Annotated in this window: 46 protein-coding genes and 1 tRNA gene (1 of these 47 running past the window's edge); 22 read left to right on the top strand and 25 right to left on the bottom strand. The window is 61.7% G+C overall.

All coding sequences use genetic code 11. The features are described 5' to 3' along the window. Positions 1-25, top strand: the end of a protein-coding gene (gene gadC / locus ACMQ11_RS08410) for a putative glutamine/gamma-aminobutyrate antiporter GadC (protein ID WP_418992320.1). 1,550 nt of this gene lie to the left of the window's left edge; the window shows 25 of its 1,575 coding nt (coding positions 1,551-1,575); the start codon falls outside the window, past its left edge; its stop codon occupies positions 23-25. A gap of 7 nt (positions 26-32) precedes the next feature. Beyond that, entirely contained in the window at positions 33-1,016 is a 984-nt protein-coding gene (glsA, locus tag ACMQ11_RS08405) for a glutaminase A (protein WP_418992319.1), read from the top strand. Positions 1,017-1,091: 75 nt separating this feature from the next. Here the strand turns inward: glsA and ACMQ11_RS08400 are convergent, their stop codons facing one another. From ACMQ11_RS08400 to ACMQ11_RS08375, 6 genes are all read right to left on the bottom strand, one after another. Further along, the gene (locus ACMQ11_RS08400) at positions 1,092-2,816 is read right to left on the bottom strand and encodes an acyl-CoA dehydrogenase family protein (RefSeq protein WP_418992318.1); all 1,725 of its coding nucleotides are present in this window, start codon (positions 2,814-2,816) and stop codon (positions 1,092-1,094) included. 95 nt (positions 2,817-2,911) lie between these two features. Then, positions 2,912-3,931 (bottom strand): electron transfer flavoprotein subunit alpha/FixB family protein, encoded by a 1,020-nt coding sequence (locus tag ACMQ11_RS08395; RefSeq protein ID WP_418992317.1) that lies wholly within the window; start codon positions 3,929-3,931, stop codon positions 2,912-2,914. Positions 3,932-3,946: 15 nt separating this feature from the next. Further along, positions 3,947-4,825, bottom strand: coding sequence for an electron transfer flavoprotein subunit beta/FixA family protein (locus ACMQ11_RS08390; protein WP_418992316.1), 879 nt, complete (start codon positions 4,823-4,825; stop codon positions 3,947-3,949). 188 nt (positions 4,826-5,013) lie between these two features. Further along, entirely contained in the window at positions 5,014-6,279 is a 1,266-nt protein-coding gene (locus ACMQ11_RS08385) for an adenylosuccinate synthase (RefSeq protein ID WP_418992315.1), read from the bottom strand. 465 nt (positions 6,280-6,744) lie between these two features. Continuing rightward, entirely contained in the window at positions 6,745-7,353 is a 609-nt protein-coding gene (locus tag ACMQ11_RS08380; protein WP_418992314.1) for a leucine-rich repeat domain-containing protein, read from the bottom strand. An 8-nt stretch (positions 7,354-7,361) separates the two neighbouring features. After that, positions 7,362-7,694: a hypothetical protein gene (locus tag ACMQ11_RS08375; protein WP_418992313.1), complete on the bottom strand. Its 333-nt coding sequence runs from the start codon at positions 7,692-7,694 to the stop codon at positions 7,362-7,364. A gap of 139 nt (positions 7,695-7,833) precedes the next feature. On the opposite strand from ACMQ11_RS08375, the gene ligA reads away from it, so the two are divergent. From ligA to ACMQ11_RS08355, 4 genes are read left to right on the top strand one after another with little or no spacing between them, the layout of a single operon-like run. Further along, positions 7,834-9,864, top strand: a complete 2,031-nt coding sequence (ligA, locus tag ACMQ11_RS08370) for an NAD-dependent DNA ligase LigA (protein WP_418992312.1) — start codon at positions 7,834-7,836, stop codon at positions 9,862-9,864. Between the two features lie 48 nt (positions 9,865-9,912). Beyond that, positions 9,913-10,803 carry a 4-hydroxy-tetrahydrodipicolinate synthase gene (dapA, locus tag ACMQ11_RS08365; RefSeq protein ID WP_418992311.1) on the top strand — a complete coding sequence of 297 codons (891 nt, stop codon included), beginning with the start codon at positions 9,913-9,915 and terminating at the stop codon, positions 10,801-10,803. A gap of 29 nt (positions 10,804-10,832) precedes the next feature. Beyond that, positions 10,833-11,570 carry a DUF4919 domain-containing protein gene (locus ACMQ11_RS08360; RefSeq protein ID WP_418992310.1) on the top strand — a complete coding sequence of 246 codons (738 nt, stop codon included), beginning with the start codon at positions 10,833-10,835 and terminating at the stop codon, positions 11,568-11,570. After that, the gene (locus tag ACMQ11_RS08355; RefSeq protein ID WP_418992309.1) at positions 11,567-13,084 is read left to right on the top strand and encodes a clostripain-related cysteine peptidase; all 1,518 of its coding nucleotides are present in this window, start codon (positions 11,567-11,569) and stop codon (positions 13,082-13,084) included. Before ACMQ11_RS08360 ends, ACMQ11_RS08355 begins: the two co-directional genes overlap by 4 nt. An 86-nt stretch (positions 13,085-13,170) precedes the next feature. Here the strand turns inward: ACMQ11_RS08355 and ACMQ11_RS08350 are convergent, their stop codons facing one another. Then, positions 13,171-14,622, bottom strand: coding sequence for a pseudouridine synthase (locus tag ACMQ11_RS08350; protein ID WP_418992308.1), 1,452 nt, complete (start codon positions 14,620-14,622; stop codon positions 13,171-13,173). Positions 14,623-14,755: 133 nt separating this feature from the next. On the opposite strand from ACMQ11_RS08350, the gene ACMQ11_RS08345 reads away from it, so the two are divergent. Both ACMQ11_RS08345 and ACMQ11_RS08340 read left to right on the top strand, forming a co-directional pair. Beyond that, entirely contained in the window at positions 14,756-16,087 is a 1,332-nt protein-coding gene (locus ACMQ11_RS08345) for an MATE family efflux transporter (protein ID WP_418992307.1), read from the top strand. After that, positions 16,084-16,827 (top strand): AAA family ATPase, encoded by a 744-nt coding sequence (locus ACMQ11_RS08340; protein WP_418992306.1) that lies wholly within the window; start codon positions 16,084-16,086, stop codon positions 16,825-16,827. The genes ACMQ11_RS08345 and ACMQ11_RS08340 overlap by 4 nt, the downstream gene beginning before the upstream one ends. Positions 16,828-16,883: 56 nt before the next feature. Here the strand turns inward: ACMQ11_RS08340 and ACMQ11_RS08335 are convergent, their stop codons facing one another. The 10 genes from ACMQ11_RS08335 to uxaC all read right to left on the bottom strand — a co-directional run bounded on the left by ACMQ11_RS08335 (position 16,884) and on the right by uxaC (position 28,373). Then, complete coding sequence (locus tag ACMQ11_RS08335) at positions 16,884-18,524, bottom strand: glycoside hydrolase 43 family protein (RefSeq protein ID WP_418992305.1); 1,641 nt, start codon at positions 18,522-18,524, stop codon at positions 16,884-16,886. Between the two features lie 59 nt (positions 18,525-18,583). Then, complete coding sequence (locus ACMQ11_RS08330) at positions 18,584-18,907, bottom strand: hypothetical protein (protein WP_418992304.1); 324 nt, start codon at positions 18,905-18,907, stop codon at positions 18,584-18,586. Next, complete coding sequence (locus tag ACMQ11_RS08325; RefSeq protein ID WP_418992303.1) at positions 18,895-19,566, bottom strand: acyltransferase family protein; 672 nt, start codon at positions 19,564-19,566, stop codon at positions 18,895-18,897. The genes ACMQ11_RS08330 and ACMQ11_RS08325 overlap by 13 nt, the downstream gene beginning before the upstream one ends. Before the next feature lie 29 nt (positions 19,567-19,595). Next, positions 19,596-20,582, bottom strand: coding sequence for a pectinesterase family protein (locus tag ACMQ11_RS08320; protein WP_418992302.1), 987 nt, complete (start codon positions 20,580-20,582; stop codon positions 19,596-19,598). Between the two features lie 38 nt (positions 20,583-20,620). Continuing rightward, complete coding sequence (locus ACMQ11_RS08315) at positions 20,621-22,111, bottom strand: UxaA family hydrolase (RefSeq protein WP_418992301.1); 1,491 nt, start codon at positions 22,109-22,111, stop codon at positions 20,621-20,623. A 70-nt stretch (positions 22,112-22,181) separates the two neighbouring features. Beyond that, the gene (locus tag ACMQ11_RS08310) at positions 22,182-23,636 is read right to left on the bottom strand and encodes a tagaturonate reductase (protein ID WP_418992300.1); all 1,455 of its coding nucleotides are present in this window, start codon (positions 23,634-23,636) and stop codon (positions 22,182-22,184) included. A 12-nt stretch (positions 23,637-23,648) separates the two neighbouring features. Then, on the bottom strand, positions 23,649-25,076 hold the full coding sequence (locus ACMQ11_RS08305; protein ID WP_418992363.1) for an MFS transporter: 1,428 nt from the start codon (positions 25,074-25,076) through the stop codon (positions 23,649-23,651). A 145-nt stretch (positions 25,077-25,221) separates the two neighbouring features. Continuing rightward, entirely contained in the window at positions 25,222-25,890 is a 669-nt protein-coding gene (locus ACMQ11_RS08300) for a bifunctional 4-hydroxy-2-oxoglutarate aldolase/2-dehydro-3-deoxy-phosphogluconate aldolase (RefSeq protein WP_418992299.1), read from the bottom strand. Between the two features lie 31 nt (positions 25,891-25,921). Beyond that, positions 25,922-26,941: a PfkB family carbohydrate kinase gene (locus ACMQ11_RS08295; protein ID WP_418992298.1), complete on the bottom strand. Its 1,020-nt coding sequence runs from the start codon at positions 26,939-26,941 to the stop codon at positions 25,922-25,924. A 19-nt stretch (positions 26,942-26,960) separates the two neighbouring features. Next, a complete protein-coding gene (gene uxaC, locus ACMQ11_RS08290; RefSeq protein ID WP_418992297.1) occupies positions 26,961-28,373 on the bottom strand; it encodes a glucuronate isomerase in 1,413 nt (470 codons plus the stop codon). Between the two features lie 206 nt (positions 28,374-28,579). Here uxaC and ACMQ11_RS08285 point away from each other — a divergent pair, with 206 nt between their 5' ends. Together ACMQ11_RS08285 and ACMQ11_RS08280 are read left to right on the top strand one after the other, a co-directional pair. After that, positions 28,580-29,701 (top strand): DUF4861 family protein, encoded by a 1,122-nt coding sequence (locus ACMQ11_RS08285; protein WP_418992296.1) that lies wholly within the window; start codon positions 28,580-28,582, stop codon positions 29,699-29,701. Between the two features lie 110 nt (positions 29,702-29,811). After that, positions 29,812-30,855, top strand: a complete 1,044-nt coding sequence (locus ACMQ11_RS08280; protein WP_418992295.1) for a PfkB family carbohydrate kinase — start codon at positions 29,812-29,814, stop codon at positions 30,853-30,855. A 563-nt stretch (positions 30,856-31,418) separates the two neighbouring features. On the opposite strand, the gene ACMQ11_RS08275 is transcribed toward ACMQ11_RS08280, so the two are convergent. The 5 genes from ACMQ11_RS08275 to kduI all read right to left on the bottom strand — a co-directional run bounded on the left by ACMQ11_RS08275 (position 31,419) and on the right by kduI (position 37,075). After that, positions 31,419-31,492 (bottom strand) — tRNA-Ala (locus ACMQ11_RS08275). A 421-nt stretch (positions 31,493-31,913) separates the two neighbouring features. Beyond that, complete coding sequence (locus ACMQ11_RS08270; RefSeq protein ID WP_418992294.1) at positions 31,914-32,945, bottom strand: 2-oxoacid:ferredoxin oxidoreductase subunit beta; 1,032 nt, start codon at positions 32,943-32,945, stop codon at positions 31,914-31,916. A gap of 4 nt (positions 32,946-32,949) precedes the next feature. Next, on the bottom strand, positions 32,950-34,797 hold the full coding sequence (locus ACMQ11_RS08265) for a 2-oxoacid:acceptor oxidoreductase subunit alpha (protein WP_418992293.1): 1,848 nt from the start codon (positions 34,795-34,797) through the stop codon (positions 32,950-32,952). A gap of 476 nt (positions 34,798-35,273) precedes the next feature. Beyond that, positions 35,274-36,068: a gluconate 5-dehydrogenase gene (locus ACMQ11_RS08260; protein WP_418992292.1), complete on the bottom strand. Its 795-nt coding sequence runs from the start codon at positions 36,066-36,068 to the stop codon at positions 35,274-35,276. 164 nt (positions 36,069-36,232) lie between these two features. Then, positions 36,233-37,075, bottom strand: coding sequence for a 5-dehydro-4-deoxy-D-glucuronate isomerase (gene kduI / locus ACMQ11_RS08255; protein ID WP_418992291.1), 843 nt, complete (start codon positions 37,073-37,075; stop codon positions 36,233-36,235). 274 nt (positions 37,076-37,349) lie between these two features. On the opposite strand from kduI, the gene ACMQ11_RS08250 reads away from it, so the two are divergent. Beyond that, positions 37,350-39,248: a hypothetical protein gene (locus ACMQ11_RS08250; protein WP_418992290.1), complete on the top strand. Its 1,899-nt coding sequence runs from the start codon at positions 37,350-37,352 to the stop codon at positions 39,246-39,248. Between the two features lie 563 nt (positions 39,249-39,811). Here ACMQ11_RS08250 and ACMQ11_RS08245 read toward each other — a convergent pair. Continuing rightward, positions 39,812-40,483 carry an XRE family transcriptional regulator gene (locus tag ACMQ11_RS08245; protein ID WP_418992289.1) on the bottom strand — a complete coding sequence of 224 codons (672 nt, stop codon included), beginning with the start codon at positions 40,481-40,483 and terminating at the stop codon, positions 39,812-39,814. A gap of 144 nt (positions 40,484-40,627) precedes the next feature. Between ACMQ11_RS08245 and ACMQ11_RS08240 the strand changes: the two genes are divergently transcribed. Together ACMQ11_RS08240 and terL are read left to right on the top strand one after the other, a co-directional pair. Next, positions 40,628-40,912 carry a hypothetical protein gene (locus tag ACMQ11_RS08240; RefSeq protein ID WP_418992288.1) on the top strand — a complete coding sequence of 95 codons (285 nt, stop codon included), beginning with the start codon at positions 40,628-40,630 and terminating at the stop codon, positions 40,910-40,912. Between the two features lie 275 nt (positions 40,913-41,187). Further along, on the top strand, positions 41,188-42,603 hold the full coding sequence (gene terL / locus ACMQ11_RS08235) for a phage terminase large subunit (protein ID WP_418992287.1): 1,416 nt from the start codon (positions 41,188-41,190) through the stop codon (positions 42,601-42,603). A gap of 62 nt (positions 42,604-42,665) precedes the next feature. On the opposite strand, the gene ACMQ11_RS08230 is transcribed toward terL, so the two are convergent. Beyond that, positions 42,666-43,202: a hypothetical protein gene (locus ACMQ11_RS08230; RefSeq protein ID WP_418992286.1), complete on the bottom strand. Its 537-nt coding sequence runs from the start codon at positions 43,200-43,202 to the stop codon at positions 42,666-42,668. 202 nt (positions 43,203-43,404) lie between these two features. Between ACMQ11_RS08230 and ACMQ11_RS08225 the strand changes: the two genes are divergently transcribed. Next, the gene (locus ACMQ11_RS08225) at positions 43,405-43,881 is read left to right on the top strand and encodes a hypothetical protein (protein ID WP_418992285.1); all 477 of its coding nucleotides are present in this window, start codon (positions 43,405-43,407) and stop codon (positions 43,879-43,881) included. A gap of 133 nt (positions 43,882-44,014) precedes the next feature. Further along, on the top strand, positions 44,015-45,130 hold the full coding sequence (locus ACMQ11_RS08220) for an NAD(P)H-dependent flavin oxidoreductase (RefSeq protein WP_418992284.1): 1,116 nt from the start codon (positions 44,015-44,017) through the stop codon (positions 45,128-45,130). Between the two features lie 518 nt (positions 45,131-45,648). Here the strand turns inward: ACMQ11_RS08220 and tsaD are convergent. Then, on the bottom strand, positions 45,649-46,671 hold the full coding sequence (gene tsaD, locus ACMQ11_RS08215; RefSeq protein WP_418992283.1) for a tRNA (adenosine(37)-N6)-threonylcarbamoyltransferase complex transferase subunit TsaD: 1,023 nt from the start codon (positions 46,669-46,671) through the stop codon (positions 45,649-45,651). Positions 46,672-46,729: 58 nt separating this feature from the next. Between tsaD and ACMQ11_RS08210 the strand changes: the two genes are divergently transcribed. The 7 genes from ACMQ11_RS08210 to ACMQ11_RS08180 all read left to right on the top strand — a co-directional run bounded on the left by ACMQ11_RS08210 (position 46,730) and on the right by ACMQ11_RS08180 (position 56,952). After that, positions 46,730-51,313, top strand: a complete 4,584-nt coding sequence (locus tag ACMQ11_RS08210) for a translocation/assembly module TamB domain-containing protein (RefSeq protein WP_418992282.1) — start codon at positions 46,730-46,732, stop codon at positions 51,311-51,313. 2 nt (positions 51,314-51,315) lie between these two features. Then, positions 51,316-51,990 (top strand): MotA/TolQ/ExbB proton channel family protein, encoded by a 675-nt coding sequence (locus ACMQ11_RS08205; RefSeq protein WP_418992281.1) that lies wholly within the window; start codon positions 51,316-51,318, stop codon positions 51,988-51,990. A gap of 6 nt (positions 51,991-51,996) precedes the next feature. Then, on the top strand, positions 51,997-52,401 hold the full coding sequence (locus ACMQ11_RS08200) for an ExbD/TolR family protein (RefSeq protein ID WP_418992280.1): 405 nt from the start codon (positions 51,997-51,999) through the stop codon (positions 52,399-52,401). Positions 52,402-52,509: 108 nt separating this feature from the next. After that, positions 52,510-53,196, top strand: coding sequence for a TonB family protein (locus ACMQ11_RS08195; protein WP_418992279.1), 687 nt, complete (start codon positions 52,510-52,512; stop codon positions 53,194-53,196). A gap of 8 nt (positions 53,197-53,204) precedes the next feature. Continuing rightward, complete coding sequence (locus ACMQ11_RS08190; RefSeq protein ID WP_418992278.1) at positions 53,205-53,669, top strand: DUF1573 domain-containing protein; 465 nt, start codon at positions 53,205-53,207, stop codon at positions 53,667-53,669. Between the two features lie 9 nt (positions 53,670-53,678). After that, a complete protein-coding gene (locus tag ACMQ11_RS08185; protein ID WP_418992277.1) occupies positions 53,679-54,989 on the top strand; it encodes an amidohydrolase in 1,311 nt (436 codons plus the stop codon). A gap of 115 nt (positions 54,990-55,104) precedes the next feature. Next, the gene (locus ACMQ11_RS08180; protein WP_418992276.1) at positions 55,105-56,952 is read left to right on the top strand and encodes a YfbK domain-containing protein; all 1,848 of its coding nucleotides are present in this window, start codon (positions 55,105-55,107) and stop codon (positions 56,950-56,952) included. The last annotated feature ends 719 nt before the right edge of the window (positions 56,953-57,671 follow it).

Genomic DNA, 57,671 nt, shown 5'->3' with positions numbered 1-57,671 from the left:
GTCCACCGAACTGCACAACAAATAACGAAGCGATGATACAGAAAATCGACAAACAGGCGGTTCAGGAGGCTCTGGAAATGGCCTACGACCGCTGCAAGAACGAAACGGGCGGCAAGAACGCCGACTACATCCCCTACCTGGCCAACGTCCCCTCCGACCTGTTCGGCATCGCGGCCTGTCTTCCCGATGGCGACGTGGTCGCGGTAGGCGATGTCAAATACCGCTTCGGCATCGAATCGGTGTCGAAAGTCCCCACGGCCATTCTGGCCATGAACCAGTACAGCGGGGAGGAGGTATTGCAGAAGATCGGCGCCGACGCCACGGGGCTTCCGTTCAACTCGATCATGGCGATCCTGCTGGAAAAGGACCACCCCTCGACCCCGCTGGTGAACGCCGGCGCCATTTCGGCCTGCTCGATGATCCGCCCTACGGGCGACAGCCAAGGCAAGTGGCAGGCGATCGTGGAGTTCATCGCCGACCTGGCGGGTTCGCCCGTCGAGGTGATCGACGAGTTGTACAAATCGGAGACGGCGACCAATTTTAACAACAAGTCAATCGCCTGGCTACTGAAGAATTATAATCGCATTTACGACGATCCCGACCTGGCGCTGGACATCTACACGCGCCAGTGTTCGATCGGCGTGACGGCCGTGCAACTGGCTGTCATGGCGGCGACCATCGCCAACGGCGGCGTGAACCCGATCACCTGCAAGCCCGTCTTCAAACCCGAGCTGGCGCCCAAGATCACCTCGATGATGGCCACCGTGGGTTTCTACGAGCATACAGGCGACTGGCTCTTCCAGACGGGTCTTCCGGCCAAGACGGGTGTCGGCGGCGGCATCATGGGCGTGGTGCCGGGCGTCATGGGCGTGGCGGCGTTCGCCCCGCCGCTCGACGAGGCCGGCAACTCGGTCAAGGCGCAGAAAGCGCTCGCATACATCTCGCTGCACCTCAACATGGGGGTCTTCGGCACCACGCGCTGCGTGATGGAGGAAAAAGAGCCGGCCCGGGCGTAAAAGCCGAATCCGGCCGAACGAAAAGGAGCGCAGCCCGCCTGGGTTGCGCTCCTTTCTTCCTGCATGGACTGCGGACTATTCCTGCGCGACGGCCCGGAACAGCTCGACATCCTCGAGCGTGGAGTTCATCACGCAGGTGTGCGCCTCGGCGATCTTGCCCTCGGCCAGTTTGCAGAAGATGCGGGCCGATGCGGCATACTCCTCGGGGCACTCTCCGGCCTGGCGTGCCAGGAGGTAGGTGATGATAATATGTCCTGCGGTCTCGACCAGCCGGCGGGCGTGGAAATCCTTGAAGCCTGCGAGCTCCTTGTCCCCGGCTTCGACGTGCGCCGTCATTTCGGTGAATTTCGCCGTCAACTCTGCGAGCTTGTCGACCACGGGCTGCATGGGCTCGGAGTAGCTCTGGGCGGCGTAGCGCCCGATCTGCTCCAGGAATGTGCCTTTGGTGACGGCGTTGATGGCCGCCACGACCTGCAACTGCGAGGTGCCCTCGTAGATGTTCATGATGCGCGCGTCGCGGTAGAGCCTTTCGCACGGGTAGTCTTTCATGAAGCCCGAACCGCCGTGGATCTGCACGGCGTCGTAGGCCAGCTGGTTGGCGTATTCCGACGAGAAGAGCTTCACGAGCGGGGTGAACCCGTCGGCCAGGCGGTTGTAGAATTTCATCTCCTGGCGCTCTTCGGCTTCGAGCGGTCGTTCGTGCGAAATATGGCCGTACTGCTTGTAAATCTCGACGAAGCGCGTGGTCTCGTAGAGCAGTGCGCGGGCGCCCTGCAACTTGGCTTTCATGTTCGAGAGCATCTCCGAGACGGCGGCGAAGCGGATGATCGGCTTGCCGAACTGCTCGCGCTCGTGGGCGTATTTGAGGGCTTCGCGGTAGGCGGCCTCGCACGTGCCGACCGACTGCGCGCCGATCCCCAGACGGGCGGCGTTCATCAGCGACATGACGTACTTGATGAGGCCCATCTTCCGGTCGCCGACCAGCTGGGCGGGGGCGTTCGTAAAGACCAGCTCGCACGTGGGCGACCCCTTGATACCCATCTTGTTCTCGATGCGGCGCACCTTCACCCCGCCGTCGCGCTTGTCGTAGACGAGCATCGAGAGGCCGCGGGCGTCGGAGGTACCCTCCTCGGTGCGGGCCAGCACCAGCGACACGTCGCCGTCGCCGTTGGTGATGAAGCGCTTGACACCGTTCAAGAGCCAGGTCTGCCGCTCCTCGGACCACGTGGCCTTGAGCATCACGGCACCCAGGTCCGAACCGGCGTCCGGCTCCGTGAGGTCCATGGCGCACGTGGCGCCGGCCGAGACCCACGGGAGGAATTTCTGCTTGATCTCCTCCGAGGCGAACTCGTTGAGCGTCTCGGCGCAGTCCTGCAAGCCCCAGATGTTCTCGAAGCCCGCATCGGCGCGCGCGACCATCTCATTGGCCATGACGAAGCAGACGAGCGGGAAATTCAGCCCGTCGTACTTGCGCGGCAGCGTCATGCCGCTCAACCCCGCATCGACGATGGCTTTCATATTCTCGACCGTGCCCGAAGCGTACTCCACATGATCGTTCACTACGCGCGGACCCTCGTGGTCGACCTCCTCGGCGTTGGGTGCGATCACCTCGCCGCACACCTCGCCGGCGATCTCCAGCACGCGGCGGTAGGAGTCCATCGCATCCTCGAAATCCTGCGGTGCATAGTCGTAGAGCGCCTTTTCGGCGAAATTGCGCTCTTTCAGCTCCACGATCCTGCGCATCGCGGGATGCTGGAGGTGGAACTGCAAATCCTTGTTATCTGAAAAGAAATTAGCCATATTTTTTCCTCGTTTGTTTCGTTTTCCGAAGAGCCCGTTTCCCGCAGGCCCGACCAGCGACGCATGCGACAGGGAAAGCGCTTCGGAGACCGAAACTATTTCGAATTCTGTTTGTAGTACTTGATCATCTTGGGGATCACCTCGCCCACGTCGCCCGTGATGGCGTAGTCGGCGATTTTGCAGATCGGCGCCTCGGGATCGGAGTTGATCGAAATGACCATCGCTGACTCCTCCATGCCCGCCGTATGCTGGATCTGGCCCGAGATGCCGCAGGCGATGTAGAGCTTGGGACGCACCGTGACGCCGGTCTGACCGACCTGCCGCGCATGGTCCGTGAAGCCCGCATCGACCGCCGCGCGGCTGGCGCCGACCTCGGCGCCCAGCACGTCGGCCAGCTCGTGCAGGAGGCGGAAATTCTCTTTCGAGCCCATGCCGTAGCCGCCCGCCACGATGATCGAGGCACCCTTGATGTCGATCTTGCGCTCCTCGATCTGGCGGTCGATTATCCGCACCGCCAAGTCGGTATCGCTGACGAATTTGCGCCAGTCGATCCGCTTCACCTCGCCGCGGCCCGGCGTCGGGGCGTACTCCTTGCGCATCACGCCCTCGCGGACGGTCGCCATCTGGGGACGGTGGTCGGGGTTGACGATCGTGGCGATGATGTTGCCGCCGAACGCCGGACGGATCTGGTAGAGCAGGTCCTTGTATTCGGTGCCGGTCTTGGGGTCCTTGTGGTCGCCGATTTCGAGCTGCGTGCAGTCGGCCGTCAGGCCGCTGTACAGCGCCGAGGAGACGCGCGGCGCGAAATCGCGGCCGATGCAGGTGGCGCCGAACAGGGCGATCTGGGGTTTCTCCTCGCGGATCAGGCCGCACATGACGGCCGTATGGGGCAGCGTGCGGAACGGGGCGAAAACCGGGTCGTCGGCCACCCAGACGGTGTCGGCACCGTATTTGGCCAGCTCCTTTTCGATGCCCGCGAGGTTCTCGCCCAGCACCACGGCGTCGAGCTCGACACCCAATTTCGAGGCCAGTTCGCGGCCCTTAGTCAGCAGTTCGAGGCTCACGTCGGCAATCCGGCCCTCCTCGATTTCGATATATACGAAAATGTTGTTCATCTTTTCAAAAGCGCGTTAACCGAGCGTATGGCTCGCAATGAGTTCGACCATCAGTGAATTCATCTCCTCGTCGGACGCCGTGAGGCGCTTGGCCTCCTTGGCCTGAAAGACCACGTTCTCGATCTTCTTGACCTTGGTGGGCGAGCCTGTGAGACCCAGCTGCTGCTCGTCGGGATCGACGTCGGCGGCGGTCCACTCGACGATCCGAAGCGCCGGTTTGGACGCCGCACGCACGGCGGCCGGCGACTGGGGATCGGCGGCGATCTCCGATGCGGAAAGCGCCCCCTTGTAGGTCATTACGCGCTTGGCGTTGCGCGGACGGCACTCGGGAGCCGAGGCGTTGACCGTAATGACCGCCGGCAGCGGGCACTCCACGGTCTCGGCGCCGTTGCCCAGACGCCGCTTGATGACAAGCGATGCGTCTTTGATTTCGACGATCTCCTCGGCATAGGTCACCTGCGGCAGTCCCAGTTTTTCGGCCACTTGGGGACCGACCTGCGCCGTGTCGCCGTCGATGGCCTGGCGGCCTGCGACGATCAGGCCGGGCTGAATCTTTTTGAGGGCGCACGAAAGCGCGTAGGAGGTGGCCAGCGTGTCCGAACCCGCGAATTTGCGGTCGGAGAGCAGGTAACCCCCGTCGGCGCCGCGGAACATGGCGTCGCGGATGATGTCGGCGGCGCGCTGCGGACCCATCGTCAGGATATGGACCGTGGAACCCGGGATGCGGTCCTTGAGCGAGAGGGCCATTTCGAGCGCATTGAGGTCTTCGGGGTTGAAGATGGCGGGCAGTGCCGCGCGGTTGACCGTACCTTCCGGGGTCATCGCGTCCTTACCCACGTTGCGGGTATCGGGCACCTGCTTTGCCAGAACAAGAATTTTGAGGTTTTGTAGCATTATAGATATGTGTTAACGATATTTGTCTGCGGTATATCTGTCGGTGTCGTAGTCGCGTTCCGCCGCGTATCCGATTCTGACCCTCCCCTAAATCCCCTCCTCGGAGGGAACTCGTCGCATCGCGGCCGGAATGCGGATGTAGATCACTCCCTACCCGATAATTCTTATTTTTTAATTCTTAATTTTAATTACCGTACAATGGTCTCCCCCCGGTCGGGGCCGACCGAAATGATCTTGACCGGGACGCCCGTTTCGCGCTCGATGAACTCGACGTAACGCCGGAACGCCTCGGGGAACTCCTCGTAGCGGCGGCAGGTGCGCAGGTCGCACTGCCACCCCTCGAATTCGGTGTAGACCGGGCGCAGGTCGTCCGTTACGGTGTAGGGGAACTCCCCGGTGCGCCGGCCGCCGATCTCGTAGGCCGTGGCCACGCGGATCGTCTCGAACGTGTTCATCACGTCCGATTTCATCATGATGAGCTGCGTGACGCCGTTGATCATGATCGAGTACTTGAGCGCCACCAGGTCGAGCCATCCGCAGCGGCGGCGGCGTCCCGTGACGGCGCCGAACTCGTGGCCGATCTCGCAGAGCCGCTCGCCCGTCTCGTCGAACAGCTCCGTGGGGAACGGTCCGCTGCCCACCCGCGTGCAGTAGGCCTTGAAAATGCCGTAGACCTCGCCGATGCGGTTGGGCGCCACGCCCAGCCCCGTGCAGGCCCCGGCGCAGACCGTGTTCGAGGAGGTGACGAACGGATACGATCCGAAATCGACGTCCAGCAGCGTACCCTGCGCCCCCTCGGCCAGGATGCTCTTGCCCTCGCGCAGCGCATCGTTGACGAAATACTCGCTGTCGATGATCCGAAAACCCTTGAGGTATTCGACGGCTTCGAACCACTGCTTCTCCAGTTCCGCAATGTCGTATTCATAGCCCAGGCTGCGGAGAATCTTCTCGTGGCGCGCCTTGGCCTGGGCGTAGAGCGTGTCGAAATCGGGGCTCAGCAGGTCGCCCACGCGCATGCCGTTGCGGCTCACTTTGTCCGTATAGGTCGGACCGATGCCCTTGCCCGTGGTGCCGATCTTCGCACTGCCTTTGGCCGCCTCGTAAGCCGCATCGAGGATGCGGTGCGTCGGGAGGATCAAGTGGGCTTTCTTCGAGATCGAGAGCTGCCGCTTCAGATCGTGCCCGCTGCGGGCCAGCTCTTCGGCCTCGGCGCGGAAAAGGATGGCGTCCAGCACCACGCCGTTGCCGATGATATTGGTCTTGCCGCCCTGGAAAATTCCCGAGGGAATCGAGCGGAGCACGTATTTCTCGCCGTTGAATTCCAGGGTGTGTCCGGCATTGGGGCCTCCCTGGAAACGCGCCACGACCTCGTAGGAGGGCGTCAGCACGTCCACGACTTTCCCTTTGCCCTCGTCACCCCATTGCAGGCCGAGGATAACGTCAACTTTTTTCATTGTTTGCGGTTAAGTTTTATGCTGCAAAAGACATTTTTTGCATCCAAAGATACAAAAAGAATTAAAAATGAAGAATTAAAAGTTAAAATTTAACCGCTATCCCGGCCCGCACGGCACATACGGCTTCGCGCCCGGTGCGGAAACCGGGGCTGCATGCTGCGTGTTTGCGCCCGGATGGAGCGGTCGGAGCGCCTTGCCGGGGAGGTCGGCGGGATCGGCGGCCGGGGAAGAGCGCCGGAACCGAAACAAGGTCCCGGCCAGGAGGGGTTCTGCCAGAGCGCGCGCAGACCAGGGCGAACAGTGTCGTCCCGAGCGAGCAGCGCGGGAACCGAAACATAGGCCCTGCGAACCGGGCACTGTTCCGGCCCGGCAATTCCCGTCGACGCACCGGGCTTCGGAGCCGGATAAAAAAGCAGCCGGGCGATCCTATGCATAGGATCGCCCGACCGGTTTTCAACCGCACGTTCAGCGCAGGATCAGCTGCGTGGGCCCGTCGAAATCGATGCTTTGCTGCGCCAGGCAGTAGACCGTCGTAAGGTCGGGATTGCTGCGCGTATCGGCACGGAGCACCAGCGAACAAGCCGATACGTCGAGCGTCGTGAGCAGGTTGTGTGCGCAGTCGAGCTGCGCGAGCGAGGAGTTGGATTTCAGGTCGAGCCGCGTCAGCAGGTTATCGCTGCAATCGAGCGATGTCAGCCCGCGCAGTCCGTTTATATCGAGCCCGAAAAGGCGGTTCGAACTGCAATCTATCGTGCGCAGCAGGGTGCAGTTCGCCAGATCGAGCTGTTCGAGGAGGTTGTCGCTGCAATCGAGCCGTTCCAGGCGCGTGAACTCCCCGATCACATTCATCCGGGCAATACCGCGGTCGGGACAGTCGATCGCCCGCACGTGCTGCGCCTCGTAGCGCGAGATGCGGCCGTCGTGGTCGGTGTCGAAAGCCTCGAGGCAGTAGGCCTCGAAAGCCGGATCGGAAAATGTGAGGTAATTTCGCTTGTTCCGCTCGTCGCGCTCGCTCTCGGCCAGGCCGCAGGCGGTCGCGCAGAACAGCAGAAGCAGGGAAAGGAAATATCGCACGGCCGGGGTCAGATATTGACCTCGTCGTCCGCGTCGCCGCCCCCATCCTGGCTGCCGTCGTCCTGGATCTCGTCGGCACCCTTGATCTCGTCGTCGTAGTAGTCCTTGTCCTCCTCCTCGTGGGGATTGTCGTCCACCTTGACATCGATCTTCACCAGATAGGCCACCTCGTCCGTATCGAAAGGAACGGCATAGAAAAAATCGCCGCTGGGCTTGTCCACGCGTATCATCGCATCGACGAATCCGAGCGGATACTTTCCCTTTACAGCCTCCTGCATTTCCGCCGTAAGATTGTGGAAACTCGTAACGATATGTTTCTTCGCGGTATTCTGTTTGGTCATGATAGTAAGCACGAAATTTTCTGCAAGTATACGCAAAATTTGCATATCGCACCACATCCGAAAATTTTTTTTGCATTTTTTTTGAATTTACTCTCCGTTCCGAACAAATTATGTACCTTTACAATGCTATACCTGTCCTATGATACGACAAAGAATCGAAAATCTGCGCCGGCAGCTCGAACTGCATAACTTCAAATACTACGTCGAAAACGCCCCCGAAATTTCCGATTTCGAATTCGACACGTTGATGCACGAATTGCAGGAGCTGGAGCGCGCCCACCCCGAATATGCCGACCCCAACTCCCCCACGGTCCGTGTTGGCAGCGACCTGACGGCCGAATTCGAAACCGTCCGCCACCGCTACCCAATGCTCTCGCTCTCGAACACCTACTCGCTCGACGAGCTGCACGAGTTTCTGGAGCGCATCGAGCGGGAAGCCGGACCGACGGACATCGTGTGCGAACTGAAATTCGACGGCACGGCCATCTCGCTCACCTACGAGCACGGGCGGCTCGTGAGGGCCGTGACGCGCGGCGACGGCGTCCAGGGCGACGACGTAACGGCCAACGTCCGCACCGTGCGCTCGGTGCCGCTCATCCTGCGCGGCAGCGACTGGCCCGACTATTTCGAAATCCGGGGCGAAATACTCATGCCCTACGCCTCGTTCGACAAGATCAACGCCGAGCGCGAAGCCGCCGGCGAGCCCCTCTTCGCCAACCCCCGCAACGCCGCCGCCGGCACGCTCAAGCAGCAGGCCTCGTCCGTGGTGGCGCGCCGCGGGCTGGACTGCACGCTCTACCAGCTCTCGGGCGACGACCTGCCGTTCGAGACCCATTCCGAGAGCCTGGAAAAGGCGCGCGAGTGGGGCTTCAAGGTTTCGGACAAAATGCGCATCTGCCGCACGGCGTCCGAAATCGACGACTACATCGCCTACTGGGACCGGGCGCGCCGCGAACTGCCGTTCCCGACCGACGGCGTGGTCATCAAGGTCGACAGCTTCGCCGTCAGGCGCCAACTGGGATTCACGGCCAAGGCGCCCAAGTGGGCCGTGGCCTACAAATTCAAGGCCGAAGAGGCGCAGACGCGCCTGACGAGCATCGACTTTCAGGTCGGCCGCACGGGGGCCATCACCCCCGTGGCCAACCTCGAACCCGTCCTGCTGGCCGGTACCACCGTGCGGCGCGCCACGCTGCACAACGCCGAGCAGATGGCCCTGATGGACATCCGCCCGGGCGATCTGGTCACGGTCGAAAAGGGGGGCGAGATCATCCCCAAGATCACGGGGGTCGATCTTTCGCAGCGCCCCGCCGACAGCCGCCCGTTTCGCTACATCACCGTCTGTCCCGAGTGCGGCACGCCGCTGGTGCGCTACGAGGGCGAGGCCAAGCACTATTGTCCCAACCAGAGCGGCTGTCCGCCCCAGATCATCGGCCGCATCATCCATTTCATCCGCCGCCGGGCCTTGGACATCGAGGGGCTGGGCGAAGAGACCGTCGAACTGCTCTACGAGAACGGCCTCGTGCACGACATCTCGGACCTCTACGATCTGCGGGCCGGGCAGCTCGCACCCCTCCCGCGGCTGGGCGAAAAGTCGGCCGAAAACATCATCCGTTCGATCGACCGCTCCCGGGAGGTGCCTTTCCAGCGCGTGCTCTTCGGCTTGGGCATCCGCTTCGTGGGCGAGACGACGGCCCGCTACCTGGCCGACCATTTCCGCTCGCTCGACGCCCTGATGCAGGCCACGCGCGAGGAACTGACCGAGGCCGACGAGGTCGGGGGACGGATCGCCGACGCCATCATCGACTATTTCGCCGACGAGGAGAACCTGCGCATCATCCGCCGGCTGCGCGCCGCGGGCCTTCGGTTCGAGTCCGAAGCGCGGCAGCTGGCCTCGGAAAACCTCCGCGGCAAGAATTTCGTGATCTCCGGCAAGTTCACCGACCACAGCCGCGACGAGCTGAAAGAGCTGATCGAACTGCACGGCGGCCGCAACCTCTCGGCCGTCTCGGCCAATGTGGATTACCTCGTCGCGGGCGAGAACATGGGACCCGCGAAGCTGAAAAAGGCCGAAAAACTCGGCATAAAGATCATCTCCGAACAGGAGTTCGAAGCTCTGATCGCCGACGGGACTCCCATCGCGGAACAGCCCGCTCAGGGTTCGCTGTTCTGACAAAAAAAAGCTATCTTGCACCTCGAACCATACTATGAAGAAACGACTATGATCCGACACAAACTCGCAGGCGTGGGAGTCGCCCTCGTAACTCCCTTTACCATAGACGGCAAGGTCGACTACAAGGCGCTGGCCCGCATGATCGACTACGTGATCGACGGCGGCGTGGACTACATCGTGGCGCTGGGCACCACGGCCGAAACGCCGACGCTCTACATGCCCGAGCGGGCCGTGATCGCCATGTTCATCACCAACCAGATCGCCGGGCGCGTGCCGCTGGTGATGGGCTGCGGCGGCAACTCCACCTCGGAGGTGCTCGACCAGTTGCGCGAGTTCGACCTGCGCGGCGCCGACGCCATCCTCAGCGTAACGCCCTACTACAACAAGCCCTCGCAGGAGGGCCTCTACCAGCATTTCCGCACCGTCTCGGAGCACTCGCCGCTGCCGGTGATCCTCTACAACATCCCCGGCCGCACGGGGGTCAACATGACCGCCGAGACCACGCTGCGCATCGCCTCGGATTTCGACAACGTCGTCGGCATCAAGGAGGCCTCGGGCGACATCGGCCAGATGCAGCGCATCCTGGACAGCCGCTCGGACGGACTGCTGGTCCTCTCGGGCGACGACGGCATGACGCTCGACCTGATGGAGCGGGGCGGCGACGGCGTGATCTCGGTGGCGGCCAACGCCTTTCCCCGGCGCTTCATGCAGTGCGTCGGCCACGCCAAGGCGGGCGATTTCGAGGCGGCGCGCCGCGAATACGCCGCGCTGGACGAGGCCGTGCGCGCGCTCTTCGCCGAGGGCAACCCCACGGGGGTGAAATGCGCGCTGGCGACGATGGGACTGATCGGCCCCACGATGCGCCTGCCGCTGGTCGAGGGCTCCGCCGCTCTGCGCGAACGGTTCCGTACGCTGATCGCCGAATACGATTTGCACTGATTTCGCGTTTGAGAAAAAAACAGAACCGAATGAAAAGACTGTTGTTCCTGCTCGCGGCGCTCCCGGCGCTGGCCGTGGCGAAAGTTCCCGTCGAAGAGGATATTCTCGACCGGACGATGGACGCCTCGTCGCCCTACTATTACCCGTCGCTGATGATGCGCTACAACGCGGGCGGCTCTTCGCTCACCGACGAGGAGTACCACTACCTCTATTACGGCTACGCCTACCAGGACGGGTACAAGCCCCTCGAAAGCAATCCGGCGATGGACAAACTGCTGCTGCTGGCCTCGGGTCTCGATCCCGACAACCCCAACCGGGAGACGCTCGAAGCGCTGCTCACGGTAGCCCGCGACGCGCAGGCGCGCGATCCGTTCAGCCCCAAGGTCCTCAACCTGGTGGCTTACGCCCACGGCGCGCTGGGCGACAGGGAGCAGGAAAAGGCCTGGTCCGACCGCATGCACGGTGTTCTGAGAACGATCCTCGCATCGGGTGACGGGCTGACGCAGAAATCGCCCCGCCACGTGCTGATGTTCGACCACGCGCTCGACGTGCTCTCGGCCGAGGGGCTTCCCTACGACAAGGCCCGCATCGTCAGCCGCACGGTCGAATTCGTGCCCCTCATGACCCCCTATGTCGTCGACGGGAAGAAGCGCAAGGGATTCTATTTCGATTTCGGCCGCGTCTACTGGAACAAGCCCGAGGGCTACACATATAAAAGAGACCGCACCTGGCAGTTCAACAACCTCAAACCCCGCGTCTACAAATGATCCGCCGCCTTGCCTCACTGCTACTGACGCTGACGCTCTTCACGGGCTGCGGCAAAGACCCGGTGCCCGAGCGGGAGTGGATCCGCGTACAGCCGGAGTTGCTGCTCGCCGGCGCGCAAGGCTCCCAGACCACGTTCGTCGTGACGGCCCTGGGCGAATGGTCGCTCACGGCCACGGGCGAGGGATTCACCGCCTCGTCGCCCGGCGGCTCCAGGGGCGAGACCCTGGTCACGGTAACCGCCACGGAAGACAATCCCGGCAAATACCGCCGTACGCTGGGCCGCATCACGCTCCACTACGCGGCCAACGGCACCGAACGCACGGTCGAGGTGCTGCAAGGTCCCGTCACGGCTCCGCAGACCGTGCTGCTCTACATGCCCGGGCGCAGCCTGAACACGTTTTACAAGAGAAATATCGAGGGAATCCGCAAGGCGGTCAGCGCCCGCGTACCGGGCGACGGGCGGATGCTGGTGTGCTGGCAGCCCGAGTCGCTCTACGAGGCCGAGCTGTATGAAATCAGCTACGACTACGCCACGCAGGAGAGTCGGACGGTGCTGCTGAAATCCTACCCCCGCTTTTCGGCCGACAACACCTCCTCGGTGGCGGAGGTATTCGCCGACATCCAGACCTTTGCCCCCGCCGCGCGGTACGGCCTCATCATCGGCTGCCACGGCAAGGCGTGGATTCCGGCCAGCGAGGGGGCCATGAGCAGCTATTCGCTCCGTCCGGATCGGACGGACGAGGAGGCCGGCTGGCCCGCCCCGGCACCGGGCGCTTTGGTAACGCGCTCGTTCGGCGACGCGCGCAACGAGCTCGACATCGACCAACTGTCCCAGGCTTTTCGCTCACTGAACTACCGGTTCGACTACCTGCTGTTCGACGCCTGCTTCATGGCCAGCATCGAAACGATCTACGACCTGCGCGAGGCGGTGGACTACTACATCGCCTCGCCCTGCGAGATCATGGGCGCCGGATTCCCCTACGACCGCACGCTGCCCTATCTTTTTGCACAAGAGGGGGCTGCATACGACCTGCAACGGGTCTGCGAGGAGTTCTACCGCTTCTACAACGACGACTGGCAGAGTGTCGACACGAATGCGCGCTCGGGCTGCATCTCGCTGGCCGTCCTATCCGAGATCGCCCCGCTGGCCGAGGTCGTGCGCCGCATCAACGAATCGGGCTTGCAGGCTTTCGACCCTGCCGCGCTTCAGTACTACGAGGGGATGGGCACGCACCTGTTCTACGACCTGGGCCACTACGTCGCGCTCGCATGCGACGACACGGCGCTCCGGACCGATTTCGCCGCACAATTGGACAAGGCATTTCCCCCTGCCTGCCGGCTTGCCACGCCCGCTTTCTACTCGGTCTACAACCCCTATAAAGCCCCGGGTCCCGGAACGGGCATGCACCCCGTAAAGCACTACTCGGGCGTCAACACCAGCGAACCCTCCTCGAAATACGCCGACGCCCACAAACAGACGGCGTGGTACCTGGCGACGCACGCCGGATTGTAACGGCACAGCAGCAATGGAAATCCCCGGCGGGCCGTACCGAGAGTACGTTCCACCGGGGATTCGAGTTGAGGCGCTGTCAGCGGGTACTACTCGTACTGTCCCGACTTGAGGCGTTCGACCTCCTCGCGCGAAAGGAAACGCCAGGCGCCGCGCTTGAGGTTCTTCTTCGTCAGGCCGGCGTAGTACACGCGGTCGAGCTTGGTCACGGTGTAGCCCAGGAACTCGAAGATGCGCCGCACGATGCGGTTGCGGCCCGAGTGGATTTCGATGCCCACCTCCTGCTTGTTCTCCTTGACATAGGAGATTTCGTCGGCGAAAATCTCGCCGTCCTCGAGCGTGATGCCCTCGGCGATCTTGTCCATGTCGGCGCGCGTCAGGGGCTTGTCGAGCGTCACCTGGTAGATTTTCTTCTTCTTGTACGAGGGGTGCGTCAACTGCTTCGTCAGGTCGCCGTCGTTGGTGAAGAGCAGCAGTCCGAGGCTGTTCTTATCGAGACGCCCCACCGGGTAGATGCGCTCCGTGCAGGCTCCCGCGACCAGCTCCATCACCGTCTTGCCCGCATGGGGATCGTCCAGCGAGGTGACGTAGCCTTTTGGCTTGTTCAGCACCAGGTAGACTTTCTTCTCGCCCTCGATGCGGCTGTCGTTGAATTTCACCTCGTCGGTCGGCATCACCTTGGTTCCCAACTCCGTTACGACCTTGCCGTTGACCGACACGAGCCCTGCTGTGATGAAATCGTCGGCCTCGCGGCGCGAGCAGATACCCGACTGGGCGATAAAGCGGTTGAGGCGCATTTCGCCGACCTGCTTTTCGGGATTGAATTTCGGGTAGGCGACCGGCTTGTCGTCGCGCTTGCGCTGAGCGGGCTTGTAGGGTTTGTCCCCGGCCTTGCGGTCGGAGAATTTCCGGTCGCCGAATTTCTTCTCTCCGTAGGGTTTGTCGCCGTATTTTTTGGGACCGAATTTCTTGTCGCCGTAAGCGGGCTTGTCGCCATATGCGCGACGGGGCTTCTCCTCGCCGTAACGGGGTTTGTCGCCGTAGGCCGGTTTCTCGCCATAGGCACGGCGCGGTTTGTCCTCTCCGTAAGCGGGCTTGTCGCCGAAAGAACGCCGGGGCCGCTCCTCTCCGTAAGCCGGTTTCGAACGCCCCTCGCCGTAGCGGGGCTTGTCGCCGAACTGCCGGCGGGGTTTCTCCTCGCCGTAACCCGGCTTGTCGCCGAACGAGCGGTTGGGCTTGTCGCCGTAAGCGGGTTTATCGCCGTAGGCACGGCGCGGTCTCTCTTCGCCGTAACGGGGCTTGTCGCCGAACTGTCGGCGGGGTCTGTCGTCGAATGCGGGCCGGTTGTCCGCCGTGAAATTGGGGTTGTAGGAGGCCCTCTCCTGTTTGCGGTCGAAGGACGGTTGCTCCGAATCGGCAGCGTCACGCTGCAAACGCGGGCGACGCTCGACACGCTCCGTCGTAGCCGTCACGGTACGCTGACGTTTGTCGCGCCCGAAGCGCGCAAGCACCGTGGTCGAGTCGTTTTTGTTCTCTTTCATGTTGTACTAAATCGATTATGGTCCGGCAAAGTTAATTCAATTTTCCGGATTACAACACTTTGCGTGCCCGTTTCACAGCGAAAGAACGCCACGGTCCGCATATTCGCCGTTTTTGTCTTATCTTTGCACCGTCATGAACATGAACCGCGAAATCCTGCGCATTGCGCTTCCGAATATCGTTTCGAACATCACCGTGCCGCTGATGGGTATCGTCTCGACGGCCATTGCCGGACACTGGGGCGCCGACTCGGCCGCCACGATCGGCGCGCTGGCGATCGGGGTGTCGATTTTCAATTTCATCTACTGGAACTGTTCGTTCGTCAGAATGGGCACCAGCGGGCTGACGGCCCAGGCCTACGGCGCGGGCGACTACCGCGAGTGCACCAACATGCTGGCGCGGGCCCTCGTGGTCGCCGTCGGCATGGGCATCCTCATGGTGCTGCTGCAATACCCCGTGGGCGAGCTGGCCCTCAGGGCCATGCACGGCAGCCAGATGACCCGCGACTACTTCTACGCCCGCATCTGGGCCGTGCCCGCGGGCATCGTGCTCTTCGGCTTCAACGGCTGGTTCACGGGGATGCAGAACGCCCTGATCCCCATGTTCACGGCTATCACGGTCAACATCGTCCACATGCTGTGCAGCCTCTGGTTCGCATTCGGGCTCGATCTGGGCATCGTGGGCATCGCCTACGCTTCGGTCATCGCCCAGTATACGGGCGTGGGACTCTCGGTAATCCTGCTTGTGGCCAACTACCGCCATCGGCTCACGAAGATCGACTGGTCGGAGGTCCTCGACCTCCGGCCGCTGCGCACGTTCTTCACAATCAACCGCGACATCATGCTGCGCACGTTCTGCATCGTGGCGGTCTACACGTTCTTCACCGGCGCCTCGGCCCGCATGGAGGACCCCGCGCTGCTGGCCGTCAACACATTGCTGTTGCAGCTCTTCACGCTCTTTTCGTACATGAACGACGGCTTCGCCTACGCCGCCGAAGCGCTCACGGGCCGCTTCATCGGCGCCCGCGACCTCGCGGCCCTGCGCGACTGCCTGCGCCGCTGCATCGCCTGGGGCACGGCCGTATCGGTGCTTTTCGTGGGCATCTACCTGGTCGGGTGGCGCGACCTGATGGGGGTTTTCGTGGACAGCCATGCGCCCAATGCCGCCGCCATCGTCTCGCTGGCCGGGCGCTACATCGGCTGGATCATCCTCATCCCGATCGCCTCGGCCATGCCTTTCATCATGGACGGCATCATGGTCGGCGCCACCGAGACGCGCGTCATGCGCAACTCCATGTTCTGGGCCACAGCGGCCTATTTCGCCATCTACTATGCGTGCCATCCGCTGATCGGCAACGACGCCCTGTGGCTCGCGTTCACGCTCTACATGTTCCTGCGCGGCGTGCTGCAATTCTTCATGACAGGCCGCCTGGCGACGATCTACGCCAAAGTCCCCGCCGCAAAATGAGACGCACGCAACAGTCGCTGTTCATCCGCTATGTCCGGCTTCGGGATTCGACCGAGCATCCGGCGCGCTACCCTTATACGGTGCCGGCTCTGGCCCGTTTCGAGGGTCTGGAGTTCCGCAGCCCCGTCACTTTTCTCGTGGGCGAAAACGGCATGGGCAAGTCGACCCTGCTGGAAGCCATCGCCATCAAGGCGGGTTTCAACCCCGAGGGCGGTTCGCGCAATTTTCATTTCGCCACCCGTCCGTCGCACTCGCCGCTGCACGACGACCTCGTGCTGGGCCGCGGCGACACGCCGCGCGACGGCTATTTCCTGCGCGCCGAAACGTTCTACAACGTGGCCACCGAACTCGAAGAGATCGCCGACGGGGTGTTGAGCTACTACGGCGACCGCTCCCTGCACCAGCAGTCGCACGGCGAGAGTTTTCTGGCGCTCCTCGAGCACCGCCTTTTCGGCAACGGCCTCTACATTTTCGACGAACCCGAGGCGGCCCTTTCGCCCTCGCGGCAGCTGTACCTGCTCTGCCGCATGAAACAGCTCGTCGACGAGGGTTCGCAGTTCATCATCAGCACCCACTCGCCCATCGTCATGGCCTATCCCGATGCGGAGCTGTACGAGATCACCGACCAGGGGCTGCAACTCACCTCCCTGGACCAGACCGACCATTTCAGGCTGATGAAGCGCTTTGTGCTCGACCGCAAGAGCCTGCTGCGGCAGATGGAGATTGAGACGGAAGAATAAGGTTCACCCCGGTCGGCGCATTTCGCCGACCGGGGTGAACTCTTATGCAGAACAACCTATTTACTCGTGCGGAACCAGTCCAGATCGGCCCAGCCGCCGTCGTTCTTGCGAATCGCTGCGTCGGTGTAGAAGCCGATCTTGGCGCCGATCCAATGGCCGGCCTGAGCAAGGAACGGCTCGCCCAGATCGCGGAAGCGCCGCCCGTCGGCGCTGTACGCAAAGCGGCACGTCATGCGCGGGGTGCCGTCGTCGTTGGTCCCCTTTTCGATCCGGCACCTCAGCCACACCTCGACCGGAGCCGCCGACGCGGCAAAGGGCGCCGAGGCGATCGCCTCTTCGGGCGTGCCTTTCTTCATGGCGCGCTTCGAAACGCCCTGCTCGACGACCACCTTGCCTCCCTCCAGCCGCAGCCCGAGCGTGGCATAGTCGTGGCCCATGACGATCAGCCCGGCGCGGTCGCCCTCGTAGGAGGGGTGGAAGCGCAGTTTGGCCGTGGCCGTGTAGGTCGGAGCGTTTATCTTCTGCAACAGCAGGTTCCCGTTGTCCGAAAGGTTGCGCCAGTCGTCGCCGTGCGCCCGGCAGTAGAGGCGCAGTTCGCCCGCCGAGGGATTCGGGAAATACCACCCGGTCGCGGGGTTGGCGTGCCACTGCCATTGCAGCCCCAGCGTGCGCGACGAGAATTCGTCGCTATCGGCCGGGGTTTTCACCGCACTTTTCACCCGCGAGGCGGGCTTGCGGAACGTCTCGACCGGCTCGCCGATCCCGTCGCCGTTGCGGTCCACGCCGATGATGCACCAGTCGTCGTCCGACCAAAACATCGGCTGCAAATGAGCCACCCGCCCGTAGGCGTACATGTCGACGAAATGGAGGAACCACGAGTTGCCCTCGACATCCTCGACCCAGCCGCCCTGATGCGGGCCCGGCGTGTCGGTGTCGCCCTGGTGGAGCACCGTGCGGCATTCGTAGGGGCCCCACGGCGAGCGCGAGCGCAGCACGATCTGCCAGCCCGGCTTCACGCCGCCCGCGGGAGCGAAGACGTAGTACCAGCCGTTGCGCTTGTAGAATTTAGGTCCCTCGACCGTCTCGTGGCCGTCGTGGCCGTCGAAGATCAGCACCTCCTCGCCCACCAGGCGCTCACCGTCGGGGGTCATCTCCGAGACGCTCAGCACGCTCTTGAAGCCCGCGCGCGACCCGGCCCAGCCGTGCACGAGGTAGGCCCGGCCATCGTCGTCCCACAGCGGGGAGGTATCGATGATTCCCTTGGCCGCCTTGACCAGGAGGGGCTCCGACCACTCGCCCCGCGGGTCGCGGGTCTTCGTCATGAGGATGCCCCGATCGGGATCGCCCCAATAAATGTAGTACCAGCCGTCGTGGAAACGGATCGAGGGGGCCCAGACCCCGTCGCCGTGGCGCGGGCGGTCGAAATAGTCGAGCGGCTGCTGGGCCCGGAAGACGGCGTTGACGATCTCCCAGTTGACCAGGTCGGTCGAGTGGAGGATTTGCAGCCCCGGCACGCAGTTGAACGACGAGGCGGTCATCCAGTAGTCGTCGCCCGTGCGGATCACGTCGGGATCGGAGTAGTCGGCATAGAGCACGGGGTTCTTGTATTTCCCGTTGCCCAGGTCGGGGGTCCAGACGCCCTGCGCAAATGTCAGGGCAGGTAGCCATGCGGCAAGCAGCAACAAATAGTTCTTCATGGTTTTACAAATTTTTACAATTCATTTTCTACGGCCGAAAGGTCGGTCCCGCCGCCTGGTTATCGTGTTCCGAAGAGCATCCTGTTCGAGGAGACGTTCAGTTTGTTGAAATACCAGCCGACCGCAAAAGAGAGTACGAATAAAACGACCGCCGGCCACAACCGGGCGCCGACATACCCATAAAACGGAAAGTGTACCAGATACAACTCGTAGGAGATCATGCCGGAAATCAGCACGAAAGGAGAAACCGCCCATCTCCATACGGCACCCAGCCCCGCCACGACAGCCAGGGCCAGTGGAAATTTGATGAACAGCTGTATGGTGTGGTACAACCAGGTCCCCTCAAAAGTCCGGATATACGGAAATTGTTTCAGAAGCAGCATTCCCCCCCCACAATAAATAACAAAATCGTGATTCTGAGACGTTTATCCAGAATGATTCCTGTGCAGCTTTCCCTGTACCGTGACAGCAGCACGCCTGTGGGGAAGCTCAATGCCTGTTCCGCCTGTATTTCCGGCAGCAGGAAGACCGATGCGACGCCGGCCGCGAAAAACAGGACCAGCCGCCATCGGGGCAAGAGACGCGAGCAAAACCAGAACAGGATATACCATCCGATAATATAGGTTACGAACCAATACATCGATCTTACGCAGACGGCCTGAAGCAGGAAATGATTCCACGATTCCCAGTTGAACAACGCCCAGACGATTACCACGGTCAAATAGGGCAGATAGACCTTGCTCAACCGTTTCATCCAGAAATTGCTCAGCCCGTGAGCCTTGTAGGATTCGTTCAGACCGTAGCCGGAGGTGATGAGAAAGAGCGCAACACCGATTCCTCCCAGGGGCGTAAGCATGCGCCCGCCCGTCCAGAGGGAACCGCAGTGTCCCAGCATGATCATCACGATGGCCAGCCCTTTCAGTGCGGTCGTGTAGTCCCTGCCCATGAATCCGTGATCGGGTGCAGGATATTTCCCGCCGAGCAACCTTTTCGATGCCAGCGACACCAGTACGATCGAGGAGAGCAACAAGAGGATATTCATCGTTCTTTCGTTTCGTTTTGTTTTCCGATCTATTTTTCCACCCGGCTCCTCGGAGACCAGTCGGCGCGGAACTGCTCGGAACCGGTCTTTTTGGCGAAAATTTTTTCGGGGACATACTCCGCGGCCTCTTCGTCCGTCAGGGCGTGCGACCATGCCGCGCGGCCCGCGCGGCCGGCACCGGGGCCGGTGCAGCCGTACTCGGCATAGAACGACGTGCGCTCGCGGGCCGGGTCGCGCCAGTTGTGCCACCCCTCGGGGCGGATGGCGGCGGGGAACTCGCAGTGCAGCCACACGGTCCGGGCCGTGGATTTCCAAGGTCGGCCGAGGTAGACTTTCGTCACCCCCTCGGCCGCCGTCACGCGGCAGTTGCGGAAGACGTAGCCGAAGCGGTTGCGCTCGGTGGTCGAGGCGGCGGTGATGTAGCTGTCGGCCTTGCAGTGGATGTGGCAGTCGTCGAACAGCACGATCGAAGGGCCGAAGATAAAGTCGGTCGTGCCCTCGATGTAACAGCACTCGACATAGACGCGCGACACGTAACCTTTGGTGAAGAACGTGTCCTGGTCGCCCAGCAGCGTGCAGGCGAAGAGGTGGATGCGGTCGCCGCGGGTTTCGAGCGCCACGGCCTGCCCCACCCGTCCGGCATCGTTTTCGACGACGATGTCGTCCATGCGCACGTCGTCGGCCTGGATCGACATGGTGTACGAGTCGTAGGTGGTCATCTCGTAGCCGTCGGCCCGCTTGCCCGAGTAGTCGTTCCAGACGATACGCACCTCCCCGGTGCCGCCGGCCACGATATGCACCTTGTCCTTGTAGACATCGAGCGTCACTTTCTCCCGGTAGGTGCCGGGCATGATCACGACCGTGCGCCACGCCGCGGGTTTCGACGGCAGGGCGTCGAAGCACGCCTGCACGGAGCGAAAATCCCCGCCGCCCCGGCTGTCGACCGTATAGACCTCCCCGGCCCGTGCGAAAACAGCCGCAAGGGAAAAGGCAAACAGAACGAAAAAGGCTTTCAATTCTTAATTTTTAATTCTTAATTCTTAATTTTTAATTTCTATAAGGTAACGCCCGTTTTGAAGATGGCGATCTCCTTGAACCCGGTTTGTTCGTGTTTGAGGTGCTCGCCATCGGCCGTTGCGATCACCTTGGTGATGAAGCGGTCCAGCACCGCCTGCGGCTCTTCATCCTCGACGAGCGTGCCGGCGTTGAAGTCGATCCAGTTCTGTTTGAATTCGGCCAGTTGCGTGTTGGTAGCGATCTTCATCGTCGGTACGAACGAGCCGAACGGCGTGCCGCGCCCGGTGGTGAACAAGACCAGCTGGCAGCCCGAGAGCGCCAGCGCCGAGGCGGCCACCAAGTCGTTGCCCGGAGCCTGCAACAGGTTCAGCCCCGGCCGTCGGATCGGATCGGCGTATTGCAGCACGTCGACCACCGTCTGCGCGCCGCCTTTCTGCACGCAGCCGAGCGATTTCTCCTCCAGCGTGGTGATGCCGCCCTTTTTGTTGCCCGGCGAGGGGTTCTCGTAGATGGGCTGGTCGAATTTGCGGAAATAACCCTTGAAATCGTTGATCAGACTCACCGTTCGGTCGAACACGGCGCGGTTCTCGGCGCGGTTCATCAGGATGGTCTCCGCGCCGAACATTTCGGGCACCTCCGTCAGGACGGTCGTGCCGCCCCGGGCGATCAGCCAGTCGGAAAAGAGTCCCACCAGCGGGTTGGCCGTGATGCCCGAGAAGCCGTCCGAGCCGCCGCATTTCAATCCCACGCGCAGGTACGAGAGCGGCAGCGGCTGCCGCTTGTCCGCGCGCGTCCGCTCGACCAGCTCGCGGCAGATTTCGAAGCCCGCCTCGATCTCGTCCCCGACCTCCTGGGCGACGAGGAATTTCACCCGCTCGTCGTCCCACTCGCCGATCACCTCCTGGAGGGCCGACACCTGGTTGTTCTCGCACCCCAGGCCCAGCACCAGCACGGCGCCCGCGTTGGGGTGTTTGATGAGCGCCGCCAAGGCTTTCTGCGTGTTGGCATGGTCGTCGCCCAACTGCGAGCAGCCGTAGTTGTGGGTATAGACCCGCACGTCGTCCAGGTGCGAGCAGTCGCACTCGCGCCTCACGCGCTCGGCGATGGCTTGGGCCTGCCCGTTGACGCACCCCACCGAGGGTACGATCCACAGCTCGTTGCGGATGCCCATCGTGTCGTTGCGCCGGAGGTAGCCCATCACGTTCATCTCGCGCACCGGCGTCTGCACCGCGTAGACCTCAGGGGCATAGGTGTATTCCAGATCGTCCCGCAGGTTGGTCTTCAGGTTGTGGGAGTGTATCCACCCGCCGGCCGGTATCGCCTCGGTAGCGTGGCCGATCGGATAGCCGTACTTGACGACGTTTTCACCCGCGGCAATGTCCCTGAGGGCGAACTTGTGTCCGCGGGCGATGTCCTCGCGCAGCGTGAGCCGCACGCCGTCCGCCTCGACGGTCTCGCCCCGGCGCAGGTCGTCGGCCAGCGCCACGGCCACATTGTCAGCGGCGTTTATCTTCAAAAAACGTTTCATTCTCGAAATACTGAAAATCCGGGCGGGCGGCACTATCGTCGTCGCTCCGCCCGGAAAGGATCGTTACAAATTAAGCCAGGAATTTTCGGAGCGCGGCGGCCATGCCCAGCGTCTCGATGTCGGCGAGGTAGCCCGCCACGGCCGGAACGAACCCCGGAACCTCCGAAAAATCGACCGTGAAGATGCCGCTTTCGCTGACGATCTTGCGGACCATGCCCTCCCGGTCGTCGGAGTTCCAGTTCGTACGGATGTACTCCACGAACTCTTTCGTGTCGTCCGGTTCGAAACCGCTGTTGGGGCCGTACAGGGCCAGCAGAGCCGCGAACGTGAAGCACTCGTGAGCGGCGACTTTTCCGGCCTTGAACCAGTTGTCGCGCACCGTGGGATAGTTGCGCGCCTCCCATTTCGAAAGGGAATTGAGCGAAATCGACCGCAGCAGGTGCTTGATGTAGGGGTTGTAGAAGCGCTCCAGAATGCCGGCGGCAAACGCTTTCAGCTCGGTCTGATCCTCCTCGATCATCGGGATGATCTCCCCGGCGACCATGTCGTTGACGAAACGTTCGATGTCCGGCGTGTCGAAAGCGTCCATCACCGTCTCGCAGCCCATCGCAAGGGCGATGGGGACCATGCCCGTGTGCGAGCCGTTGAGGATGCGGACCTTCTTGTCGCGGAACTGCTTGATCGAGGGCATGAAGACGACATGCAGCCCGGCCTTGTCGAGCGGGAGCTCTTTCATCACCTCCTTGTAGCCCGGGCCGCCGATAGCCCAGAGGTGGTACAGTTCGGCTTTCACGACGAGGTTGTCGTCGTAGCCGATCTCCTCCTTGATCTCGTCGATCGTATCGCGCGGGAAGCCCGGCACGATGCGGTCGACGAGCGTGTCGCAGAAGTGGCAGTTCCGCTCCACCCAGTCGATGAAATCCTGCCCCAACTTGTGGTACTCGGCATGCTTGATGACATATTCGTGCAGCGTCGAACCGTTGTTCTCGATCAGCTCGCAGCAGATGATCGAGAGCCCTTTCGCGGGGTCGCCGTTGAAATGCTTGAAGCGCTTGTACAAGAGCGCCGTCATTTTCGCGGGGTACGATTTGGGCGGCCGGGCCTCCAGGTCGTCGCCCTCCTCGTAGCGGATGCCCGCCTCGGTGGTGTTCGAGATGGTGATCTTCAGTTCGGGCGAGAGGAAATACTTTTCGTATTTCTCGTACTCCACGTAGGGGTTGAACGAATCCATCACGCTCCGGACCAGGCGGATGTCCTTTTTGGGCTGCTTGTTCTCGATGCCCTCCAGGTAGACGTGGTACATGTTGTCCTGCTTGTGCAGCAGGTCGATCATGCCGAGCACCTTGTGCTCGGGGTCGATGATCGGCTGGCAGATGGCCACGCCGGCGTTCATCACGCCCTTTTCGTTGGCGATGTCGATCTGCCAGTCCACGAAAGCGCGCAGGAAATTGCCCTCGCCGAATTGCAGGATGCGGACCGGGCGCTCGACCTTTTCGACGGTCGATTTGTTGAGTTGCTTTATCATAGTTTTTTCGACTTACGACAAGATAATCGGTTTGTATTTCGGCACGAGCAGTTTCATCACGATCCAGCCGATCAGGTAGGCCACGGCGCAGATGCAGAAGACCACGAAATAACCCGCGGGCTTGCCCTCGAAGCCCATGAACGTCATGCCTGTTTCATCGGCATGCACGAAGAGCCAGCCGGCGAACCATTGCAGGATCATCGAGCCCACGCCGCCGGCCATGCCGCCGATGCCCGTGACGGTCGCAATGGCCGATTTGGGGAACATGTCGCCCACCGTCGAGAAGATGTTGGCCGACCACGACTGGTGCGCCGCGCCGCCCAGACCGATCAGGATGATCGGGAACCAGGGCGAGATCGTACCCATCGGCTGCGCCAGCAGCACCAGCAGCGGAATGAACGCGAAGACGAGCATGGCGCGCATGCGGGCCGCATAGGGGTTCAGACCGGTCTTGTTGATGATGATCGTCGGGAGCTTGCCGCCGTAGATCGAGAGCATCGTGATGGCGTAGAGCGTGAAGATGAGCGCCACGCCCAGCCCCTCGGACATTTTGATCCCGAACTGCGAATTGAGGTACGAGGGGGTCCAGAAGAGGAAGAACCACCATACGCCGTCGGTCATGAACTTGCCGAAGACGAAAGCCCATGTCTGCTTGAACGAAAGGGTGCGCCAGAACGACATTTTGGGACAGCCGTCCTCGTCGTTCCCGGCTGCGGCGCCGTCGATGATCTCGTGGCGGTCCTGCTCGATGTAGTCCAGTTCGGCGGCGTTCACGCGCGGGTGGTCGGCGGGTTTCTTGTAAATGAAGACCCAGAATCCCATCCAGATGAAGCCCAGGGCGCCGATGACGATGAACGCCATCTCCCAGCCCCACGCCTTGGCCAGCAGCGGAATGGAGAGCGGCGCGAAGAGGGCGCCGATCGAAGCCCCGGCGTTGAAGATCGAGGTGGCGTAGGCGCGGTCCTTCTTGGGAAAATACTCGGCCGTGACCTTGATGGCGGCCGGGAAATTGCCCGCCTCGCCCAGGGCCAGGATGCAGCGCGCGGCGATGAAGAAATACATGCTGATCATGGCGATGGTCGCCGCCAGGGCCGAACCCGCTTCGACGGCGGTAAGCGCCTCCTTGCTGGGCAGGCCCACCCACGCCTCGGTGGCCACGCCGCACAGGGCGTGCAGGCAGGCGCCGGCCGACCAGACGCCGATGGCCCACAGGTAGCCTTTCTTGGTGCCCATCCAGTCGATGAAGCGGCCCGCGAAGAGCATGCAGATGGCGTAGACGATCGAGAAGATCGAGGTGATGAGGCCGTAGTGGTAGTCGTTCCAGTGGAACTCGGGTTTGATGAACTCGTCCCAGGTCAGCGAAAGCACCTGGCGGTCGAGATAGTTAACGGTCGTTGCGAAGAAGAGCATCGCACAGATGACCCAGCGATACTGCGTCATCTTCCCAGCGAGAGTCGATGGTTTGTTTGTCATTATTCGGGTTTTTATTAAGTAGTGTCAGATCGGTGAGCCGCCCGGAGAGAGCGTCCCGCGACGCTTTTCGATTCGTCGCCGGGGACCTCACGGGGCGGAACCCGCACAGTCTTTAGCGCGTACGGGCGATTACGTCCAGCGCGAAGCGGCATTTGTCGGTGACGGCTTTCCAGTCTTTGGCGGCGATGACCTCCTTGGGAAAGAGCTGCGAGCCCATCCCGACGCAGAAAACCCCGGCCTTGAACCACGCCGTGAGGTTTTCTTCGGTAGGTTCTACCGCTCCGGTAGCCATGATGTTCGACCAGGGCAGCGGGGCCTTGACGTTCTTGACGAACGACGGGCCGCCCACGTTGCCGGCGGGAAACACTTTCGTCAGGTCGCAGCCCGCGGCCTGTGCGTCGCTGATCTCCGTCACCGAGCCGCAGCCGGGGGTGTAGGGCACCAGGTGGCGGTTGCAGATCGCGGCCACCTCGGCGTTGAAGCAGGGTCCGACGATGAAATTGGCGCCGTACTGCATGTAGATGGCGGCCGTCGGCGCATCGACAACAGAGCCGATGCCCAGAATCATCTCCGGGCACTCTTTCGCGGCGAATTTCACCAACTGGATGAACACCTCCGAGGCGAAATCGCCGCGGTTGGTGAACTCGAACGCGCGCACGCCGCCCGCGTAGCAGGCTTTAAGGACCTGCTTGGCCACCTCGGCGTCGGCGTGGTAGAATACGGGAACCATGCCGGTTTTGCCGATGGCTTCCATCACCTGAAATTTAGAGAACCTTGCCATATAATTTTTATTTTTAATTCTTAAATTTGAATTATCTCTGCACCCTTCCGCTTGCGTTGCCGCCTGCGAGCGATTCGACCTCCTCGACGGAGACGAGGTTGAAATCGCCGTTGATGGTGTGCTTCAGCGCCGAGGCGGCTACCGCGAACTCCAGGGCCTCGGCCTGCGTGGGCTTGGTCAAAAGACCGTGGATCACGCCGCCCGAGAACGAGTCGCCGCCGCCGACGCGGTCGATGATGGGGTCGATGTCGTAGCGCTTCGATTCGTAGAACTCCTTGCCGTTGTAGATCATGGCTTTCCAGCCGTTGTGCGTGGCGGAGAACGACTCGCGCAGGGTCGAGATCACGTACTTGAACCCGAACTCGGCGGCCATCTGGCGGAAGATTCCCTTGTAGCCCTCGGCAGCGGTCTCGCCGCCCTCTACATCGGCGTCGGGCTTGAACCCGAGGCACAGCTCGGCGTCCTCCTCGTTGCCGATGCAGACGTCCACGTACTGCATCAAGGGACGCATGATCGACTGGGCTTTCTCCTTGGTCCATAGTTTCTTGCGGAAATTGAGGTCCACCGAGACCGTTACGCCGTGCCGCTTGGCCGCTTCGCACGCGAGGCGCGTCAGCTCGGCCGCCTTGTCCGAAATGGCGGGCGTGATGCCCGACCAGTGGAACCAGTCGGCACCCTGCATGACGGCGTCGAAATCGAAATCGGACGGATCGGCCTCGGCGATCGCAGAGTGGGCCCGGTCGTAAATCACTTTCGAGGGACGCATCGAAGCGCCGGTTTCGAGGTAGTAGATGCCCACGCGGTCGCCGCCGCGGGCGATATAGTCGGTCCGGACGCCGTACTTGCGCAGCGCGTTGACGGCCGACTGGCCGATCTCGTGGGTGGGGAGCTTCGAGACAAAGTAGGCTTCGTGGCCGTAATTGGCACACGAAACGGCTACGTTGGCCTCGCCGCCGCCGTATACGACGTCGAACGCATCGGACTGGACGAAACGCGTATTGCCCGGCGTCGAAAGGCGCAGCATGATCTCACCTAATGTTACGATTTTCATCTCTTTATGAGTTTAGATATTAGAATTTGAAATAGTTTTTCGCATTGCGGTACGAGACGGCCTCGATGATTTCGCGGCCGATGAAATCGATCTCCGACGCCGGAAGCAGCCCCTGCTCGATGTCGTTGCCCACCAGGTTGCACAGCGTGCGGCGGAAATATTCGTGGCGCGGGTACGAAAGGAACGAGCGCGAGTCGGTGAGCATGCCCACGAATCGGCTCAACAGGCCGAGGGTCGAGAGAGCGTTCATCTGCTTCTCCATGCCGTCTTTCTGGTCGAGGAACCACCAGCCCGAGCCGAACTGGATCTTGCCTGCGCCGTAGCGGCCGTCCTGGAAATTGCCCAGCATGGTGGCCACCAGTTCGTTGTCGCGGGGGTTGAGGTTGTAGATGATGGTTTTGGTCAGCTTGTCGTCGCGGTCGAGCATGTCGAAGAAGCGGGACATTTGCTTGCCCACCGTAAAGTCGCCGATCGAATCGAAGCCCGTGTCGGGGCCTAACTGGCGGAACATGCGCGAGTTGTTGTTGCGGATGGCGCCGTAGTGGAACTGCTGGGTCCACCCCGTCTCGTGGTCCATCGTGGCGAACTCGACCATCATGGCGGTCTTGAACTTGAGTATCTCCTCGCGCGTAAGCTCCGTGCCGCCGTATACCTTATTAAATATAGCGTCGATCTCGGCCTGGGTGTACTCTTCGGCGTAGAACTCTTCGATGCCGTGGTCCGAGAGGCGGCAGCCGGCCTCTTCGAAGAACTTGTGGCGCACGCGCAGGGCGTCGATCACGTCGGCGAATTTTGAAATCGTGACCCCCGAAACCTCGGACAGCCGCTCCATGTAGGCGCGGAACTCGGCCGGAACCTCGACGGCCATCGCCTTGTCGGGCCGCCACGTGGGCAGCATTTTCACGCGGAAGCCGTCGCTGCGGACTTTCAGGTGGTGTTCGAGCGAATCGACGGGATCGTCCGTCGTGCAGACCACCTCGACGTGGTAGTGCTCCATCAGGCCGCGGGCCGAGTATTCGGGCTTCTGCAACAGCGCGGTGCAGTGGTCGTAAATCTCGCGGGCCGTCGAGGGACCCAGCAGCTTGGTTACGCCGAAAGCCGTCTTCAGTTCGAGGTGGGTCCAGTGGTAGAGGGGGTTGCGCATGGTGTAGGGTACCGTCTCGGCCCACTTTTCGAATTTCTCCCAGTCGGTCGTATCCTTGCCCGTGCAGTAGCGCTCGTCGACCCCGTTGGTGCGCATGGCGCGCCACTTGTAGTGGTCGCCCTCGAGCCAGATCTTCGAAAGGTTGTCGAAGCGGTGGTCCGAGGCCACGTATTCGGGGATCAGGTGGCAGTGGTAGTCGATGATGGGCATTTTGGCCGCGTGCTCGTGGTAGAGCCGCTCGGCGGCCGGGGTCTGGAGCAGGAAATTGTCGTCGTTGAACTGTTTCATGGTCTCTATTTTCGGTTTACATTTTCGGGTCACATGCCTGCGCAGCGAAAAAAGCCTTTTTTCACAACGTAAAGATAGCGAGTTTCTGCTTGACGGAGTGTAAAAAATTACCGAATTAAGCAGATTAATTGCCATTCTGGTTGACCAAAGTACGAAAAAAACCTTAAATTTGCGACACTTACACTTTAAAAAAATCAAACGGCACTATGAAAAGATTATTTTTTGGAATCATCGCGGCTTCGCTCGTCTCCTGCGCCCAGGGAATTCGGGTCGAGGTGAAGAACGAAACCCCCGTGGAGCGCGACGACGAGACGGTCGAAATCGCCTGGGCGGAGATCGCATCGCTCAAGGGGTTGACGCCGGAGAATGTCGTGGTGATAGACGACGACCGCGAGCAGGTTCCCTCGCAGGTGATCTACAACGGCGAGCCGCAGCCGCAGGCGCTGATCTTCCAGGTCGATGCCGACCCCATGTCGAGCAAGCGTTTCACCGTCATGACGGGCCAGCGGGAGGAGTATCCCCGCAAGGCGTTCGGACGCCACGTTCCGGAGCGTTACGACGACTACGCCTGGGAGAACGACAAGGTGGCTTACCGCCTCTACGGACCCGCGCTGGAGACCTCGCCCGAGAAGCTCGTCACGCCGGGAATCGACGTATGGGTCAAGAGTACCGATAAACTCGTGATCGACGAGTGGTATGCCAAAGGCGACTACCACCACAACTACGGCGACGGCATGGACTGCTACAAGGTGGGCGTCACGCTGGGCGGCGGGGCTTCGCTGCCCTTTACCGACGGGCGGTTCTGGATGATGGGCCACAACTACCAGACGCAGCAGACGCTCGACAACGGCCCGATCCGCACGAGCGTGCGGCTGACCTATGCTCCGTTCGACGTGGCCGGAACCCAAGTTTCGCTCGTAAAAACCATCACGCTCGATGCCAACCGCCGTTTCAACCGCATGGAGAACGTCTACACGGGTGATTTCACCCAGATGCCCGTGGCCGCGGGCTTCGTGCGCCACGACGTGCGGGAGCTCTCGGAGGGCGACGGCTGGCTGGCTTTCAGCGAACCCGCATCGGATTCGAAAGACCCCGTGCGCGACGGCGACATTTACCAGGCGGTCATTCTGCCGGGCGCCCGGATGCTGCCCGACACGCTGGGGCATGCCGTAGCGGTCACCGACGTCCGTCCGGGCGAGGCGATGGTCTACTACTCCGGCTCGGGTTGGAGCCAAGGCGGCGTGGAAGACATGCAGGAGTGGCTGGAGACGGTCGCAGAAGAGAATGCCGCCGTGGTCGCGCCGCTGCGGGTGACGCTGCGCAAATAGCCCCATAGAAAAGGACGTTTCGTAACACTTTTTTCCCGAAAGCCCGGTCTGTCGCCGGGCTTTTTTTCGTACCTTTGTTTCGGGTGTCGTGCGCCCCAAAAATTACCAAGATGGAAAACCGGAAAACCGTCTCTTTCGGCGAGATCATGCTGCGGCTGACGCCGCCCGACCGCCTGCGTCTGAACCAGAGTCCCGCGCTTGCGATGAGCTTCGGCGGAAGCGAGGCCAACGTGGCCGTCTCGCTGGCCAATTTCGGCCTGCGGAGCGAATTCATCACCTGCCTGCCGGACAACCGGATCGCCGAGGCTTGTCTGGACGACATCCGCCGGTACGGGGTCGAACTGTCGCACGTCGTGCGCGCGGGGAAACGGCTTGGGCTCTATTACATGGAGGAGGCTGCGGCCATGCGCACGGCCCACGTGGTCTACGACCGCGAGGGTTCGTCGTTCTCAACCCTGCGGCCGGGGATGATCGACTGGCAGGAGGCGCTGCGCGGCGCCGGATGGTTCCACTGGTCGGGCATATCGGCCGCCGTGAGCGCGTCGACCGCCGCCGTTTGCGCCGAAGCCGTCGAGGCGGCCCGGCAGATGGGACTCACGGTTTCGTGCGACCTGAACTACCGCAAAAATCTGTGGAACTACGGCAAGCAGCCGCAGGAGGTACTGCCGCCGCTGATGGAGGCGTGCGACGTGATGTTCGGCACCGACGACGAGTACGAGAAGATACTCGGGCTAACGCTACCCCGCTTCGAGGCCCGCGACGCAACTTACCGGCCCGACGCAAAGGGCTACGAAGCAATCGGACGGGCGATCGCCGCGCGCTTTCCGCGCTGTCGAGCAAGCGTGATCGGATTGCGCAACGTACTGAGCGCCAACCACCACACCATTTCCGGAACGCTCTTCACCGAGGGGCGTCTCTTCACCACACGGGTCTACGACGTGGATTGCGTAGTGGACTGCGTGGGCGTGGGCGACGCATTTGTCGGCGGCATTATCTACGGACTGAGCGTACATCCCGATGCGCAGCATGCGCTCGATTTCGGAGCCGCGGCCTGTGCGCTGAAAAACACCGTGTCGGGCGACTACAACCAGTTCTCGGCCCGCGAGGTCGAGGAGCTCGCCACCGGATCCGTTTCGGGCCGCATAGCGCGGTAGAGGGACGCCGTTGATTCCGAGAACCCTTTTGCTCGTCCCGAACCACAAAAAGGGCCTGCCCGGCGCAGCCATCACGGCGCCGGTATAATCCGCAAAACAAATGTTCGAAAAAAGCGTTTTTTGGCAGTATTTGGCAGTAAAATTATAGCTACTGCCAAAATTTGATACTGATTATCAAGTCTTACAAACTTAGAGTTTTCATCACAAAACGAACCGTATATTATCCATGCAAATTTTCGAATAGCGTTTTAAGCGTGATTATCAACCATTTGCAAAGTGACAGTTCCAGAGAAAGGACCGGGGCAAATTGTCCCGGTCGGGTCGAGCGGAACCTGACATGGTGGCAGCAGACAAAGATGTGCGGATTCTGGGTGTTGCTGGTATTACTGCCGGTTCGTTGGAAGAAGAGCATCCTCTCCCTTATCCGTAGGTTATAATAAAGACGGTAATAATAAGTATGTGATATTTTACTTTACCACGATAAATAGAATAGGGACTGATGCAGGATATAGTCCCCGTTTCAGTCCCTATCAATTACAAACTGCTGATTTATTTCATCGTTGTGGAGAATACGAGAGTCGAACTCGTGACCTCTTGCATGCCATGCAAGCGCTCTAGCCAACTGAGCTAATCCCCCATTGCGAGTGCAAAGATAAACCGATTTTTTTATCCACGCAATAGCCGGACGAAAAAACGCACCGGAGAGTGCATTTTTTTGAACCGGCAATCGGCGGAAAGCGAAACGGACCGTACACTCGGGTTGCAATCTCTGAATGATAAAAGATGGCCCTTATATAATTGTTCAAGGTGAAAGGTGTTTTCGATCCCCGAACAATGCCGTGGGGGCGCAGGGCAAGGTGAAAAGTAATAATTGTCATCCCGACGGAGCGTAAGCGACGAGGAATCTTCCGCTGATTGTTTTGGCTTGCAACCCCTCGTCAGGCCCGGGAATCGGGTACTTTCCTTGCAGACCTGCTCGGGGGCTCGGGGGCTCGGGGACGAAAGGGGAGCGTGCGGAATCCCCGCACGCCCCCGGAATAATTCTTAATTTTTAATCGTTACTCCACCTCCCAAGTCGCTCCTGAGTGCAGCAGGTCGTCCACCGAACGGATGGGGCTGGCGGCGCGCACCTCCTCCACTTGGCGCTCGACGGCAAGGTCGTAGACCGCCTCCTGCTCCACGGCGCGGATAACGCCCAGAGCAACCGGGTAGTCGGGGTATTTCATCGCCGCGAGCATCGTGTGCAGCGTGGTGTCCTCCTCGTGGGCATCGTGCGTGAGGATGTCGTCGAGCGTGTAGCCCTCTTCGCCGACGGTGACCACCTTGAGCTTCATATTTTCGAAGACGAGGCCTTTGCGGCGGTCGGCGCCGAAGAGCATCTTCTCGCCGTGGCGCAGCGTGATGGTGCGCTCGGCGCGGGTCGCCTTGTCGGCGGCGAATGCGGCGTGGGTCTTGTCATTGAATATCATGCAGTTCTGCAACACCTCGACCACCGACATGCCCTTGTGCTGCGCAGCGGCCACCAGGCACTCTTTCGAAAGTTGTACCTCCATGTCGATCGAGCGGGCGAAGAACGTCCCCTTGGCGCCGATCACCAGTTCGCCGGGGTTGAACGGCTTTTCGACCGTGCCGTAGGGCGAGGTCTTGGTGATCTTGCCCAGCTTCGAGGTCGGAGAGTACTGGCCTTTGGTCAGGCCGTAGATTTCGTTGTTGAAGAGGATGACGTTCAGGTCGACGTTGCGGCGGATGGCGTGGATGAAATGGTTGCCGCCGATGGCCAGCGAGTCGCCGTCTCCCGTAGCGACCCACACGTTGAGGCGCGGGTTGGCCACCTTGACCCCCGTGGCCACGGCATTGGCGCGTCCGTGTACGGAATGGAACCCGTAGGTCTTCATGTAGTAGATGAAGCGCGAGGAGCAGCCGATGCCCGACACGAACGTGAAGAGGTTGTGGGGCGTATCGGTGAGGTCTGCGATCTCGGGCAGGGCGCGCTGCACGGCATTCAGGATCGCATGGTCGCCGCAGCCGGGGCACCAGCGGACCTCCTGGTCGCTCTTGAAATCGGCGGGTGTATAGTTGTATTGTGCCATGATCTTACTGGATTAGGGATTTGAAATGGCGGCTCAGCTCGACGATCGTGAAAGGCTGCCCTTCGCACTTGTTGAACTGTTCGTAGCGGAACTCCTGGAACTGCTGGCGCAGGTACGCGGCGAATTGCCCCTCGTTCAATTCGCAGACGACAATCCGGCGGAAACGCGCGAACGCCTCCCGAACGCCCCGCGGCAGCGGATTGATGTAGTTGAAATGGGCCAGCGAGACGCGGGTGCCCTCCGCGCGGAGCTCGTCCACGGCATTTTGCAGGTGGCCGCGCGTGCCGCCCCAGCCGACAACCAAAAGGTCGCCCTCTTCGTCGCCGTAGACTGCGAGAGGCGGAATGTCGTCGGCCGCTTTGGCTACCTTGGCCGCGCGTGTCGAAACCATCGTCTGGTGGTTGGCCGGGTCGTGCGAGATGCACCCTTTCACGCAGTCTTTCTCCAGACCGCCCACGCGGTGCTCCAGCCCGACCTTGCCGGGGAACGCCCAGCCGCGGGCCAGCTTTTCGTTGCGCACGTAGGGCATGAACACCCCGCCCTCGGGGGCCTCTTCGACAATGGGAGGAACGATTGCGGGATAGTCTTTCATCTCGGGGATGCGCCAAGGCTCGGAGCCGTTGGCGATGAATCCGTCGGTCAGGAGGATCACCGGGGTCATATGCTCCAGGGCCAGTCGTCCGGCTTCGAAAGCGTAGTGGAAGCAGTCGCTGGGCGACGAGGCAGCCACCACGATCACCGGGCATTCGCCGTTGCGGCCGTAGAGGGCTTGCTGCAAATCGCTCTGCTCGGTCTTGGTCGGCAGGCCGGTGGAGGGACCGCCGCGCTGCACGTCGACCACCACGAGCGGCAGTTCGGTCATGACGGCCAGTCCGAGGGCTTCGCTCTTGAGCGAGAGACCCGGACCCGAGGTGGTCGTTACGGCGAAATTACCCGCAAAGGCGGCGCCGATGGCCGTGCAGATGCCGGCGATCTCATCCTCGGCCTGCACGGTCTTCACCCCGAGGTCCTTGCGCTTGGCCAGCTCCTCGAGGATGACCGTTGCGGGCGTAATCGGGTAGGAGCCGCAGAAGAGCGGAAGACCCGCTTTCTCGGCTGCGGCGCACAGACCCCATGCCGTAGCTACATTGCCCGAGATCGAGCGGTAGGTGCCCTTTTCGAGGTTGGCGGGCGCCACGCGGTAGTGGTTGGCGAACTGGTGGGTATTGGCCGCATAGTTGTATCCGGCGTCGATGGCCAGTTTGTTGGCTTCGGCGATGGCGGGGTTCTTCCGTGCGAATTTCGACTCAAGGTAGCGGTGGGCGTGCGTCTCGGGGCGGTCGAAGAGCCAGAAGCAGATGCCCAGCGCAAACATGTTCTTGCACTTGACGGCCGAGCGGTTGTCCAGCTCGGTCTGCATCAGCGCCTCGCGCGTCATGGAGGTGATGTTGGGAACGACCACGTTGTACTCGTCCAGTTCCAGTTCGGCGATGGGGTCGAGCGTGGCGAAGCCCGCCCGTTTGAGGTGCTCCTCGGTGAGCGAGTCGCCGTCGAGAATCACCGTGGCGCCTGCCTTGAGCCACTTGCGGTTGGCCTTGAGCGCCGCGGGGTTCATCGCCACCAGCACGTCGCAGTAGTCGCCTGGATTCAGCTCGCGGTGGCAGCCGAAATGAACCTGAAAGCCCGAGACGCCCGCAACGGTGCCCTGCGGTGCGCGGATCTCGGCGGGGTAGTCCGGGAACGTGGAGATGCCGTTGCCCAGGAGCGCCGAGGTGTCGGAGAAGAGCGTGCCCGTAAGCTGCATGCCGTCGCCCGAGTCGCCCGAGAAGCGAATCACGACGTCCTGCAACTCCCGCACTGAAGTTTTGTCCATGTCTTGTTTTGGGTTTGGTTTCAAATACGTAACACAAATATATAAATTTATTGTCAGATTGTTCTTCGAAGACGGAAAATTTTAGTCGATCGTTACTTTTTGCCCCGGGAAAGGGTTTGCAAGGTGAAAGGTGTTTTCGATCCCCGTGCCTAAAGAGGGGCCTAAGCCGAAACAATCAGCGGACGATCCCTCGTCGCTTACGCTCCGTCGGGATGACAACTATTACATTTCTCTTTTCTCCATGACCGGCGACCCCTCGACTGCGCTCGGGGATCGAGGACGGAAACTGCGCTCTTCTTCCTTATATACCCCCCCCCTCGACCGGGCTGGGCCAGGACTTTACTTTTCACCTTTCACTTTTCACCTTTCCCTGCACCCCCGCGACGTTGCTCGGGGATCGGGAACAAGTCGTTTCGGGTGCAAAAAAAAGAGGCCCGCCGATGGGCGGACCTCTTGCAGATCAAAGGTTGCGGCGGTTACTGCGGCTGCTTGCCGATGTAGGCCAGGATGCCGCCGTCGACGTAGAGAATGTGTCCGTTGACGAAATCCGAGGCGTCCGAGGCGAGGAAAACGGCCGGACCCATCAGGTCCTCGGGCGTGCCCCAGCGGGCTGCGGGGGTCTTGGCCACGATGAACGAGTCGAACGGATGGCGCGAACCGTCGGCCTGACGCTCGCGCAGCGGCGCGGTCTGGGGCGTGGCGATATAGCCCGGGCCGATGCCGTTGCACTGGATGTTGTACTCGCCGTATTCCGAAGCGATGTTGCGCGTGAGCATCTTCAGTCCGCCCTTGGCGGCGGCGTAGGCCGAGACGGTCTCGCGGCCCAGTTCGGACATCATCGAGCAAATGTTGATGATCTTGCCCTTGCCTTTCTTGATCATGGCCGGAATGACCGCTTTCGAGACGATGAACGGACCGTTGAGGTCGATGTCGATCACCTGACGGAACTCGGCGGCGCTCATCTCGACCATCGGGATGCGCTTGATGATGCCGGCGTTGTTGACCAGAATGTCGATCACCCCGACCTCCTTTTCGATCCGGGCGACCATTGCGTTGACCTGCTCCTCGCTGGTCACGTCGCAGACGTAGCCGTGGGCTTCGATCCCCTCGGCCTTGTAGGCTGCCAGGCCCTTGTCCACCAGCTCCTGCTTGATGTCGTTGAAGACGATCCGGGCGCCCTGCCGTGCGAATGCCGTGGCCAGTGCGAATCCGATGCCGTAGGAGGCGCCCGTTACCAGAGCGACCTTGCCTTCCAAAGAAAAGTTTACCATTGTTTTATGGAGTTTATTGAGTTTTTAATGCCCCTCCCCATTAAGTCCCCCTTTTCAAAGGGGGATTTAGGAGGATTGTCTACACTGGATTTTTCGAAATAACCGACCCGCCAAGCGGACGGCTACCCAAAGCGAGCCGATTTTTCCGAAAAGGCCGCAGACTATTATTTCAGGTCGGTTATTTTCGAAAAATCCTGGTCGCCGTAGTCGAGGTTCTCGCCCCCCATGCCCCAGATGAAAGTATAGTTGTGGGTGGCGGCGGCGCTATGGATCGACCACTCGGGCGAGAGGACGGCCTGATCGCCTTTCATCCAGATGTGGCGCGTCTCGTCGACTTCACCCATCAAGTGGCACACGGCGTGCTCTTCGGGAACCTCGAAATAGAAATAGGCCTCCATGCGGCGCGAGTGGACGTGGGCGGGCATGGTGTTCCACACGCTGCCGGGCAGCAATTCGGTCATGCCCATCTGCAACTGACACGTGGGCAGCACCTGGTTGACGAGCATCTTGTTGATATTGCGGTCGTTCGAACCCTCCAGAGAGCCCATGTGGGCCACCACGGCGTCTGCTTTGGTCACTTTCCGGTCGGGGTAGCTGCAATGGGCCGTCGTGGAGTTGAAATAGAACTTGGCCGGATTGGCGGGATCGGCGCTTGCGAAAGTCACCTCGCGATCGCCGGCACCTAGGTAGAGCGCCTCCTTGTAGTCCAGTTCGAACGTCTTGTCGCCCGACTTGACAACGCCCTTGCCGCCGACATTGAAGATACCCATCTCGCGGCGGGTCAGGAAATAGGGAGCCTTGAGCGGATCGATGGCCTCGAGCGGAAGCGTCTCCCGAACGGGCATGGCGCCGCCCACGATCATGCGGTCGTACATCGAGTAGACCAGGTTGATCTCGTCGGATGCGAATACCTTTTCGATCAGAAAGTCGCGGCGCAGGCGCGTCGTGTCGTAGTGCTTGGCATCCTCGGGATGCGAGGCATAGCGGATTTCGTAATTGGTTTTCATGGAATTTATTGATTTTTAGTTTGTTCTGTGCGCTTAAAAGTCGAAATCGGTTCCGGCGCCGAAAATTGGCAGACCAATCTCTGTCTGCAAATATACGAAAAGATTCGGGATTGTAGACTTTCGTGCCGGGAAAAATTTCACCGGCAGCGGAATACCGCTTCGGCAGTCTCGTTTTCCGTTTCATCCCCGGAAAACGGCATTTCACCCGGCGGGCGGGCTGCGGGGGCGACGGCGTGCACTATCTTTGCCGTACAAACCGAAAAATTGCAGATCGATGAAAAAGTTTTCGCTTTTTGTTTGGAGTTTGCTGGCGGCGGTCGCCGCCTCCGCCCAGGTCGCTCAGCCTGCGGCGTGCGACGAGGTTTGCCTGCTCGAAGCGGGCGTCGGGGACCCGGCCGCAGCGGGGACCTATGCCGTGGTCTCACCCGTCGGGCGGCCGACGGTGGGGATGATCGCGCAGGCGCCGCGGCTCGAATCGCTCGATCACAAGACGATCGCCGTCGTGGGCGGCAGTTTCATGGCCTCGGTCACCCATCCCGAGATCAAGCGGCTGATTCTGGAAAATTACCCTACGGCCCGGGTATTGCTCCTCAGTGAGATCGGGTCGGCCGGGGTCTATCCGGCGCCGGGCGTCACGCGCCGGGCCAAGGAGGAGTTCCAGCGGCGGCTCCGCGAAATGGGCGTCGATGCCGTGATCGCGGGCAATGGCGGCTGCGGACTCTGCACGCCGAAAGAGACCGGATCGAGCATCGCGGCCGAATACCTCGGAATTCCGGCCGTGACGATCGCCGCGACGGGTTTCGCCGAGCAGGTCTACGCCACGGCGCTCAACAACGGCGTGCCGGCGCCCCGCGTGGCGGTCTATCCGGGTGCCTTTGCGGCCCATACGCGCGAGGAGCTGCTCGAAAATACGCGCAACGTGCTCTGGCCGCAGATAGTCGATGCACTCACGCGGCCTCTTACGGAGCAGGAGATCGCCCGGGCACCCGCGCAGGGCGAGGCGGCCGGGCGCGAGGTGGTCTTCGCCGGGACGCTCGACGAGGTGAACCGCTTTTTCACCGGGCAGCGCTGGTCCGACGGACTGCCCATTGTGCCGCCGACCCGCGAACGGGTGGAGGAGTTTCTGCGCTTCACCGATCGGCCTTGGGACCAGACGGTGGGGGTACTCCCCGTCGCCCACCGCAACACGCTGGTCTGGCACGTGGCCGTGAATGGCGTGATGGCGGGGTGTCCGCCCGAGTTCATGCCGCTGCTCCTGGCCTTTACCGAGGCGCTGGGTGACCCCGTGTTCCGGCGCAGCCTGGGCAGCACCCACGGCTGGATTCCCTACTGCTGGATCAACGGCCCGGTAGCGCGGCAGCTGGGAATCGACTGTGGGCAGGGGGCGATCTCCGAGCCGCGCAACGCGGCCCTGGGGCGCTTCATGAACCTGGCGATGATGAATCTGGCGGGATACTACGTCAAGGAGGACCGGATGGGAACGTTCGGCTACCCGATGCCATGGTGCCTGGCCGAGGACGAGGCGGCATGTCTGGGGATCGGATGGGAACCCTGGCACGTCGCGGAGGGGTACGGCCTGAACGACAACACCCTCACGGCGGCTTCGGCCCTGCTGTGGGGCAATAACCTCACCCCGGCGACGGCCGACGGGGAGCGGATCATGGAGCTGATGGCCTGGGACATTACGCGGTGCGGGCAGTTCGCGCTCGGGAGCGGCAAGCCGTTCACTGACCGTACGATCCTCGTGACCGCATCCGTGGCCCGCGATCTGGCCCGCACCTATCCGACCCGCGAAGAACTCGAGGGGGCACTGGTCGCAGCGGCCCGGCAGCCGGCCGCGGAGCGCGCTGCGGCGAACTACTGGGCCAATCCCGGCAGCGCTTTCGATCCCGGTAAATACAGCGTCGAGCAACATTTGCAGCGGATCATCCGGCAGGAAGGGGGCGAGCGGACCGATGCTCCGGCGTGGTCGCCGACCGAGGGAAAGATTTGGACCGTGCCGGTGATGAAACCGGGCATGACGCCGATCCTCGTGACCGGCGATCCCGACCGCAACAAGGTGCAAACCATGCCCGGAGGCGGGCGTGCCACCCGGGCGATCGAACTGCCCGCTGCGTGGGACGCGCTGATGGCCGAACGCGGCTACCGGCCGCTGAGCGAGTTTTTCCTGTGAGCGAGGTCCGGAGCGAGGTGAAGCATTGATAATCTGTCATTCCGAGCGAATGCAAGGAATGACAGATTATCTATATTGACTTGCGGCCACACGGTTGCGCTCGGGGATCGAGAACGGATCGTTTTTCGACTGCGCTCTACTTTTCACCTTTGTCTTTTCAACCTGCCTGCGGCGGCTTGACTTTGCTCCAGCTCGGCATAGCCCGTGAAGCGGCTCTGCACTCGCTTAACCGCAAAGTTCGTCTTTCACCTTGTTTGCGGTTCGCAGCCAGCGGAGGGCAAATCGGGAACCGATGCAGTCCTCCGCCCGGGGTGGCTGCGGACTGCCGCCGCATTCCGCGGCGAGTTCTTGCGATGCTCTGCGACCATTCGTCCGGCTGGGGGATCGAAACGCCTTTCATCTTTGTCTTATCCATTTCACCTTATTTGCGACTGCCTTTTCCTGCGAACGGCGGCTAAGCAACCGCGACCGGGTATTCACATACATTTTAACCAAACGACCGCACTCGGGAAAAACCGGGGTGCAGTCGTTTGACAGAGGGCCCTTTTGCCCACTCCGTACCTCTATCTGATGGAATTCATCCGGATGCTGGCTTTGACCAGCGCGATGGCGCGGATGCGGTTCATCGCAACCTCCTTGTCGGCATGGTGGGGATTCTGGCTTACCAGTTTGACATATCCTGCGCGGTCGGATTTCTGGATGTATTTCACCGTCACGTACTCCTCGCCGTCGATGTCGATCGAGAGGAGGTACATGTCGCCCCAGAAAATGTCCTCGATGTCGCGCAACTGCTTGTAGAGCACGATGTCGCCGCTCTTGAGCAACGGGTACATCGAGTCCCCGACGATGTAGATCGCCCCGTCGCATTTGGGCAGGTTGGGAATGTGGATGTAGTTGACGGGCTTGGCCTGAGACTGGTCGGTAAAGAGCGGGACCAGCCCCGCCGTGCCCTCGACCGAGTAGAGCGGCACGCTTTGCAACGGCAGCGAGTTGTCCGTGCGGTGCATGTAGGCGCGCAGATCGGGCTGGGCATTGAACATTTCGCCCCGGCCCTTTTCGAGCCACTCGGGATTGACGTTCAAATCCTGAACGAGGATGTTGCGGTTGCGCGATGAGAGTCCCGCCTTACCGGTCTCGATCATCGAAAGCGCTGCTTTCCCGATCCCAAGCCGCTGAGCCAGTTGTTCTTGTGTCATCCCAAGCTGTTTGCGTATCAGTTTTACCCTTTCGTTCATGGCGCTGTTATCGGAAAATATAATAATAAATTATTGTATTTTGGAGTATAGAATTCAATAAATGAACTTATCTTTGTCCCGCAAAGTTAAACAATTTATATTTCATCTGCAAACTATTTTGCAAAAAACGGTTAATATTCAACTATGTATTCGGTTTCACCTGCACTCTACCGGGAGGTCGTCTCACGCTTGGCGGACGCAATCGACGCAAAAAATTACTTTTCAGGCTCGCTTGCGTTCCCGTTCGCAGCTTGGGAGTGCCGCCTTACAGCCTCGGTAATCGTTTATAGGGAGTGCATCCGGCGCCCCGACGGCGATCAGGAACGCATCTCGGACCTGGTGCCCGTCTGGTGGGAGTTCCATACCGTCTCAGACGAGGGCGAGGTGCTCAACGATTTCGCTTTCAGCGAGCTGAGGCGTTACCTCTGAGGCGACCTTTCGCCGATCCGGCTCTCCCAATCTGGGCGCGGCGATGCCCGCCGGACCGTTGTTTCGAAGAACCCTCCCGCCGCGTCGCCGCGCATCGGGGTTCAAAAATCGAACCGTTCCGGTTCGGGAAGCGGAGGCAGCCCCTGTCTCCGCTTCTTTTTATGTTTCATTCCGAGCGAATGCGAGGAATCTTCCGCGCATGCCTTTGACTTGCGACCCTGCGACATCGCCCGGAGATCGGGCACTTCTTCGCTGCGTCCCGAAAATTATGAATTATGAATGCTGAATTGTCTCTCCCCGATTTTGCCCTCGCAGTCTATCCCTTTCTCGAACTGCAACCCTTTCACCGGGTCTATTACCGCGTGCTCGAAGCCTTTGCCCGGGGGCAGGTGCCGCGGCTGATCGTCACCATGCCCCCGCAGCACGGCAAAAGCGTCGGGGCCACGACCCTCCTGCCGGCCTACGTGCTGGGGCTCGACCCCGACTGCCGCGTGGCCATCGCCTCCTATTCGGGGATGCTGGCCTCGAAATTCAACCGCCGCGTGCAGCGCATCATCGCCTCGCGCGAGTATGCCGACCTGTTTCCCGACACGACCATCAAGACCGGAACGAAGCCGCCGGGCTACATCCGCACGGCCGACGAGGTAGAGATCATCGGTCGCCGGGGCGGCCTGCTGTCGGTGGGCCGCGAGGGGTCGCTCACAGGCAACCGCGTCGACTGCTTCATCCTCGACGATCTCTACAAGGATGCGCTGGAGGCCAATTCGCCCCTGATTCGCGCGAACTGCTGGGAGTGGTATACCTCGGTGGTCCGCACGCGCATGCACAATCGTTCGCGCGAGCTGATCGTCTTTACCCGCTGGCACGAGGAGGACCTGATCGGCACGCTCGCCGCGCGCGAACCGGTCGTCGAACTGCGCGAGTGGGCCCAGCTCGACACGCTCGGACGGGGCGAGTGGCTGCATCTGAATTTCGAGGCATTGAAAACCGGTCGGCCCTCGGAGATCGACCCCCGGCGCGAGGGCGAGGCGCTGTGGGAAGAGCTGCACGGCGCAGAACTGCTGGCCTCCAAGCGGAGGCTGGACCCGTTGCAGTTCGAAGCCATGTACCAGGGCCGACCGTCGGCCCCCGAGGGACTGCTCTACGGGTTGAATTTCGCCCGGTACGACACCCTGCCCCGCGAGATCGTCCGCCGTGCCAACTACACCGATACGGCCGACACGGGCGACGACTACCTCTGTTCGCTCTCCTATGCGGTCGATGCCGACGGGGTGATCTACATTACCGATGCAGTCTACACGCGCGAGCGGATGGAACTCTCCGAACCGCTGGTGGCCGAGATGCTCGTACGGTCGGATACGCGGCAGGCGGCCGTCGAGAGCAACAACGGCGGACGGGGATTCGCCCGGGCCGTGCAGGCGCTCGCGCCGGACGTGCGGGTCGAATGGTTCCACCAAAGCGCCAACAAGGAGGCCCGGATCCTCTCCAACGCCCCCACGGCGCTCCACCTCGTGCGCTTCCCGCGGGACTGGAATCTCCGCTGGCCCGAGCTCTATGCCCACCTGACGACCTACCGCCGCACGTTCCGTGCGAACCGCTGGCACGACGCAGCCGACGTGGTGACGGGCATCGTCGAGCGCGAGGTCGCCGACCCTGCCCGCCGCCGGGTGCGGGGTGTGCGGTTCGTATAGGCAAAACGCAGGAACCGCCGGCACGATCGATCGTGCCGGCGGTTCATTTTCAACGCGGCGGGTTAAAAGTAGTATTTGAGACCCACCGAGGGCTTGATACCGAGTTGGAAACTTAAATCGTCGCCGGACAAGCCCTTACGGGAGAGGTAGGAGTATTCCAGCGACACGAGATTCAGCGAAATGCCCCACCGCGACGAGGGCTGGAACTCGAACGCCCCCAGCGCCAACCCTGCTGCGAAGCCGTAGGCGTTGGCCCATCCGCCCGAGGCGTATGCGAATCCGATGGCCAGTTCCGGCGTGTAATAGAAGCGGTCGCACAACCGCACGTAGTAGGCCAGGTTGGGACCGACGGTCAGCCCATGGGCGGTTACGCCCTCCTCGGACATGAACTGGTAGCCCAGCGAAAAGCCCAGACGCAGGTTTTTCTCGATGAAATGGCCCACCTCGGGAGCCAGGCTGAAAGTCGTCAGCGTGCTCGAACTGTCGGTGTAAGTCGCAACGCCGACCATCCCGCCGAAATACGAATCGCCCTGGTTCTGGGCCGAAAGGGTGTGGAACGACAAGGCCAGGGCCACGGCGCAAAGTAGAATTTTTTTCATAGTTTCTGTTTTTTGATTTTTGTTTGGTTGCTTACACGGTAACAAATATAGTAGATTTCTTCTTATTTATACCACAAAAAATCGGATTTTGAAATAGTCGACGCCTCAAATTTTGCGATTGCTGCCGCAGTCTGCCCGTTTTTTCGTATCTTGCAACAACCCTTTCGGTTGTTCCGGACGGACTTGCGAAATGCTTTTGACCATGAAAAGAATAGCTCGATACCTTGTTCTGGGCTGCCTGTTGCTGCCCGCCTGCTGTCGGTGTCCATCGCGCACCGTTCCGGCGGATGCGACGGCCTGCTACCTGTCTGCTTGGAAAGTGCTGTCTGCCGAAGCCGAAATGCTTGTGGGCGAGCCGCGTCCGCTCGTCGAAGAGCACTTGCTGCCGGACCGTTTCGAAGCCCGGCAACTTGCACGATACGGCGATTCGCTGATGCAAAACCCGTGGCGGCGGCGCGTCCGGTGTGCGATGCGGGAGCGCTGCGAACCCGATACGGCGGCCTTTGCCGCGCTGTGCCGGGAGTTCAACCGCGGGGTGCGCGACGCACGCTACACGCTCACGTTCTTCCCCTTGCACGGCGACGCCATGCAGGCGGCGCTCGTGCCGCGCAGCGACTACCTCCATCCGGGCCGCCTGCCGTCTCCTATCTCCTTTTCTTTGCTCCGGACGGCTCCGTAGAGCGGTTTTTCCGTGCTTCCCGCGGGTTCGAGGAGCGGTAGCCAATGTGAAGCCTGCGTTAAATCGGCCGTCGGGCGGTACCGAACGGGCCGATTTTTCGTACCTTACCCCCGGAAAGAAATCCAAACAGCAAATGAAAGCATTGAAAATCGGAAATTTATGCGCCACGGTCCCTATCGTGCAGGGCGGAATGGGCGTAGGCATATCCCTGGCGGGACTGGCTTCGGCCGTGGCCCGCGAGGGCGGCATCGGCGTCATCTCGTCGGCCGGGCTGGGAGCCATCTATAACGACTACTCGAAGGACTACCGCGCCGCCTCGATTTGGGGCCTCAGGGAGGAACTCCGCAAGGCCCGCGAAGCGACCAAAGGCATTATCGGCGTCAACGTGATGGTGGCCATGTCGAACTTTGCGGACATGGTGCGTACGGCCATCGCAGAGAAAGCCGACATCATCTTCTCGGGCGCCGGGCTTCCGCTCAACCTGCCGTCGTTCCTCACCGAGGGCGCCCGCACCAAACTCGCACCCATCGTCTCGTCGGCCCGCGCCGCGGGGCTGCTGTGCCGCAAGTGGTTCGCCGAGTACAAGTACATCCCCGACGCCATCGTGGTCGAAGGTCCCAAGGCGGGCGGACACCTCGGTTACAAGGCCGACCAGATCACCGACGAGCACTATGCGCTCGAGACGCTCGTGCCCGAGATCGTGGCCGAGGTCCGCGCATTCGAGGCCGAGCACGACTGCCATATTCCCGTCATCGCCGCAGGCGGCGTCTACACGGGCGAGGACATCTACCGCATCCTCTCGCTGGGCGCCGACGGCGTGCAGATGGGCACGCGCTTCGTCACCACCGCCGAGTGCGACGCCGACCCGGCGTTCAAGCAGAGCTACATCGACGCCCGACAGGACGACATCGAGATCATCCAGAGCCCCGTCGGCATGCCGGGACGGGCTATCCACAATTCGTTCCTCGAGCGGGTGAAGCAGGGACTCAAGGTGCCCAAGGCGTGCCCGTTCGACTGCATCAAGACGTGCGATGTGACGCACAGCCCCTACTGTATCATGCTGGCGCTCTACAACGCGTTCAAGGGCAAATTGCAGAACGGTTACGCATTCTGCGGCTCGAACGCCTGGCGGGCCGAGAAGATCCAGTCGGTCAGGGAATTGATGGCGTCGCTCCGCTCGGAGTACGACAGTTTCGCATCCCGTTGCGAGAATTTCTCGTTCAAGGACAAACTCTTCGGCGCCCGATAGCCGGAACGTTCGCATTTTAAGCATCCACCCCGCAGCCGGTTTGCTGCGGGGCGGGTGGGTTTTTTAGTCCGGAGTAAGCCATTTTTCACCTTTAATCCGCCTGCGGTTCGCAGCCAGCGGAGGAGTGCTCGAAGCCGTCAGGCTGCGTGCAGCCCTCCGCCCAGGGTGGCTGCGGACTGCCTTTTCCGGCCAAGCCAGACACGAATCCACTCGGAATGTTAACCCCGATCACCCAAGCAGCAGTTAGTTCTCGATCCCCGAGCAACGTCGAGGGGTCGCAAGCAAGGTGAAAGGACAAAGGTGAAAGGTACTTTCGGGTCCGGGCAAAATCAAGCCGCAGGCGGGTTAAAGGTTAAAGGTGAAAGGTGAAATGTCATTCCGAGCGGATGCGAGGAACCTACCGCTGTATGGCCTTTGCAATTTCTATTCAGCAGCGACCCCTCCGCTCGGGGCGCGTGGTATTCAGCTCCGGTTCAGACTCCAGAATGACAAATAATTTTGAATAGTGGAGTGCTGATTCAAAGCTCCTCGAGCCGTGCCACGGGCGATACGTCCAGCGGTGCGAACTCCCCGCGCTGGTAGCGGTAGTAGCCCGCCATGGCGATCATGGCGGCGTTGTCGGTGGTGAACTTGAATTCGGGCAGAAACGTGCGCCAGCCCCTGCGGCGGCCCTCCTCGGCGATGCCCTCCCTGAGGCCCGAGTTGGCCGATACGCCGCCTGCGATGGCGATGTCTCGGATTCCGGTGTCGCGCGAAGCCCGCACCAACTTGTCGAGGAGGATGCCCACGATGGTGGACTGCAACGAGGCGCAGAGGTCCGCCAGGTGCCGCTCGATGAACGTGGGGTCTTCGGCCACGGCATCGCGCAGCGTGTAGAGAAACGAGGTCTTGAGCCCCGAGAACGAATAGTCGTATCCCTCGACCCGCGGCCGGGCGAAGCGGAACGCTTCGGGGTCGCCCTCTTTGGCCAGCCGGTCGATCGCCGGACCGCCCGGATAGGGCAGTCCCATCACTTTGGCACATTTATCGAATGCTTCCCCCGCAGCGTCGTCGATCGTCGTGCCGAGGATTTCGAATTCGAGCGGCGAATCCACGCGTACGATCTGCGTGTGGCCGCCGCTGACCAGGAGGCAGAGGAACGGAAAGTCGGGATGGGGCAGCCGGCGGTCCCGCAGATCGATGAAATGCGAGAGGATATGCCCCTGGAGGTGGTTGACCTCGACCATCGGGATGTTGCGGGCCAGCGAGAGACCCTTGGCGAACGAGACGCCAACCAGCAGCGATCCGACCAGTCCGGGGCCGCGCGTGAAAGCGATGGCGTCCAGGTCGCCGGCATCGATACCGGCTTCGCGCAGGGCCGTGTCCACCACCGGAACGATGTTCTGCTGGTGGGCGCGCGAGGCCAGTTCGGGGATCACGCCGCCGTATTTGACGTGTACGGCTTGCGAAGCGATGACGTTCGACAGCAGGACGTTGTTGCGCAGCACGGCGGCCGAGGTGTCGTCGCACGAGGATTCGATGCCGAGTATTGTAATATCCATCCGGTTTTTCGGTTTTTAACTAATTTTAGTTAAATTTGCAGGTTATAACGACAGTTCTGTGCGCAAAGGTATAAAAATATTGGGAAAGGTGTTCGCGGCGATCGTTTTGTTGCTGCTGATCGTTCCGGTGGTGCTGTCGCTGCTGCTCGATATTCCTGCCGTGCAGAACTACGTGGTGCAGAAAGCCGTGCAGGCGGTTTCGCGCAAGCTCGAAACGACGGTGAGTATCGACCGGGTGGACATCGGGCTCTTCAGCAAGGTGCGCCTCGAGGGCTTCTATGTCGAGGATTACCAGCACGATACGCTGCTCTACGTCGGGCGGCTCGACGCCTACATCACCAAGTTGGGCCTCTTCGGCGGAGGCGTGGAGCTGAGCCGCGGTGAGATCGCCGACGCAAGGCTTTGTCTAAGGGAGACACCCGGCGGGGAGATGAACATCAAGCAGATCGTCAACCGGCTCTCCAACCCCGACAAGCCCAAGAAAGGCAATTTCCGCCTCTCGCTCCAGAAAGCCTCGATCGTCGACATGGAGCTCTGCCTGGAGCGGCTGCAACACCGCAATCCACCCTACGGCATCGATTTCGGCCACCTGCACCTCTACGACCTGACGGCCTCCGTGGACGATTTCACCATCGACGGACAGGCGATCTATACCGATGTCGAGAGCCTCTCGGCCCGCGAGCGCAGCGGCTTCGTGCTCGAACGCCTTGCGGGACGCTTCTACCTCACGGGCGGCAGCATGGGCTTCGACCGGACGACGATCATTACCCCGCACTCGAACATCACGATTCCCTACATCTCGCTGGCGGGCAATTCGTGGGCCGACTACAAGGACTTTACGGGCGAGGTGCGGCTGGACGGGGCGCTGCGCAACACGACCGTCTCGACGGACGACGTGGCCTATTTCGCCCCCGCGCTGCGCGACTGGCACACGGTCTTCAGCGAGATCAATATCGAGCTGGCGGGCTCGGTCTCCGACCTGACGGGCGAGATCAAAAGCCTGCGGATCGGAGACGAGACCTCCCTGACGGCCGACGCTTCCGTTCGTGGGCTGCCCGACATTCGCAACGCCCATTTCGACCTCTCGGTTCCGCACCTGACGACGACCGCTGCGGCCATCGACCGGCTGGCGGCAGACATCGGGCACAAGGAGCTGTCGGACAAACTGGTCGCAATGCTCGACAACACGGGCCGCATCGACCTCTCGGCCCGTTTCCGGGGGCTGCTCTCGGATTTCGACCTCGAGTTGGGGCTTGCCACGGCGGTGGGCGACGTGCGGTGCAACCTCGAGATGAAGCCGCTCGAACAGCCCGGGCTTCAGCGTGTCCGGGGCGACGTGGCGGCGCGCAACATCTGGCTGGGCGAGTTGCTCGACCGGCGCGATCTGCTGGGCAATGCCACGCTCACGGCCCGCATCGACGGCATGGTGGGGCGCGGCGTGGCCGACGCCAACGTGGTGGGGAACATCTCGCAGCTGGGTTTCAACGGCTACGTCTACGATTCGCTCCGGCTCGACGGCCGCCTCCACAACCGGGGCTTCGACGGCCTGGTCACCTCGCGCGACCCCAACCTCGATTTCGATTTTCTGGGCTCGGTCGACCTGAACGATTCGGTGCCACGCTACGACTTTACGCTCGACCTGCGGCGCGCCGACCTGGCGCGGCTCCATATCAACCGGCGCGACTCGGTGTCGCAGCTCTCGGCGATCGTTGCGGCCAACGCCTCGGGCCGTTCGCTGGACGACTTGAACGGCAGCATCGAGGTTTCCGATGCCGAATACCGCTACAACGACAAGCGGATTGCGGCCGAAAACCTGACGGTCCGCGGCCGCAACTCCGCACACAGCAAGCTCATCGAGCTGCGCTCGGATTTCGCCGATGCCACGTTCCGCTCCAAGACCAGCTACCGCACGGTCTTCGAATACCTGCGCCAGAGCGCCTGGAAATACCTGCCGATGCTCCGGCGCGATACGCTGAGCAAGCGGCAGCGCGGTGCGACGACCGCCGTGGCGGACGACTATTCGCTGCTTTCGGTCGACATCCGCAACATCAACCCCATCGCAGACGCCGTGTCGGCGGGCTTGCAGGTGGCCGACGGATCGTCGCTGCGGCTGCTCTTCAACCCGGCCAGCGACAAGCTTTCGCTCAAGGCCTCCTCGGAGTATATCGAACGTAAACGCCTGCTGGCCACTCGCCTTACGGTCAACGCCTCCAACCAGGGCGACTCGCTGGCCGTCTACGCTTCGGCCGAGGACCTCTATGCGGGGTTCCTGCACCTGCCGCACCTCTCCGTCACGGGCGGCGCCCGCGAGGGGCGCATGCAGCTCTCGACGGGCTTCGACGATACGCTGCGCCACACCTCGGGGCTGGTGAGCGTCCGCGCCGAGGTGATCGACGAGCACGGTCCCCACGGCCGTGTGGTCGACCTCTCGATCCTACCCTCGCACATCACCCGGGGCAAGAAGACCTGGCAGATTTTAGCCCACCGCATCCAGCTCGACACGGCCGAGGTTGTCATCGACCGCTTCCTGGTGATGAACAGCGGGCAGGAACTGCTGGTCAACGGCATCGCTTCGCGCAGCAGGGGCGACTCGGTGACCGTGCGGCTCAAGAATTTCGAGTTGGGACCGTTCCTGCAATTCACCGACCGCCTGGGCTATGCCGTCGAGGGGCGGACCAACGGCGAGGCGACGATGAAATCGGTGCTGCGCGGCGGCGAGGTCACGGCCGACATCCTCGTGGACAGCCTCTCGGTCAATGGCATCGCGGCGCCGCCGCTGCGCCTCACGTCGGGCTGGGATTTCGCCCGCAACCGCGCCGGGGTGACGGTCACCGACCGCCAGAAGCGCGACACGCTCATCCGCGGCTTCTACGCGCCCGACCTGAAACGCTACTACGCCCGGCTGGCCGTCGACAGCCTCGACCTGGGGCTGCTGGACCCCGTGCTGACGGGCGTGATCTCCTCGACGCACGGCCTGGCTTCGGCCGACCTGGTGCTGCGCGGGGAGGGGCGCGAGGCCGACCTTGCGGGTTCGATCCGCGTGGCCGATTTCCGCACGACGGTCGATTTCACGCAGGTGACCTACCGCATGCCCCGGGCCGTGATGACGGTCGAGGGCAACCGTTTCCGGGCCGCGAACGTCGAGATTTTCGACCCCGACGGCAACCGGGGACGCCTGGACTTGGACCTGAGCTTGCAGCACCTCTCGAACATCGCCTACGACGTGCGCGTAGCGCCCGAGCAGATGATGGTGCTCAACACCTCGTCGCGCGACAACGACTTCTTTTACGGCCGCGTCTACGCCTCGGGCCTGGCCCGTATCTGGGGCGACAAGGGCAGCGTCGAGATGGACATCACCGCCACCACGGACGACAATTCGACTTTCTTCATGCCCCTTTCGAGCAAGTCGAACATCTCCTCGGCCGATTTCGTAACGTTCGTCCAGCCCGAAGCGGCCGATACGGTCGACCTGGTGACCCAAAAGAAACGCCTGTTCGAACGCAGCCGCCGGCAGCAGACCTCGGCCGGAAGCCAGATGAACATCGCCCTGGCGCTCAACGTGCGGCCCAACGTCGAGGTCGAGCTGACGGTCTCGGGCAACGTGGTCAAGGCGCGCGGCGAGGGGATGCTCAACCTGGAGATCAAGCCCCGCTCCAACGTCTTTGAAATGTACGGCGACTACACCATTACCGAGGGAAGCTACCTCTTCTCGTTGCAGAACCTCATCAACAAGCGCTTCGTCATCGAGAACGGCTCGATGATCCAGTGGACCGGTTCGCCGATGGACGCCATGCTCGACATCGACGCCGTCTACAAGCTCAAGGCCTCGCTGCAACCCCTCTTGCAGGGCACCGCCGACAACCTCTCGCCCGACCGTTCGGTACCCGTGGAGTGCGTCATCCACCTGGGCGAGCGGCTCACCAACCCCTCGATCACGTTCGACGTGCGCGTTCCGGGCACCGACCCCGAGACGCAGACCATCATCGCCAATGCGCTCAATACCCCCGAGTCGGTGGACATGCAGTTTCTCTACCTGCTGCTCTTCAACAGCTTCCTGGCCGAAAACAGCGCCGCCTCCAACTCCAATATCGGGGCTTCGGTGGGCGTCGGGACGGGTCTCGAATTCATCTCCAACCAGCTGAGCAACTGGCTCTCGGCCGACGACTACAACGTGGTGATCCGCTACCGTCCCAAGTCGGAACTGACGAGCGACGAGGTCGATTTCGGCCTTTCGAAGAGCCTGATAAACAACCGCCTGTTTGTCGAGGTCGAGGGCAACTACCTGATCGACAACAAACAGGCCGTGAACAGTTCCATGTCCAATTTCATGGGCGAGGCCTACATCACCTACCTGATCGACCGGGCCGGAACGCTCAAGTTCAAGGCGTTCACCCAAACCATCGACCGCTTCGACGAGAACCAGGGTTTGCAGGAGACCGGGATCGGCATCTACTACAAGGAGGATTTCAACAATTTCCGCGATTTCCGCCGCCGCGTGAAAGAGCGTTTCACCAACAAGAAGCGCAAAGCCCGTCGGGAAGCGCGGCGGGCGGCGGAACGGGAGCGACGGGATACGCTGCCCGCAGCGGAGCGCCCCGGTAAGGAACAGACCGAAACAATAAACTTAAATAAAAAGGAATAAACATGACAACATTTTTGCAGGCCGCCGAGGCGGTGGCCCTGAGTGAGGAGACCCGGATGGGACTGTGGACCCTGTTTACCAAAGGCGGCTGGCTGATGTGGCCCCTGCTGGCGCTGGGGGGCGTGACGATCTTCATCTTCGTGGAGCGTTTCATGGCCATCCGCAAGGCGTCGGTCTTAGACATGAATTTCATGAACCGCATCCGCGACTACATCTCCGACGGCAAGATCCAGACGGCGGTGAACCTCTGCAAGAAGACAGACACGCCCATCGCGCGCATGATCGAGAAAGGCATCGAGCGCATCGGCCGCCCAATGAGCGACGTGCAGACGGCCATCGAGAACGTGGCCAACCTCGAGGTCTCGAAGCTCGAAAACGGTCTGCCGTTTCTGGCCACCATCGCCGGCGGCGCCCCGATGATCGGCTTCCTCGGCACGGTGCTGGGCATGGTGCAGACTTTCATGGACATGTCCGCCGCGGGCGGCACGGTCGACCTGGGGCTGCTGTCGAGCGGCATGTACGTGGCCATGGTCACCACCGTGATGGGACTCATCGTCGGCATCCCGGCCTATTTCGGCTACAACTACCTGGTAGCGCGCATCGAGAAGCTGGTGTTCCAGATGGAGGCCAACTCGATCGCGTTCATGGATATTCTGAATCAACCCGTTCAAAAATAGGCGCATATGGCAATCAAACACGGCTCGAAGGTCGATAAGAGCTTCTCGGCCTCGTCGATGACCGACCTGATGTTTCTCCTGTTGCTCTTCCTCTTGATCGCAACGACGCTCATCAACCCCAATGCCCTGAAGCTGATGCTGCCGAAAAGCTCCAACCAGCTCAAGGACAAGGCGATGACTACGGTGTCGATCCAACAGAACGGCTCCTCGTACCGCTACTACGTCGAGTTGCAGGACGTGGGGTCGATCGAAGGCGTCGAGCGGGCGCTCCGGACGCGCCTCGACGGGCAGCAGGACGCCACCGTGTCGCTCCACTGCGACAAGACGGTGGCCGTGGACGAGGTGGTCAAGGTGATGAATATCGCCAAGGACAACGGCTACAAGCTGATTCTGGCGACCACACCGAAATAAGTGAATTAAAAATGAAAAATTAAGAATTGAAAATGAACGGCCGCTATCCTCTGCGCTCCGAATCGTTGCCGGTAATTTTTAATTTTTAACTTTTAATTCTTACTTTTAATGCACTACTACGATCCCGAAAATAAATCCCCGCGCCGTTGGGCGGCGATCGCTGCGGCGGCCTATGCGGCGCTGCTGGCGGGGTCGTTCGCGCTGGTCACGTTCGACTTTACGCCGATCGTGGAAAAACCGGGCGACACGATCCTGGTGGATTTCACCGAGCCGCCCCCGGAACCTCCTCGGCCCGTGGTCAAGGCAGCCCCGGAGCCGCGCGTACACGACGTGGCGGCCCCCGTGGAGCGGACGGCGCAGGTCGCGGGCAAGGACGAAACCACGCAGACTCCCAACCCCCGGGCGCTGTTCCGCATGTCGAAAGGCGGCCCGGACGAATCCGCCGATGCGGGCAATCCCCGCGCCCCCGAGGGCGAGGACAAGGCCTCGGGCACCGGTCCGGGGCTCAATCCCGACGGACTGGACCAGCTCGACAAAGGGTTGCAGGGCCGTGGGCTGGTGGGCGACCTGCCCAAACCCGCCTACCCCGGTACGAAGAGCGGAAAGATCGTCATCCGCGTGACAGTCGGCCCGCGCGGCGACGTGACGGGGGCGGCGTTCGAGCCCAAGGGTTCGACCGAGAGCGATGCCCGGCTGGTCGAAGCGGCCCTCGCGGCGGCCCGCAAGGCCCGCTTCACCGAGAGCCGTGCCGCCGTGCAAGGCGGTACGATAACCTATGTATTTCGCATGGAATAGTGTACGATATGAATACCAGACTTATCCTCTTGCCATTCGTCGGCTGCCTGCTCTTCACGACGGTTGCAGCCCAACGACCAAAACGCGGCGAAAAACCCTCAGCCGGGCAGGAAACCTCCGAGACCGCCCAAGCCCGCCTGCGCTTCGTGGAGCCGACTTTCGATTTCGGAACTATCGAACGCCGGGGCGGCGACCTGATCCACGAGTTCGAATTCGTCAACGAGGGCACGTCTCCGCTGGTGCTGGTGCGCGTGATAACCTCGTGCTCCTGCCTGAAAGCCCACTTTTCCAAGCGCCCCGTCGCCCCGGGCGAACGGGGCACGCTCCGCATCACTTATGAGCCGCACAAGCGCGAACCGGGCGTGTTCAACAAGGTGATCCAGATCTACTCCAACTCCGCCGGGGGCCGCGTGGTGGTCACCGTGCAGGGCAATTCGGTCGACACGGACCGCAAAACGAAAAACAGAAATTAAATTTTACGCATGGCCATACTCTTCACAAACGCGACGGTGCTGCCGATGACGGCCGCCGCCGATCAACCCCTCACTTTCACCGGATCGGTGGGCGTCGAGGGACACCGTATCGCCCTGGTTACCGCCGATCCGACCGCCGTCGAGGCGTTCCGTGCGGCGCACCCCGATCTGAGGGAGATAGACTGCCGTGGCAAACTCCTCCTGCCCGGGCTCATCAACACCCACTGCCATGCGGCCATGACCCTCCAGCGCAGCTATGCCGACGACATGGCCCTGATGGAGTGGCTCAACGACTGCATCTGGCCGTTCGAGGCACGCCAGACGGCCGACGACGTGGCGTTGGGCATGACGCTGGGCATCGTCGAGATGCTGCTGGGCGGCGTCACCTCGTTCGTGGACATGTATTACCACGAAAACCGCTGCGTCGAGGTGGCCGAACGGCTGGGCATCCGCGCGTTGCTGGGCTGCAACTATTTCGACACCAACATCGAGGAGGTGCTGCCCGAGCTGGAGGACGCCGTGCAGCGGGCCGCCGGAAGCCGCTTGGTGAAGATCGCCGCAGCGCCCCACGCGGCCTACACCGTCTCGCCGGAGAACCTCCTGCGCGGCAAGGAGTTGTGCCGCAAGTACGGCCTGCACTACATGACCCACATCGCCGAGACCCGCGACGAAATGCGCATCGTGGCCGAGCGCTTCGGCACCACGCCCGTGCGGCACCTCGACGCGCTGGGCCTCTTGGACGAGCGGACCATCGGGGCGCACTGCATCTGGGTCGACGACCGGGACATCGCCATCCTTGCCGAGCGGGGCGTGGCCGTGTCGCACAACCCGCAGAGCAACATGAAGATTTCGAGCGGCGTAGCGCCCGTTGCGAAGATGCTTCGTGCGGGGGCGCTCGTGACGGTGGGCACCGACGGCACCTGCTCGAACAACGACCTCGACATGCTCGAAGAGCTGCGCACGGCGGCGTTCCTCCAGAAATCCGCAACGGCCGACCCGCTCGCGCTGCCCGCCTACGAGACGCTGCGGCTCGCAACGGTCAACGGCGCCCGCGCGCTGGGCTTCGCTCCGGGCGAGCTGGGCGTGGTGGCCGATGGCGCGCTGGCCGACCTGGTGGTCGTTGACATGCAGAAACCCCACATGCAACCCATCCACAACGCGGTTTCGAACCTCGTCTACTGCGGCAAGGCCGCCGATGTCGAGACCGTCGTGGTCGACGGCCGGATCGTGGTCGATCAGCGCCGCATCGCGGGCGTGGACCTGCCGGCGCTCTACCGCGAGGTCGCCGACGCCGTAGGGCGCATCATCTCCCGGGATTGATTGTTTTCGTCCACATCACAGGCGCGTTTCCGTAGCGGAAACGCGTTTTTTTTGTGGCAGGTTTGGAATTTTGCGCGATTAGTGGTATCTTGTAGCAACCAAAAACCTGCCGCTTATGAAACGGATGCTCTTCTACCTGATCTGCTCGCTGATACCCTTTGCCGCAACGGCCGGCTCGATCGAGGTCGCCGGTACGGTCGCCGACAGCCTGGGCGCCCCGATACCGGGGGCCTTGGTCCTCGTCAAACACGGCCCGGGGCGTGCGACGACCGACCGCAAGGGCTTTTACTCGATTTCTGCCGGGGAGCGAGATACGCTTGTTTTTCGTTTTCTCGGCTTCGGGGAGCAGCAAATTCCCGTGCAAGGTCGCAAGCGGATCGACCTGAGGATGCGGCCAGCGAACGAAGATATTGACAAGGTCGTCGTCCTGGCCGGAGATTCGGGCCGGATCGAGGTCGAATACGCCTGTTCCGAAGAACCGGTTGCCATAATCGGCTATGGATCGGCTCCCCGGCAGGGGTTCGTCGGCGCGCCCGACCGCTGGCAATCCCCGAATACCGAGGAGTACGCCCGCTATGCCGAAAACCGCTTCCGCTCGGCCCTCGACGAGCCGCTCTCGACCTTCGCGCTCGAAGCCGACGGCGCTTCGTACACCAACTGCCGGCGGATGATCCTCGCGGGCAGGCGGCCTTCGGTCGACGCCGTGCGCATCGAGGAGTTCGTCAACTATTTCCCCTACGACTACCCCGCGCCCGAGGGGTGTCGTCCGCTCTCGCTCACGGTCGATGCCGGGCCCTGCCCCTGGAACCCCGCGCACCGGCTGGCGCGCATCGCGCTCCGTGCCCGCGAGATTCCGTCGGCCGAGCTGCCGCCCGCACACCTGGTCTGCCTCATCGACGTTTCGGGCTCGATGCGCAGACAAATGCCCCTGGTGCAGGCCTCGATGAAGATGCTTGCGGACAACCTGCGGCCCGCGGATCGGGTTTCGATCGTCACCTATGCCAACGGCGTCAAGGAGGTGCTGACAGCTGTTCCGGGGTCGGAGCGCCGGCGGATTAAGGACGCAGTGAATGCGCTCGAGGCCCGGGGCGGTACGGCCGGAGGGGCCGGGCTGGAGAAAGCTTACGAGGCGGCCGTGCGGCACTTTATTCCCGGCGGCAACAACCGCATCATCCTCTGCACCGACGGCGATTTCAACATCGGCCGCTCGTCGGACGAAGCGATCGAGGAGCTGATCGAACAGCGGCGCAAGGAGACGGGTGTCCAGCTCTCGGTGCTGGGCTACGGCATGGGCAACTACAAGGATAAGAAAATGCAGTTGATCGCCGAAAAGGGCAATGGCAACTACGCCTATATCGACGATTTGAGGGAGGCCTCGAAAGTGCTGTTCCACGAGTTCGGATCGACCGTTCATACGGCGGCCGCGGACGTGAAGATGCAGGTGGAGTTCAACCCGGCGCTGGTGGCCTCGTATCGCCTGGTGGGGTACGAGAGCCGCCTTTTGAACAACGAAGATTTCAACGACGACCGCAAGGATGCGGGGGAGATCGGCGCGGGCCATAGCGTCACGGCCCTCTATGAGATCATCCCCGTCGGCGCGGAGGAGCATCCCGCGGGAACGGTCGACGCCCTGCGCTACCAAAGCCGCTCGGGAACGCCCGTTGTGACGATCCCCTCGGCCGAGATGCTGGCCGTCAAGGTGCGCTATAAACTGCCCGGCGAGGAGCGGAGCCGCCTCATGGAAGAGCCGCTCAGGGACGATGGAGCCGCCGAGCTCACGGGCGATTTCGCCTTTGCCGCCGCGGTGGCCATGTATGCCCAGTTGTTGAAAGTCTCCGATTTTCGGGGCGACGCCACCTGGGACGATGTGATCGCTCTGGCCGAACGCGGTATCGGCGAAGACCCCGGCGGCTACCGCCGCGCATTCGTCGACCTAGTCCGCACGACCAAATACCTCAAATAGAGTTTGCCGATTTCCTGATTATTCCAGGAGGCGTGCGAGATCACTCCTCGATCCCCGAGCCCGACGAGGGTCGCAAGTAAGGTGAAAAGTGAAAAGTTTTTTCGATCCCCGAGCATCGTCGAGGGGTCGCAAACAAGGTGAACTATGCAATTGAGCGAGTGCAGAGACCGCTTGCAGGCATGCCGAGCGGGAGCAAAGTCAAGCCGCCAAAGCGAATTAAAGGTGAATGTTCTCGATCCCCGAGCCCGGTTGAAAGGTCGTTGGGTAAAAGCACTCAGCGGAAGATTCCTCGCATCGCTCGGAATGACAACGATTGACTGGCGACCCCTCGACCGGGCTCGGGGGTCGAGGACGGGTTCAGGGGTCGAGTACCGGATTCGAGGAGCGAGAACAAGGCAATTCTGCGGATGCTAGGAATCCGTTGCTTTATACCTTTCACATTTCACTTTGTCTACGGCCCCTCGACGGGGCTCGGGGGTCGAGAGGACATCTCACCTTTAACCCGCCTGCGGCGGCTTGACTTTGCTCCCGCTCGGCATAGCCCGCAAGCGGTCTCTGCGCTCGCTTAATCGCAAAGTTCACCTTTCACTTTATTTGCAGTTCGCAGCCAGCGGCGGGCGTAAGACGCCCGTTTTATGGGCGGCAGCCGTTCCGAGGCGCTTTCGAGCCCGTTATGCGCTCCCGGAGTGCAGTCCTCCGCCCGGGGTGGCTGCGGACTG

It is taken from the genome of Alistipes sp. (genome assembly GCF_048465575.1).
Lineage (GTDB): Bacteria > Bacteroidota > Bacteroidia > Bacteroidales > Rikenellaceae > Alistipes.
Note: the sequence above shows the minus strand (reverse complement) of the source record. Positions and strands in the feature narration are given on the sequence as shown.

What these genes read in the sequence shown, in the direction of transcription:
- ACMQ11_RS08285 (WP_418992296.1), top strand. Translation starts at nt 28,580, where the DNA reads ATGAAAAGATTATTTTTTGGAATCATCGCGGCTTCGCTCGTCTCCTGC.
- kduI (WP_418992291.1), bottom strand. Translation starts at nt 37,075, where the DNA reads ATGAAAACCAATTACGAAATCCGCTATGCCTCGCATCCCGAGGATGCC.
- ACMQ11_RS08205 (WP_418992281.1), top strand. Translation starts at nt 51,316, where the DNA reads ATGACAACATTTTTGCAGGCCGCCGAGGCGGTGGCCCTGAGTGAGGAG.
- ACMQ11_RS08195 (WP_418992279.1), top strand. Translation starts at nt 52,510, where the DNA reads ATGCACTACTACGATCCCGAAAATAAATCCCCGCGCCGTTGGGCGGCG.
- ACMQ11_RS08335 (WP_418992305.1), bottom strand. Translation starts at nt 18,524, where the DNA reads ATGAAGAACTATTTGTTGCTGCTTGCCGCATGGCTACCTGCCCTGACA.
- tsaD (WP_418992283.1), bottom strand. Translation starts at nt 46,671, where the DNA reads ATGGATATTACAATACTCGGCATCGAATCCTCGTGCGACGACACCTCG.
- ACMQ11_RS08240 (WP_418992288.1), top strand. Translation starts at nt 40,628, where the DNA reads ATGTATTCGGTTTCACCTGCACTCTACCGGGAGGTCGTCTCACGCTTG.
- ACMQ11_RS08325 (WP_418992303.1), bottom strand. Translation starts at nt 19,566, where the DNA reads ATGAATATCCTCTTGTTGCTCTCCTCGATCGTACTGGTGTCGCTGGCA.
- glsA (WP_418992319.1), top strand. Translation starts at nt 33, where the DNA reads ATGATACAGAAAATCGACAAACAGGCGGTTCAGGAGGCTCTGGAAATG.
- ACMQ11_RS08375 (WP_418992313.1), bottom strand. Translation starts at nt 7,694, where the DNA reads ATGACCAAACAGAATACCGCGAAGAAACATATCGTTACGAGTTTCCAC.
- ACMQ11_RS08200 (WP_418992280.1), top strand. Translation starts at nt 51,997, where the DNA reads ATGGCAATCAAACACGGCTCGAAGGTCGATAAGAGCTTCTCGGCCTCG.
- ACMQ11_RS08360 (WP_418992310.1), top strand. Translation starts at nt 10,833, where the DNA reads ATGAAAAGACTGTTGTTCCTGCTCGCGGCGCTCCCGGCGCTGGCCGTG.
- ACMQ11_RS08330 (WP_418992304.1), bottom strand. Translation starts at nt 18,907, where the DNA reads ATGCTGCTTCTGAAACAATTTCCGTATATCCGGACTTTTGAGGGGACC.
- ACMQ11_RS08305 (WP_418992363.1), bottom strand. Translation starts at nt 25,076, where the DNA reads ATGACGCAGTATCGCTGGGTCATCTGTGCGATGCTCTTCTTCGCAACG.
- ACMQ11_RS08345 (WP_418992307.1), top strand. Translation starts at nt 14,756, where the DNA reads ATGAACATGAACCGCGAAATCCTGCGCATTGCGCTTCCGAATATCGTT.
- ACMQ11_RS08270 (WP_418992294.1), bottom strand. Translation starts at nt 32,945, where the DNA reads ATGGCACAATACAACTATACACCCGCCGATTTCAAGAGCGACCAGGAG.
- ACMQ11_RS08185 (WP_418992277.1), top strand. Translation starts at nt 53,679, where the DNA reads ATGGCCATACTCTTCACAAACGCGACGGTGCTGCCGATGACGGCCGCC.
- ACMQ11_RS08225 (WP_418992285.1), top strand. Translation starts at nt 43,405, where the DNA reads ATGAAAAGAATAGCTCGATACCTTGTTCTGGGCTGCCTGTTGCTGCCC.
- dapA (WP_418992311.1), top strand. Translation starts at nt 9,913, where the DNA reads ATGATCCGACACAAACTCGCAGGCGTGGGAGTCGCCCTCGTAACTCCC.
- ACMQ11_RS08280 (WP_418992295.1), top strand. Translation starts at nt 29,812, where the DNA reads ATGGAAAACCGGAAAACCGTCTCTTTCGGCGAGATCATGCTGCGGCTG.
- ACMQ11_RS08355 (WP_418992309.1), top strand. Translation starts at nt 11,567, where the DNA reads ATGATCCGCCGCCTTGCCTCACTGCTACTGACGCTGACGCTCTTCACG.
- ACMQ11_RS08300 (WP_418992299.1), bottom strand. Translation starts at nt 25,890, where the DNA reads ATGGCAAGGTTCTCTAAATTTCAGGTGATGGAAGCCATCGGCAAAACC.
- ACMQ11_RS08390 (WP_418992316.1), bottom strand. Translation starts at nt 4,825, where the DNA reads ATGCTACAAAACCTCAAAATTCTTGTTCTGGCAAAGCAGGTGCCCGAT.
- ACMQ11_RS08250 (WP_418992290.1), top strand. Translation starts at nt 37,350, where the DNA reads ATGAAAAAGTTTTCGCTTTTTGTTTGGAGTTTGCTGGCGGCGGTCGCC.
- ACMQ11_RS08385 (WP_418992315.1), bottom strand. Translation starts at nt 6,279, where the DNA reads ATGAAAAAAGTTGACGTTATCCTCGGCCTGCAATGGGGTGACGAGGGC.
- ACMQ11_RS08310 (WP_418992300.1), bottom strand. Translation starts at nt 23,636, where the DNA reads ATGATAAAGCAACTCAACAAATCGACCGTCGAAAAGGTCGAGCGCCCG.
- ACMQ11_RS08260 (WP_418992292.1), bottom strand. Translation starts at nt 36,068, where the DNA reads ATGGTAAACTTTTCTTTGGAAGGCAAGGTCGCTCTGGTAACGGGCGCC.
- ACMQ11_RS08265 (WP_418992293.1), bottom strand. Translation starts at nt 34,797, where the DNA reads ATGGACAAAACTTCAGTGCGGGAGTTGCAGGACGTCGTGATTCGCTTC.
- ACMQ11_RS08245 (WP_418992289.1), bottom strand. Translation starts at nt 40,483, where the DNA reads ATGAACGAAAGGGTAAAACTGATACGCAAACAGCTTGGGATGACACAA.
- ligA (WP_418992312.1), top strand. Translation starts at nt 7,834, where the DNA reads ATGATACGACAAAGAATCGAAAATCTGCGCCGGCAGCTCGAACTGCAT.
- ACMQ11_RS08400 (WP_418992318.1), bottom strand. Translation starts at nt 2,816, where the DNA reads ATGGCTAATTTCTTTTCAGATAACAAGGATTTGCAGTTCCACCTCCAG.
- ACMQ11_RS08350 (WP_418992308.1), bottom strand. Translation starts at nt 14,622, where the DNA reads ATGAAAGAGAACAAAAACGACTCGACCACGGTGCTTGCGCGCTTCGGG.
- ACMQ11_RS08340 (WP_418992306.1), top strand. Translation starts at nt 16,084, where the DNA reads ATGAGACGCACGCAACAGTCGCTGTTCATCCGCTATGTCCGGCTTCGG.
- ACMQ11_RS08315 (WP_418992301.1), bottom strand. Translation starts at nt 22,111, where the DNA reads ATGAAACGTTTTTTGAAGATAAACGCCGCTGACAATGTGGCCGTGGCG.
- ACMQ11_RS08230 (WP_418992286.1), bottom strand. Translation starts at nt 43,202, where the DNA reads ATGAAAAAAATTCTACTTTGCGCCGTGGCCCTGGCCTTGTCGTTCCAC.
- ACMQ11_RS08190 (WP_418992278.1), top strand. Translation starts at nt 53,205, where the DNA reads ATGAATACCAGACTTATCCTCTTGCCATTCGTCGGCTGCCTGCTCTTC.
- ACMQ11_RS08220 (WP_418992284.1), top strand. Translation starts at nt 44,015, where the DNA reads ATGAAAGCATTGAAAATCGGAAATTTATGCGCCACGGTCCCTATCGTG.
- terL (WP_418992287.1), top strand. Translation starts at nt 41,188, where the DNA reads ATGAATGCTGAATTGTCTCTCCCCGATTTTGCCCTCGCAGTCTATCCC.
- uxaC (WP_418992297.1), bottom strand. Translation starts at nt 28,373, where the DNA reads ATGAAACAGTTCAACGACGACAATTTCCTGCTCCAGACCCCGGCCGCC.
- ACMQ11_RS08180 (WP_418992276.1), top strand. Translation starts at nt 55,105, where the DNA reads ATGAAACGGATGCTCTTCTACCTGATCTGCTCGCTGATACCCTTTGCC.
- ACMQ11_RS08395 (WP_418992317.1), bottom strand. Translation starts at nt 3,931, where the DNA reads ATGAACAACATTTTCGTATATATCGAAATCGAGGAGGGCCGGATTGCC.
- ACMQ11_RS08295 (WP_418992298.1), bottom strand. Translation starts at nt 26,941, where the DNA reads ATGAAAATCGTAACATTAGGTGAGATCATGCTGCGCCTTTCGACGCCG.